Below are 57,671 nucleotides of genomic sequence, written 5' to 3'. Positions count from 1 at the left end.
CGCCAAACGTTAGAAAGAACCAATTGTCCTTGGCGGCTTTGCCGCCTAGGACAAGGCTCAGCTTTGAGATTTTCGGTGGTTTTCCGAAAAGCTCAAAGTGATGCCCACAGCGAGCTCACCCCGAATTTCGCAGCGCAAGCTGCGGCCACCATACTTTCACCCAGCAACCCAAACTAAAAAGCAGCCCACGTTTCTCCATCAAGAAGAAACGTGGGCTGTTTGGCGCGGTGACAGTTCTAGTCGTCGTATTCAGAAATTGAGTAGGGCAGTTCAGCGTCAGTCAGTTGATGCAAGCTGGGCGCCAAACCTAAGGTGGTAGTCAGCTCCCCACCAGCCATCAGTTGGTCATAATCAAGATAAGTGGCGGTGACCGCTTGACCATTCAGACTTCTCGCTTGGACGAATTGATTTTGTGCTTCGTTGTTCACTGTGCGCAGTACCAAAGTTTTGTCAGCCGGCAAGTGCAGGGTCACTTGGTCGAACAGTGGAATCCCAAAGACAAATTGCGTGGAGCCGGGAGTGACCGGATAAATGCCTAGCGCTGACAAGACGAACCAGCCAGCCATTGAACCATTGTCCTCGTCGCCAGGGAAGCCCTGATAGCCGCTGTTGAAGGCTTGGGTAAGCAATTGTTTGACCAGCAATTGGGTCATCTCGGGGTGATCAACATAGGTGAACAAATAAGGAATGTGGAAACTTGGCTGGTTGGACAAAGCCAATTGACCAAATTTCAGCGCGGCCAATTCGGTCATTTCATGGATCTCAAAACCATAGCTACCAGTTTCGAAGGTTGCTGGCGTATTGACCAGCTCAACGAGTTTCTCGTAAAAGGCTTGTTTGCCACCAAATTCGTTGACTAAACCGGCGATGTCCTGGTAAACCGCGAAGCCGTTTTGCCAAACACTGCCTTCAGTGAAACCGTGGCCCCATTGTAATGGACGGAAATCAGGCGTGAAATTACCTTGGTCGTCTTTAGGCCGGAGGAAGCCAGTGGCGGGATCGAACAGGTGGCGATAGTTGCGGGCCCGCTCCCGATATTGTTTCGCCAGCATTAAATGACCGGCTTTTTCGGCAACAACAGCAATGCAATAATCGCTATAAGCGTAGTCCAACGTGTGGTTGACGCTTTCGCCATGGGTACTAGGGACATAGCCGTACTTCAAGTAGTCCAGCGTGCCGCGGCGGCCATATTTGTCGTCAGCGCTTTGGACGGTGGCGGCGTGGACCATGGCCTTCAAGAAGTCTTCCAATTGGTCGGGGCTGAGTAGGTCCTTACTGGCCGCGTCGGCGATCACGGCGTCAATCAGCGTGCCTGGCATCATCCCCCGCTCATCAGGCGACAACCATTTCGGTAAAAAGCCGGTTTCATGGTAACTGGTCAAGAAACCAGCCAACATGTCAGCCAAAATTTCTGGCGCGATCAGGCTGTAGAAAGGATAAACCGTTTTGTAAGTGTCCCAGAAGCCGTTATTGGTGTAGAGAATTCCCGGTTTGACGGCGCGGGCCAAGGTGTCGTAATGATAAGGCCGCTCCTGTTCGTCTAGCTCATAGAATTTCTGTGGGAAAAGGAAGAGACGATATAGGGTGGTGTAGAAGGTTTTAACTTGAGCCGGATGGCGGTGGTCTTCAACGACAATCCGATCGAAGTAATCTTGCCAAGCTGCGGCGGCGGCAGCTGCTTGTTCGGCGAAAGTCGCGCTTTGTTGCCGGCGCAGATTTAGTTGCGCTTGGTCCAGGGACAAGAAGGAAGTAGCCAAAGCCAGTTCATTGTCGGTTTCATTCAAATAAAAAACGAGTTGCAGGTCCGTGCCAGCAAATTCGGTTTGCTCTGCAGCGGCGATCTGCTCTTGTTGGTCGGTGGCGGTGCGGTAGCGCAACGGTTCCGCCGCGAAGGAACCACTCAGTTGGATGCTGAAATACATCGTGAAGTCAGGATCTTCACAGTCAGAGAAATTAATCAGCTGCCCTTGAAGCCGACCCTGCTTCTGATCGATCCGCACTTGAGCGCGACCTGGTAAGGTCAGTTGGTAACCAGCCTGGCGATTTTTCGGAAAATGGCTTTTGATCGTGGCGCCGTATGTGTTGGGCACCAAAGTTGAATCAATGCTGTAGTGGAGGTCATGGAGCTGCAATTTAGCCGGCGAGAAGAGGGCGTCTTGGGGTTCGAAGGAGCCAGCGTAGTCGTCGATGTGATCCGGGCCAACAGGCTTGGTTAGCGGTAGTAACAGCAAGCGGGAGAAATCACTGACCCAGGGACTGGGCTGATGAGTCAGCCGGAAGCCTTCAAAGCGGTGGTCGCGCGGATTGAAGAACCAACTGCCGCGACTTTGATCATTTTGGACGGTGTAATAATTCATGGCAAAAGGTACCCCGGTCAATGGTAAAGTGTTGCCGTTGGAGAAACGATAAGTGTTATCGGTGCCTTGACGTGTGTCGATCGATGAAATCTGCATAATAAGCTCCTTTTTGGTCAGTTATTCTTAGTTGCTGTTTGTCTAAGCGTGGCTACTTTAGTTGCGGTTAAGTTTCTTGATGCTTTGCCGGGCAATCAGGTTGACAGGCACGGTCGCTTGTTTGATGGCCGGATCGAAGGGATTGGCGATCCGTTGCTGCAATAATTGCGCGGCTTGGCGGCCGATTGTTTGAAAGTCTTGGCGAATCGTACTTAACTGCGGTCGACTGGTGGCGGTGCGGGTAATGTTATCGAAGCCGATCACGGATAAATCGTCGGGGATTTTGAAACCTTGCGCCTGGAGAAAATCCAGAATATCCAAAGCCAAGAGATCATGTTCAGTGACAATGCCGGTGATTTGTTCATCGCGCAGAAAATCAGACAACGCCGCGAAATTATTTTCGGTTAAGCGCGTCGCTTGTTCCGGCGCGATCGCAAATGTTAAATCTTGCTCCATCAGGGCTTGCAAGTAACCAAAATAGCGTTGCGCCACCGATGAATTCAGGGAATGGGCAAAGTGCGCCGTCGCTAGGAAAATAATGCGCTCGTGACCATTCTCGATCAGGGTTTGGGTGGCCAGATAGCCGCCCTGGGTATTGTCCGCCACCACGGAAGGAATCGGCAGTCCCGCCGCGGTTTGATCAATCAGGACTAGTGGGATATGGGCCAACGCGAATTTCTGCAATTGGACCAACTCGGCGGCCAAATCTTGCGGGTAGTAAATGATGCCATCATATTTATCCGCGAAGGCCTGGGGATGATCGAAATCGAAACTTTGATTTTCGATCACCGTCAGCTCCTCCTGCTTAGGCGTTAAGACTTCTTTGATCCCAGTAATATAATCACCCAAGCCAGATTCTGGTGCGAAGGGAATCACCAGCAAGATCTGGCCAGTTTTTGCCCGCAAACGCAAACCGCGGCGGACGAACGTGCCACTGCCTTGGCGCCGTTGCACCAGACCAATGTCGGCCAACTCCTGGAGTGCCCGCTTCGATGTGATCCGGCTGACTTGGTATTGCTGGGCCAGTTCGTTTTCTGAGGGCAATTGTTGGTTGGCTGGATAGTATCCCGACCAAATCTTGGCCCGCAAGTCCGTGAAAATCGTCTGATATTTATTCTGATTAGTGGCCATAGATCCTCACCTCGACTATTTGTAGTTGTTATGAACAATCATATATCATTTCTCTGCAAAAATAAATCTTTTTTTCGGAATTTTTACTGTTTTTGTGGTCTATTCATGATATACTTGGCTTGCAAAATAATATATCAAGTGGTGATAAAATGACAAAATCTTATGTAACGCCAGCTGTTCGCGCTTTCGTGGCTCATGTTAACGAACTTTGCGGACCGAAACTTCAGAATCTAGCGCAGATTTTTGACATTACCTTTACGAATACCTTGGAAACGACTCTTGAAGCTGACGAACACGACAATATTTTCGTGTTGACGGGGGATATTCCCGCCATGTGGCAACGAGATTCCACTGCACAGTTGCGACCTTATCTGATCATGGCGCAGACGGATCCGGCGGTGGCTGACGTCATTTTGAAAGTGGTCAAGCGCCAATTCTTCAATATGGACTTGGATCCTTACGCCAACGCTTTCAACTTGACGGGCAATGGTCACGGTCATCAAAGCGACGCCACGGAAATGGGCCCGTGGATCTGGGAACGCAAATACGAACTGGACTCCCTGTGCTACCCAGTACAGCTGGCGTATCTTCTTTACAAGAATACCGGCTTGACCGATCAATTTGACAGCACCTTCGTTTCCGCCGTTAAAAAGCTTCTTCACGTCATCAAAGTGGAACAACATCATGACGAGCAGTCAACTTATCGATTTGAACGGACTGAAGATCGTCCTGAAGACACCTTGACTCGTGATGGATTAGGCGCACCCGTTGGTTACACGGGCATGAGCTGGTCCGGTTTTCGACCAAGCGATGACGCTTGCGTTTATGGCTACTTGGTTCCAGCCAACATGTTCGCTGTGGTGATTCTGAACTACTTGAAGGAAATCTTCACCGAAATCGTGATTGATCCGGAAATTGCTAGCCAAGCCAACCAGTTGGCGGTGGAGATCCAAGCTGGTATCGAGCGTTATGGTACGACCACCAATGCCGCTGGCGAAACCGTTTACGCCTATGAAGTCGATGGCTTGGGCAACGCGGTGATTATGGATGACGGCAATATTCCTAACTTAATGAGCGCGCCTTACTTGGGTTACTTGGCCGACGATGATCCAACTTACTTGGCCACCCGCAAAACACTGCTGAGCCCTGAGAATCCTTATTATTACGCCGGTAAATTTGGCGCTGGTTTGGGCAGTCCCCATACGCCACCGCATTATATTTGGCCGATTGCCTTGTCGATCCAAGGATTGACGCAATCAGATCACGCTGAAAAGTTGCGGCTCTTGCAATTGTTGGCGAGCACTACTGCGGGAACCAACATGATGCACGAAGGTTTCGATGTGGAAGATCCCCACAATTTCACTCGGGAGTGGTTCTCGTGGGCGAACATGATGTTCTGTGAATTGTTACTGGATTACCTGGGCCTGTCCGTGAAAAAATAACCAGGTCTATCCTTGAAGTTGCGCTTGATGGCAGAAGTGATGGGTGTTGCGCGTGAGCGCAACCGGCTGGGACTGCTGATGCGGACTGGAACGTGGTGGGCGCTGTTTTGAGCCAATCCGCAAAAATCGCGGCTTGTCTCAAAATCAGGCCTTGTCCTAAGCGGCAAAGCCGCCAAGGACAATTTCACCACTGAGCCGCGCAGTCCCAGCCGGTTGCTGAACAGAATTGAGCCTATCTGCAATCGAAGTGAAGGATTTGACGAAGAGGTTTTGCAAGTAAGAGGTCAAAACAGTCGTCCGCTTTTTAGGTGGTACGGCAATGCCAACGGATTTGATGAATAGGGTGGTATATCTTGGGTTGTGCCAACAACTTTGTTGCGCATACTTAATCAAGTTTTGATTTGGAACCGATCGATTCAGTTGATTCACTGAAAATTCGATTTGTTCATCAGGCAGACTGCGCTGGTGTCGCCAATTTAAAGCTTGTGACCACTAGACACGGTCGTCAATTGCGTGGATCCTCATCAATTGGCCATAGCCTGCCAATTGGCGTGAGTTCTCAAGCGACTGTTATAACGTTGAGCGGCTGGAGCGGAGAAATTCGGGGTGAGATCGCCGTGAAATTGTCCTTGGCGGCTCTGCCGCTTAGGACAAGGCCTGATTTTGAGACAAGCCGCGCACTTTGCGGATTGGCTCAAAACAGCGCCCACAGCGAGCTCACCCCGAATTTCGCAGCGCAAGCTGCGGCCAACCTACTTTTAATAGCATTCGAAGCATTCCCAACCAAAGCTGCCGCGCCGCAGCGTTGCTGCGGATAATTTCAACATAAAGAATAATTGAGGAGAGATACGCATGACAAAGAAGAAAGTTTTCGTAATTTCCCATAGTCATTGGGACCGCGAATGGTACATGCCTTTTGAAAAACACCATTTACGTTTGGTGAAATTGCTTGATGAAGTCCTTGACTTGATCGATCAAGACCCTAAATTCAATAGTTTCCAATTGGATGGTCAAGCCATTATTATTGATGATTACTTAGCAATCCGCCCGGAAAACGAAGGTCGGATCCGCCAAGCCATCGCCGCGGGCAAATTGCGCGTTGGGCCTTTCTATGTCCTCCAAGATGATTTCTTGATCAGCCCTGAGGCCCACGTTAAGGACTTCCAAATTGGCCGCGCCACTGCGGAAAAATATGGCCCAATGATGGGTATTGGCTATTTCCCTGATACTTTTGGTAATATGGGTCAGACCCCACAAATGTTGCGCTTGGCCGGGCTCGACGCGGTTGCCTTCGGGCGCGGCGTTAAGCCGACGGGGTTGAACAATCAAGTTTCGGAAGCGGCGTTTGAATCGTCATTTTCAGAGATGAAGTGGTCAGGGCCGGACCAAAGTGAGGTTCTAGGAATCTTGTTTGCCAACTGGTATAGCAACGGCAATGAAATTCCGACTGATCCCGCGGCCGCGAAGGTCTATTGGACGCAGAAATTGGCGGATGTGGAGAAATATGCTTCCACCGATAACCTGTTGATGATGAATGGGGTCGACCATCAGCCTGTTCAAAAAGATGTCACCAAGGCTTTGGCGGTGGCACAAGAACTGTTCCCGGACTATGAATTCATTCATTCCAACTTTGACGATTATCTGGCGGCGGTCAAGGCTGATTTGCCGGAAAACCTCAGTGAGGTCAAAGGTGAGTTGACGTCCCAAGAGACTGATGGCTGGTACACGTTGACCAATACGGCGTCATCGCGCATCTATTTGAAACAGAAGAACACGGAAGTTCAACACGAATTGATCACCGAAGCGACCCAGTTGGCGGCAGCCTTTTTGCCAGCGGCGCAATATCCTAAAGATCAATTGACCTATGCGTGGAAATTACTGTTACAAAATGATATTCACGATAGCATCACTGGCTGTTCCGTCGATGAAGTCCATCGCGAAATGATGACTCGCTTCGAGAAGGTTGAGGCCATCGCCCAATCGATTCGTGATGAGGCGCAAGCGGCGTTGACCGCGCAAATTGACACCAGTGTTTTCCCAGAAGGAACGCGCCCATTTGTGCTGATCAATCCTAGCGATATGCCGAAGACCGGCACGGTCAAAGTGGAAGTCGAGTTGGATCGGGCGCTCTTTGCGGACGGCAGACCAGACGCGCAATTTGCGAAAATGCAGCTGATCGAGCAACAGAAGCGCCATTATCAAATCATTGACGCCAATGGTCAACCACAAAGCGGGCGCATCACTGACTTCACCACGCGTTTTGGCGCTGATTTGCCGGAGGATCGTTTCCGCGTGCCGTACATGGCGGTTTATGCGGAAGTTGAGGTCCATGTGGATGAACTTCCTGCCTTCTCCTGGCAAACTTTAGCGCTCCAAGAAGTGAAAACGCCACGGTATTACGCGGATCGTGATCAAGGGCACATCATCACCAACAATCATATTTTGGAAAACAAATGGATAAAAGCAAAGGTTTCACCAGTTGATGGCAGTTTGATCATTGTGGATAAGCCCAATCAACGAACCTATACGCGCCAGGCGATTTTCGAGGATGTTGGCGATATGGGTAACGAATACATCTTCAAAGAAACCGCGGATCAACGACGAATCTACTCGACGGATCAAGCGCCGGTGCTCCACGTTTTGGAAAACAACAGCCAACGGGGCGTCCTGGAAATGACGACCACCATGGAAATCCCGGTGGGGGCCGACGCCCAGTTAGATTACGAACAGCGCGCGGTCATTGACATCACCCACCGGCAGGCGCGGCGGAGCCAAGCAACTTTGAAGCTAGTGCTGCGGACGGAAATTACGTTAGATCGCGATTCCCGGCAACTCAGCTTCAAAGTGAGCTACAATAATCAGGCGAAAAACCACCGGCTGCGCGTTTTGTTCCCAACTCAGATCAACAGTGGCGAGAATGAAGCGGAATCGATTTTCGAAGTGGTCAAACGGCCGAATGTGCCAAGTCGCGAGTGGGAAAACGAGACCAACCCGCAACGGCAACAAGCCTTCGTTAATGTCCATGATAATTTAGAAGGCGTGACCGTGGCCAACTATGGCTTGAATGAGTATGAAGTGCTGCCCGAAGACGGCACGATTGACTTGACCCTGTTGCGTTGTACCGGTGAATTGGGCGATTGGGGCTATTTCCTGACTCCCGAGGCCCAGTGCTTAGGCGCCCAAACCGCTGAGTTCGCCTTGCTTTTCCATGGCGAGACAGAAGCGGATAGAATGACCACTTACCGCTTGGCCCGGGCCAGTCAGATTCCAGTCTTGAGCCAATGGCTGGAACGTCATCCAGGCAGTCGCGGTACGACCGGCCAATGGTTGAGCCTACAAGCTGAGGACAATGCTTTTGCCATTACCGGAGTTGAACAAGATGCCCATGGTAAAATAATCGCCCGCGGGTATAATATGAGTCAGACCGACAAAAAGGTGACGCTCAAACACGGCACTGACACCGGCGAAGTGGTTGACTTCCTAGACCGCCCAATGCCCCTGACCGCCGACGCCAAACTACGCGGCGCCGAAATCCGCAGCTACAGATTTGATAAGTAGAGAGTGCGGAGCGACCTGGTCAGCTTCTGAGCATTAACCTAGCTAGGATTTTGGAGGCAGGTCTTTGCCTCCGGAAGCCTAGCGTAGTTAAGCGGAAGAAGCTAGGTCGCGCAGCACGTTTAAATAGAGTGCGGAGCGCAACGGGTTGACTTCGAGCATTAGCCTAGCTCTTGTTTTGGAAGCAGAACTTAGCTTCCGGAACAAGCGCGTAGCTAAGCACAGAAGTCAGTTGCGCGCAGCACGTTTAAGTAGAGAGTTCGGAGCGACCTGGTCAGCTTCTGAGCATTAACCTAGCTAGGATTTTGGAGACAGGTCTTGGCCTCCGAAAGCCTAGCGTAGTTAAGCGGAAGAAGCTGGGTCGCGCAGCACGTTTCCAATCAGCAAGTACGTTAAGTGAAAGAAGGATTACCATGACACAATTATTAGGCGGCATCGAGGCTGGCGGGACCAAGTTTGTTTGCGCGGTCGGCGATGAAACCGGCACGGTTATCGCCCGGGATAAGTTCCCCACGACTACACCTGAGGAAACACTTCAACAAGTTTATCGTTTTTTTGATCAGTATGACGTGGCCGCGATCGGCGTGGGTTCGTTTGGCCCGATCGACATTGATCCCCAATCAGCCACATATGGCCACATTACCGATACACCGAAATTAGCGTGGAAAAACTATGATTTCTTAGGCGCGTTGCAACAGCATTATCCTCAGGTAAAATTCGTTTGGACCACTGACGTGAACGTGGCGGCCTATGGCGAATACTTGAAGGGTGCTGGCGTCGGCAAACAAAACATTTGCTACATCACTGTCGGCACCGGCATTGGCGTGGGCTACATTTCTCACGGTCAGCTTTACGGTGGCCGCAGCCATCCCGAAGGCGGCCACATCATGATGCACCGCGCGGCTGGCGACGATTTCGCTGGCGTCTGTCCTTATCATGGTGACTGTTTAGAGGGGATCGCCGCAGGTCCGGCGATCGAACAACGCAATGGCAAAAAAGGTCATGAAATCGCGCCGGACGATCCTTTCTGGCAAATCGAGGCCTATTACCTGGCGCAAGCCTGCATGACCTACACCTTGACCTTCTCGCCGGACATTATCGTCTTCGGTGGCGGCGTCAGCAAACAAGCCCAGCTCTTCCCGATGATTCGCGCGGAATTTGCTAAGCTGATGAACAATTATGTACGCGTTCCCGATTTAGACCAGTATATCCAGCACGTGAAACTCGGCGATGACGCCGGGATCGTGGGCAGTTTGTTGGTCGCAGAAGACGCGATGAAGTAAAGATATTTTGAAGGTTAACGAATAGTGGCGTTGTGGAAGAAGATATCCTAAACTGGATGTCTTCTTTTTGTAGTGGGGTTAAGTGTATCTAAAATGCATAAAATCAGTCTGGTAGCTCCAGCCATTTCGGTAGTGAGTTAATATAAAAATCGTATTATTCTAATTGGACATTATATAATCACTAAGATTTGTTCAATGATGATACATTAGAAAATAACCGAGAAAATATTTAGGAAGATGCAAAATATCATGAGACAGTAACGAGCGCTTGATTACGGTTGCTGATTGAAATGGGACATACTGCCATTGTATTGCTAAATGTGCATAAAACAACTTGACATTTCTGTAAGTAACCAATAAAATTGTGGTTATTGACTGATTCCAGTATTTATATTTTTAGTATAAATAAGGTGTCTAGACGTTCTTACTTATTGGGTGGGATTTAATGGTCGAAACATATGGAAACAAGCTACGTTACGAAGTGGGGGAGCACAATGTGGCGGCGTTTTTTGCAGGATCTCAAGATAGAGGCTGATCATAACACTGAAAAGCAGCCTAAAATTCGGTTTATTTCGCAACGTTTTTTGACCAAACGACGCTTGGTTCTTTTTGCGTGCCCAATTATTTTCGCCGCTTTTTTTGGCGGTCAAACGAGTACGCAAGTGGCTGCGGTCCCTTTCCCCACGGATACGACCAATAATTATCTGCTCGGTGTGGGCTCATACTTTAGCGCGTTTGCCGCAGATAATTTGGTCATCAGTCCAAGTTCGATCACTCAATTTGAAGGGCGCTATGCCGGCAAAAATATTTCCGTGAGTAGTGATATTTATAATTGGGATGAGCAGTATCGCTGGTTTGAACTAAAGCGTTTCGCGCCGGCCTTGGTAACTAACAGTGTGAACGATAATTTGTTTCATTTACTAAATACGGAAAAGATCATTAAGCCGGGTTCTGATCCGCAGAGGCCAACCTATATTAAGGCGGTGATCAATAACTTAACGATTCCCACCGGTCAATTGGTTACCAATGATTCGTTGATTTGGAAGCGCCTGATCGAAGTGCCAACCAATCAGGAATCAACGGACATGAAAGATCGGACCTATCAAAAAGTTGGTCAGGTTGACTATTTTAAGGATAATGCTAATGCAATGGCGACGGCATATCAACAGCAGACGGGGGAAACGATTTCCTTGGATCCGACGGATGCCGACGCTAGTAATTACTTCACCGCGGCAGCTTCGCAAATCAATGAGATTTCCAAGTATTATCAATCGTTTACTGCCAACCAAGCAGTCGTCTCGAATTTTACGCCAGCTAAAACGGAGCAAGCAGTCGCGGATGCAACGACTCAAGAAGTTGGCGCAACCTTAAGTGGTGGTGATACCGCCGACCCGATCTTAACCATTAATTTGCCGGCTGACTATCAAACTTCCTATTCCAAGAAACCACCGTTGATTTTTGTTAATCTTTCTGGAAAGCCTAAGAATATAACCATCAACATGAATGGTTTGGCCACAGATATGAATCTGAATGCTGAAGAAGAAGGACAGGAACAAGCGATTTATCCTGCTTTCAAATATGCGCCCTATATCATCTTTAACTGGAATGGCATAACGGATACGATGTCATTTACTTGGGGTGATAAGTTTACCTTTAACGTCACTGATCAGAATGGCGCCATGGTCAAGGCTGATGAAGCTACCAAAGCAGCCTTGAACGAGGCAGGACTCTCGGAGACCCTGGCGACTGGTGTTACGAATAATCAGGTACTTTCTAGTCGAATTCTTCATAATTTCCCTACGGCGACTACTAGCGACGGTAACTTTTTGTTGATTCAGAACAGCGACGCTGACGGTAACTTCTCCGGTAGCGTTTTGGCACCGAACGCTAGTTTCAAAATTGGTAATGCGCAGACCTATTTCTATGGCAACGTCATTTCGGGTAAGAATGTGACGATTGAGAATAACATGAAGCCAGTACGTGTGATTTCAGGGAATTTCAACGTCAGTGAGCTGCCCACAGATACCGTGGAAGAGATTGACCCGAACTTACGCTTGACTAAGGTCACGGTATCACAGGGGGAGAAGAATATTTCATCGGTTAGTTTCGATGGTAAAAAGGCTGGAGCCGAATATAACGCAGATTACCTGACCGGCCCCTTGAACTTGAGCCTATCTTTGCACCCCAATCAGATCGATTATCAAATTTTTTATCGGTTTCTGGCGGGGTCAACGCCAGGATGGCATCGGCTGGAATTACCGAAGCACGATTATCAGGAAGAAATAAACGAGCTGACCGACTTCAAAGTGGCTGACTTAGCTGGTTATCAAGCAGGAATCCAGCCAACGACAACGACCAATGGTTTGTCAGCAAGGGAAGCAACCTCCTTTGACCCGCTAACGTTGAAAGATGGGAGCGGTCAGGTTCTGGAAACCAAAACACTGGGCGTGCAATTGGCTAGGAACAATCAGTTACAACTCGTCGTCGTACCCAAGCATGAGCTAAACGGTTCTAACGCAGAGATTACGGCGATCAACTTAGATGATTTCTTGCAGCGAACCGGTGAGAAGTACCCACCATTTCTTTTGACATTAAGTGAAGCGGGAAATTTGCAGGTGACGTTACCTAACTATTTCCCTTGGGTTCAAGAGACGACCGGCTCCTTGAGTGCTCAATTGCCAGTCACGATTCGCAATGATTGGAATTTACCCGTGACCCTTGACTTGGAACGTAATGAGGACGAAACATTACTCAATGCGCTAAAGTCAGATGAGTCAGGCCCTATTCGATTTTTGATCAGGACATTCAGGTGCAGTTGGGGTCTGATTCGAATCCGTTAACCAATCAGGCTTTCCCGGTTTTACCCACGACCCCACCACAACCCTTCTCAGGGAATGTTGCTGTCAACTTAACAATTCCGGCAACGATAGCGCAGAAGTTGATGCGACAAACATATCGAGTGCCACTACGTTGGACCTTGTCTTATGAAACACAGCAGAAAACAGCAGACTCTTCGTAATTCATTATTATTTTGGAACAAATCAAGTCATTAAATCAATCACTATTATTGGAGGAATTATCATGAAAAAAATGAATCAGACAAAATTGGTAGCACTAGCATTAGCCGTCTTATTGACTGGCAGCGGGGTCGCAATTGGCACAACAAGAGCGGCAGATGAAGGTACCACGAATGAAAGTACGCTAACCGGCAATTCTGTCGGTGAATTTGAGGTTACTGGTGGCGCGCTGAACTTGGCCAGTGTCCCTGACATGCGCTTCGCTTCGGTCACAGTCAGTGACTTACTCACTAATGAAACAACCACAGCAGCTTATCAAAATGCGGAAGTTACTAAGGATGGCGCTAAGAAATCGGATGCGCTAACTGTTGAAGACTATCGGGGGACAGGAGATTCAGATTGGAAAGTTACCGCAAAATTAGGAGCCTTCACTAACGCCGGCGCAGATTCAATTGAAGGTAGCATTAAATATCAAGGTAATAATGCTGCATCAGGTAGCAGTATCAGTGCCACAGAGACCGATGTTTGGTCAGGGGCGAACGCTACCACCAACGGGAGCGGTCACGTGACGGCTACCACGACTGCTGACGAGACTTCGTTAACGCTATCAAAATCAAAAGGCACGGTTCTGACCGGAAGTTATGATGCTGATATTACATGGACGCTTAGCAATACGGCGGCCACCTCAGCTGAATAATCAGATTGTTGAGCTTAACTTGTGAGAGAATAGGAATTTTATGGGGAAACTAAGGAAATATTTATTCGTCTGTTTAGCCATCTTGGCCATATGGTTGATGTATCCTGATCGACCAGTCTTGGCGGCTGATGGTGCAGGTTTTACGATGCAGGTTGTTGACCATCCCAAGCAGTATCGTCCAGATGTGACTTATTTTGACTTGTTGGTCAAGCCAAGCGAACGGGGACAGCTCTCTGTTCGCTTGCGGAACCAAACGGCAAAGCAGATCAAGGTAGAACTGGCTGTTCACAGTGGTTACACCAATGAAGCCGGTTATGAGATGTATGATCTGGCAAAGCTAGGAAAGCGTAGTACGGCTCCGTTCCAACTGAGTCAAATTTTCGGCGGGTCGCAAGTGGTTGAACTTGCTGGCAATGCTGATAAGGTAGTTTCTTTCGTCTATCAGATGCCAGACCAAGCCTTTACTGGGATTCTTGAGGGTGCGGTTTACGCCAAGAGCTTGGCTAAATCGGAGCGGCAAGAAACTAATCAGCGCGGTTTCTATCTCCATCAGAAATATGCTTTGGCGTTGGGGCTGGTGTTGCGTGAAGATGTTAAGACGAAAGTGCGTCCAGAGCTAAAAATGGGGAAAATCGGCACCGCGGTTGACAGCACGGCTAGTTTTAGCCCGGCGGTGACTGCTAATTTAGCCAATGTGCAGCCGCAAATCTTGACGGCGCTGACAATCAAGGGCCAAGTGCTTGATCAACAAGGTCAGAAACTTTATCAAACGAAGAAGACCGGTCTGGGCATGGCACCCTCATCGAATTTCAATTTTCATATCGCCACCGACAATCAACGTTTGCGAGCGGGAAAATATCGACTGCGAATCGTGGCGACCAGTCATGACCAGAAGTGGACCTTCGAGCAGCCGTTTACGATTACGCGAGCACAAGCGGCAAAAGGCAACGAATCCTTGGATGCAAATCGAAAGAGCAAATGGGGCCTGCGAATTGGGCTCAGCTTGCTGGTGCTACTCATCCTTTATCTGATTTACCGATGGGGTAGAAGACAAGGTAGAAAGCAGCAACAACGGACCACTAAGGATTAGTTAGCACCACTGCTGAAGTGTCTCAAACAGGTCTCACTTCAGTCAGCCGCTCTGATTAAGTCAATGATGGCAATCAAATAACGCCGTACCCCAGCTAGCTGAGCTAGTATTGGGTACGGCGTTATTCGTATACATAGCTATTAATCTGATAAGGTCTTAGCCGGCAATTGTTGAAAAGGTTGTTGGGACATTTTTTGATATTTATAGCGGCAGGTCCTGCGGAAACTTGTAAATGAATCGCAATTGATCAGCTTTAAAACATTCGCGTCGCTTTGACCGCGCGTTGCCAACCAGCGTAAAGGCGTTGCCGGTCCTGAGCTTTCATGACCGGTTCGAAGGTTTGCCCAATTTGGAAGATCTGTTGCAATTCGTCGGTGTCCCGCCAGAAACCGACGGCTAGTCCCGCGAGAAAAGCAGCGCCCATCGCGGTTGTTTCTAGGTTCTTGGCTCGTTCGATCGGGATGTTCAACAAATCCGCCTGGAATTGCATCAGATAGTTGTTGTTGGCGGCGCCGCCATCAACGCGCAAAGCGGGGATCGGCAGACCGGTATCGGCGTTCATCGTGTCAACCACATCCCGGGTTTGGTAGGCCAAGGATTGCAAAGTTGCTTTAATGAAGTCATTCCGGGTGGTACCGCGGGTCAGGCCGAAGACGGCGCCCCGCGCGTCGCTGTCCCAATAAGGAGCGCCTAAACCGGTGAAGGCAGGGACCACATAGACTTCATTTTGACTTTTTGAAGCGAAGGCGGCGGCTTCTGAGGCGGGGGCGGAGTCTAACAGCTGCATGCTGTCGCGCAACCACTGCAAGGCTGAGCCGGCTACGAAAACCGAGCCTTCCAAAGCATAATGAACTTGACCATTGATCGCATAACCGATGGTGGTCAATAAATTGTTTTGCGAAATGGTCGCTTGCGTGCCGGTATTCATCACAATGAAGGAGCCGGTGCCATAGGTGTTTTTGACCATGCCTTTTTCCAAGGCTAGTTGGCCGAAGAGAGCGGCTTGCTGATCGCCCGCGAGACCGGCGATTGGCACAGAACTGCCATAGAAATGCCGTGCTAGGGTTTGTCCATAAATCTGCGAATTAGGGACGACTTCCGGCAACATTTCTCGCGGAATTCGCAATAGATCTAGGATTTCTTGGTCCCAGTCCAAGGTGTGAATGTTGAAAAGCATGGTGCGACTAGCGTTGGTATAGTCGGTGACGTGGACTTTGCCGCCGGTCAACTTCCAAACGAGCCAGGAATCGATCGTCCCAAATAGCAAGTCCCCGCGCTCCGCTTTCTCTTGGGCGCCGGGAATCCGATCCAGCAGCCAACGAATCTTGGTTGCCGAGAAATAAGCGTCGATGATCAAGCCGGTACGCTGATGGATGAAGTCGTCCAAACCTTGCTTTTTCAATTCGGCCGCTAATTCGCTGGTCTGCCGTGACTGCCAAACGATCGCGTGATAAATTGGTTTGCCGGTATTTTTGTCCCAGATCACCGTGGTTTCCCGTTGGTTAGTGATCCCAATGCCCTTGATTTGTTGCGATTGGATCCCGGATTCGATAAAGGCCGTGGCAATCGTTGATAAGACTGCGTTCCAGATTTCGTTAGCATCGTGTTCGACCCAGCCAGGTTGGGGGAAGAATTGAGTGAATTCTTTCTGGGCGTCGGCGACTTTATTGCCCGCGTGGTCGAAGATGATCGCCCGGGTGCTGGTCGTTCCCTCATCAATGGCCATGATATATGATTGACTCATGATTGTTATTCTCCTAGGTTAAGCGCCGCGCAGGGTCACTTATGGATTTATTCCGAGGCGGTGATGTAATCGGTTGCACCACCCCGCTTTCTATTCTACCTTATTTTGCCTGATTCAAACACCAACGTTAAAAAATGTTATGCTAAAGCTAGTAAGTTGTAAGGAGAATAAAAATGACTGAGTTATATTTTGTCCGCCATGGGCAAACCGAAAACAATTTGAATAATCTCATGAACGGCGGCAGTGTTGACAGCCCTTTGACCGACAAAGGAATTCGCGGCGCTCAAGCTGTTGGTGCCTTTCTGGAAGCGACGACGTTTGACCACGTCTTTGTTTCCCCACAACGCCGGGCGCAAACCACGGCCAAATTGATCATGCGTGGCAATGATCATCCCGATGTGCCCACCACGATCCTCGAAGGGTTGCGCGAGTTTGACATGGGCGCTTGGGATGGACTCCCATTTACCGAACTCCCGCAAAATCAATTGTTTGATGATTACATGAACCATCCAGAACGCTATGATGCCAGTCAAACCGGTGGTGAAAGTTACCCGCAACTGATCATGCGCGGGCAACAAGCAATCAAGCAAGTCGTGAGCAGTGTTCCCCTGGGAAAAGTGCTGGTGGTCAGCCATGGCGTATTATTACGCACAACCTTGAACACACTTCGGGGCTATCCATTGGCGCAGGTCCGCACAGGGGAACCACTGGTGAATTGTAGTGTGACCAGGTTCTCGGCGCAACTTGATCAACTAGGTGAACCGGTTTATCAGTGTTTGAGTTGGAATCGGCATGATTTTCTGGACTGATTGGGGTAGGGATGATTTCTGTTCTTGAACTTGCGCTGATTGCAGGTGTAGTGGGTTTGGTGGGGACGCAACCGCCTCAGGACGTTTGTCGTGGCTGGAACGCGGTGGGCATCGTTTGAAGCCAATCCGCAAGCCCAGCGGCTTGTCTTCAAATCGAGCCTTATTCTAAGCGATAAATCGCTAAGAATAATCTCACCGCTGAGCCACACGTCCTGAGGCGGTTGCTAGGCAGCATTGAGCCTATCTGCAATCGAAGTTGGGTATCTGACGAAGTGATTTTGCGAGCTAGCGGTCAAAACAATCGCCCACTTTTGGGGTGGTACGGCAATATCAACGGATTCGGGCTAGAAGGTCGGGACACTTTGTGTAAACCGAATATCTTTACCCGTTTTCTTACCAATCCATGGGTAGAAACCAGCCGATTCAGTTGATTCACCGAAAACTAGGTCTGTTCATCAGATCAACTGCGCTGGCGTCACCAATTTAAAGCTTGTGACCACTAACCACGGCCGTCAATTGCGTGGTTCCTCATCAATTGACCATAGCTTGCCAGTCGGCGTGAGTGCTCAAGCGGCTGTTAAAACGTTGAGCGGCTGGAGCGGAGAAATTCGGGGTGAGATCGCCGTGAAATTGTCCTTGGCGGCTCTGCCGCTTAGGACAAGGCCTGATTTTGAGACAAGCCGCGCACTTTGCGGATTGGCTCAAAACAGCGCCCACAGCGAGCTCACCCCGAATTTCGCAGCGCAAGCCGCGGACAAACTACTTTCACTCCGCAAAAAAGGAGCAATCCCGCTCAAACCCGCGAGATCGTCCATTCTGCTCTTGCAATTATGTTAAAGTTCTGTCATATTTAAGCTTAGTAGGTCTATCTTAACTCATTCGACAAATAACGATGGATAGGACGTAAGCAATGGCTGATTTAGTTTATCGCCAGCTTTTGGGCAGTCTTAAAGATAAGATTCTGGCTGGTGAATTTCCCAATATGAAGTTACCTGATGAGCGCTCGCTGAGTGAACAGTATGAGGTGAGTCGCAGTACGGTCAAGCGGGCGTTAAGCATTTTGGCCGATCAGGGCGTGGTGTTTAAGAAACGTGGTTCGGGTACGTTTATCAATCCGCTATACTTGAAGAATGATTCGGTCTTCCATTATAACAATGGCTCTAACTTAGGAATTACCGACAGTTTCCAGATGAACGGGCGTAAACCTGGGATCAAGTTATTGAAATTCGAAGTGGTTCGACCAGATCCGGAATTGAAGCGGGATCTGTTCCTGAAGAATGATGACTTCGTTTATGAGATCAAGCGGTTGCGGTTGTTTGATGATGAGCCGTTCATGATTGAAACAGGTTACATTCCCATCAAGATCGTGCCGGAACTTTCGGAAAAAATCGTTTCCAGTTCGATTTTCAATTATTTGCAACGGGAACGCAATCAAGCGGTCACTAAGTCTTACTTAACGATCTCGGCGGAGCCTTCAACGGATGAGGATCAAACGCAATTAGGCTTGACCCCAACAGAACCAGTGGGAATCATGGCGGGGGTGTTCTTCCTCGATGATGGGACCCCGTTTGAGTATTCGCGGATGCGACTGCATTATCGCTATATGAAATACAATACTTTTGTCACGTTAGATGATTGATCATGAGGCAAGAAATTCGGTTTTTATTGACGAATTTCTTGCTTTTTTTGTGACTTTTCGCGAAGATGACAGTTTTTTGACGAGATAAATGCTAAGCTAAAGGCAAAGAAACCGCTTCCTTGAATTGGAACGTATCAATTTTCAAAATGGTTGACTTTTTGGCCAGATTTGTTATGATAGTGATGTTGAATGATGTTAAGTAAATTGTCATTAGGAGGCAAATTATGGATTCAGTTAAAAACAACGTTGATTATTCTTCAGCTGAATATCTGAATAAAGTTGATGAGTTTTGGCGGGCGGCTAACTATATCTCAGTTGGTCAATTGTACTTGAAAGACAATCCGTTATTGAAGCGGCCGATCGTCGCTTCTGACGTTAAGGTTCACCCAATTGGTCACTGGGGCACGATCGCCGGCCAGAACTTTATCTATGCCCATTTGAACCGGGCAATCAATAAGTATGGCTTGAACATGTTCTACATCGAAGGCCCAGGTCATGGTGGCCAGGTCATGGTTTCTAACTCTTATCTTGATGGGTCTTATTCTGAGATCTATCCAGAAATCAGTGAAGACGAACAAGGGATGGCGAAACTATTCAAGCAGTTCTCCTTCCCAGGTGGGGTGGCCTCTCATGCTGCTCCTGAAACACCAGGCTCGATCCATGAAGGTGGCGAGTTAGGCTACTCACTTTCGCACGGTGTTGGCGCGATTTTTGACAACCCTGAAGTGATCGCAGCAGTTGTTGTTGGTGATGGCGAGGCTGAAACTGGCCCATTAGCGACTTCATGGCAATCAACTAGCTTTATCAACCCAATCACTGATGGCGCGGTTCTGCCGATCTTAAACTTGAACGGTTTCAAGATCTCTAACCCAACGATCTTAGCGCGTAAAACTGACGAAGAACTGACCAAGTACTTCGAAGGTATGGGCTGGGAACCAATCTTTGTTGAAGGTGACGATCCTAAGAAGATGCACCCAGCAATGGCGCAAGCTGTTGACGCGGCTGTTGAGAAGATCGAAGCGATCCAACAACATGCACGGGAAAACAACGACCCAACACGTCCAGTTTGGCCAATGATCGTTTTACGGGCACCTAAGGGCTGGACTGGTCCAAAAGAATGGGATGGCAAGCCGATCGAAAACTCGTTCCGGGCTCACCAAATTCCAATTCCTGTCGACCAATTAGATATGGAACATGTTGATCATTTGGTTGCGTGGTTGAAGTCATACAAGCCAGAAGAACTCTTCGACGACAATGGTGTTTTGAAGCCTGAGATCAAGGCGATGGCACCTAAGGGGATTAGCCGGATGGCGGCTAACCCAATCACCAATGGTGGTTTAGCGCCACGGCCAATGAAATTGCCTAACTGGCGGGATTATGTTTTAGATAACTCCGAACGTGGCAAAACGATCGCTCAAGATATGACTGTCTTTGGCAAATGGGCGCGGGATGCGATCAAGTTGAACCCAGATAACTTCCGGATCTTTGGCCCTGATGAAACCATGTCCAACCGTTTGGCTCCGATTTTTGAAGCTAGCAGTCGTCAATGGGAAGAAAGCATCAAGGAACCTAATGATGAATTCTTAGCACCAGCAGGTCGGATCATTGATTCTCAATTATCAGAACACCAAGCTGAAGGCTGGCTGGAAGGCTATGTCTTAACTGGTCGTCACGGTTTCTTCTCAAGCTACGAGGCTTTCTTGCGGGTCGTTGATTCAATGTTGACGCAACACTTCAAGTGGTTACGTAAAGCTGACGAACAAGCTTGGCGCAAGAAGTACCCATCATTGAATATCGTTGATACCTCAACTTCTTTCCAACAAGATCACAACGGCTACACTCACCAAGATCCAGGTATCTTAGGCCATTTGGCAGACAAGAAGCCGAAGTTCATTCGCGAATACCTGCCAGCTGACGCTAACTCCTTATTAGCGGTTGCCAACAAGGCTTTTGCTAGCGAAGAGAAGATCAACGTGATCGTTGCTTCGAAGCACCCACGGCCACAATGGTATTCAGCTGATGAAGCCCAAGTCCTCGTTGAGAAAGGCTTGAAGATCATCGACTGGGCCAGCACTGACCATGACAGCGAACCAGATATTGTCTTCGCTGCTGCTGGGACAGAACCAAACTGGGAAAGCTTGGCTGCGATCTCAATCTTGCACAAACAATATCCTGAGATGAAGATCCGCTTCATCAACGTGGTCGACTTATTGAAGTTACAATCACCTAAGATCAACCCACGTGGTTTGACTGATGAAGAATTCGACACTTATTTCACGACTGATAAGCCAGTCATCTTCGCTTTCCACGGCTTTGAAGGCTTGATCCGTGACATCTTCTTCGATCGTCACAACCGTAATATCAACATCCACGGCTACCGGGAAAATGGCGATATCACCACACCATTCGACATGCGGGTCTTGAACGAATTAGATCGTTATCACCTTTCTAAGGACGCGGCGCTGGCTGTTTACGGCACTGCTGCTGCCCAATTCGCTCAAAAGATGGATGACAAAGTTTCTTACCACAACAGCTATATCCGCGAACATGGGACTGATATCCCTGAAGTTGAGGAATGGCAGTGGGAACCACTGGACTAAAATACCAGGTTTTAGTTTCAGGCGCACCACCAAAATAGTTTGATTGCTTTAAACCAACTAGATTCACTCACTGTTTTTGTTACTCCTAATGTGTAAATATCAAAGACGTCGCTTTCAGCCCACCACTGAAAACGACGTCTTTTCTTTGCGCTCAAAACGGCCAGGTCACGGGGCATCATTTGACTTACCTTTAAATTCGATCGCCCAAGTAATATAATTAGTAAATGTGAATATCTCATTAAGTTGGATCATGGGCTGATTTGTTGCGCTAGGGTTGCCCTAGCGGCAGGTCTGGATGATCGGCAGCAGATCAGCAGACCAGCAGCCTTCTTTCGCAGTGGATCGGGGCCGATCAGAACCACCTTGATGATTGTCTGACTCGGTACAAAAGAATGGAATTTTTAAGGAGGGTCGCAATGGTTGAAATGAGTAAAAAACGGAAAGTAGCCTACTTTCTAGCAATTTTACTGTCAATTCTTTATCTACTTTGGCGGGTCTTCTTCACGATTCCGTGGCACGCCAAGCCAGCGGTGTTGATTTTCGCCTTGTTATTGGTGATTTGTGAGATCATTTCAAATTCGACGGCGTATATCTTGATTTACTTTCGGTTGACGGAAAAGAAATTGCCCCCCGCGCCAGAGTCTTACTTACCGGCGGCGACATTGCCGGCGGTGGATCTGGTGATCGTGACCCACAACGAGGAACCTGAACTCTTACGCAAAACAATCAACGCGGCGACGTTTATTGAATACCCAGGACAATTGAATATTTTCGTGGCCGATGATGGCGATCGGCCAGCAGTAGCTGAATTGGCTGCGGCCTATCAGGTTGGTTACATTGGCATGCAGGACAATCATCAAGCCAAGTCGGGAAACATCAATCATGCTTTGCTGCAGCTCCACGCACCGCTCTTTGCGATCTTCGATGCGGATATGATTCCTTATTCGACATTTCTGCAGGCGACCGTGCCGCTTTTTCAACAGAATTTTCAAGATTTGGCCGCTGATCCTGATCATACGCTCCCCTTGGGTTTCGTCCAGACGGCGCAAAGTTTCTATAATGCGGACATTTTCCAATTCAACCTGTTCTCTGAGAAAATCGTGCCCAATGAGCAAGATTTCTTTTCCCGGGATGTCAACGTGCTGAACGGTTCGAATAATCATGCGCTCTTTACTGGGTCAAACACGGTTTTCCTGCGGCAGGCGATCGACGATGCTGGCGGGTTTCCCACGGATACGTTGACGGAGGACTTTGAGCTCGGCGCGAAGATCAATATTGCCGGTTATAGTAGTCGTTCGACGAATAAACCTCAGGCCAGTGGGACCACGCCGATCAATTTACGTGGGGTCATGAAGCAACGAACGCGCTGGGCTCGTGGGGTCGTGCATAGCTGCCGTAATTTGCATATTTTTCTCAATCCGAAGATTGGTTTTGAGATGCGGTTGATTTTGATGAACTGTTATTTCTATTGGTGGTCATTCTTTCGCCGGATGGTTTATTTGTTTGCGCCGTTGCTCTTCTCCTTGTTTGGGATCATGGTGGTCAAAGCGAATTTCTGGACCTTGATGTTGACGTGGATGCCTGGTTATTTCTTGTTGCATTATGTGCTTAGCGATACCTCGGATAAGATTCGCGATGAACGTTGGGGTGAGATCCAAGAAACGTTTTTTGCGCCCTATTTATTTATTCCAGTCATGCTGGAATCGCTGGGGTTTCATGAGCGTAAGTTCAAGGTCACGAAGAAGACCAGCCGAACTTCACGGCGGGATTATCTGTTTAGTTGGCCCTACTATTTGTTGTGGCTGGTCCACCTTTTCGCCATTATCAAGTTCAATTATGGCAAGTATGGCTCGGAAATCCTGGTCGGTAGTGTGATCACTTTCTGGTTGATCTCGAATTTCATCAATCTGAGCTTCTGCTTATTTATCTCGATGGGGCGGCAAGTCTATCGGAAAAGTGAACGCTTCAAGCGGCGGGCCTCGGGACAGTTACATCTAGGCCCGGCGTTGAAAGTGATATTGACCCACGATATTTCTGAAGGGGGTCTGTCTTTTGCGGCGGTCAGCGACGCGGATGAACCGCACTTGCACGCTGGCGATGCGGTGTGCTTGACCTTGTATCATGGTCGGACGCCGTTAGACCTTCGGGGAACGGTGACGCGGGTGCAACCAACCGATCAAGCGCCGATTTATAGTATCAAAACAGCGAAAATGGATCGAACGACCCAGAATCATTATTTACAGCTTGTCTATGATGGTGAGAATGAATTGCTGCCAGCCGAGCAGGACACCTGGATCACGGTTTTCGATGAACTTTATTTGAATGTGGTCATGCGGGGGCGCAAGTTGCAACAACGCTTGCGGCGACGGCCAAGTTCTAAACGGTCGCATTAGTCGCATTAGTCGCGCTGGCACGCTGGTCGCGCTGAGTCAACTGGGACCGCCGCGGGGCCTGTTCGCGTATCAGGCTGATCGTCTATGACGAAAGGGCAGCATTCATGGTTAGAAAAGGAAGAGGTGAGCGTTTTGCATTGGTTGGGACTAGTGGCGATCTTGTTGGCTTGGATCGGCTACCAATGGTTGTTACGGCTAATAGGTGTTGATTTCTATGCGTCTTGGATCGTCGCGTTATTGGCCCAGATCATGGTCCTTTATGTCTTCGCGATGATCGGGCAACTGCGGCTAGGGATTTACCTGGTTGTTGGTTTGGGTGTCTTGATTTCGTTGGTTTTGTTTCCACTGGCACTATTTCGCAAAATCGACCTACTTTCAGAAGATATTCATCTGTTTGATCTTTGGATGGTGGTTTTCGGCATTGCGCTTGCTGTGGCCTTGTTCTTGAGTCCCTTGATCCATTATGATAATTTCTCCCATTGGGCGCTGATCGTCAAATTCATGACTTATACGGGGCATCTGCCTAGAGCTGCCGATCAAATCATCAGCTTCACTTCCTACCCGCCGGCAACCGCACTGTGGTTAACCGAATGGGCAACGCTAGTCGGTTACCACGATGGCGTCTTACTGGTGGCCCAATTTGGGTTGATCTGGAGCGCGACTTACGCGCTTTTCGCGGTTTTACGTGATCGGACGCGGGCGTTGACGGCGATGGTGCTCTGCTTTGCGATTTCAATCGCTAACGTGTTCAATATTGCGATCCGGTTCAACAACTTGTTGGTCGATTATGTTTTGCCGATCGTTACCGCGGCGGGACTCGCCGTTTTATATGCTCATCGCGACCAGCCCCGCTACCAATGGCCCTTATTGGCGTTGTTCAGTGCGAGCTTGCTCTTGATCAAGAATTCTGGAACGTTCTTCGTTGTGGTCTTGGTCGGGTATGGTCTCTATCTTAATCTCAAACGCCTACGCCATCAGGGCTTTGGTCATCATTTACGTGGTTTATTAGGCTATCTCGTGACGGTGGTTCTCGGGGTGCTGCCGTTCCTGTGGTGGCAACAGCACGTGAAAATAACTTTCCCAAGTTCGTCTAAGCACCAAATTGACTTTCAAGCTTATTTGCGTCAGCTCAAGGGTGAAAGTGACGGCACCATGATGAAGATCACGACGAAATTCTTCCGCGCGCTTTTTGATCCGAGCACCTTGGCGCTTCAAGGGATGTTGCTAGTCAGCGCCGCCTTATTAGTCGCGTGGATCGTGATCCGCTGGGTCATCAAGCGTCGCAATCCGTTACTCAAACTGTTGATCGTGGTTGACTTAGGCTACTTGCTGTACGCCGTGAGTGTGCTGGCCATGTATCTTGTTTCCATGCCTTACGCTGAAGCCATCAAACTAGACGGCCTGGAGCGCTATCTCGCCAGTACGGTGATTCTGAGCCTGTTTGTGGCGGCGCTGGCCTTGGCGGTGGAATTCGATTACGCCTTGTATGAGCAGAATTTCGCCAAACGTGGGCTCCGTTCCTTCCGCTCGGTCAGCACCAAAACGATTTATCAAACGGTTAGCTTCGGCTTGCTGACGTTCTCAGTGATCATGATGGTTTCCGAGATCAATGGGATCGATCACATCAATGCCGTCAATCAGCGAACGCTGCCGGTCCAGCTAACGAAAATCTCGCAACCCCGCACCAAAGTCACCGATCAGAAGTTCCTGTTGGTTTATCCAGAGCCGGAAGACGTTGACAATTATTACGCGGGTCAAGTCGGCAGGTATTATTATTTCACGGATAAATTGGTCGGCCAAGAAGCGTTTCAGATGACGCCGGCCGCCTTCAAAACCATGATCCAACAGTATGATTACGTCGCCATCCCGGAACATCATTTGACCTTCAGCAAACTACTACGCAAGACATATGGCCAAACCGTGCGCACCGGCTTGTTTCGGGTAACGCCAACGGGTCTTCAGCGGATCGATCCGCAGGCCCGGCACTATTGAGGCCAACTGGCTAAAAAAACGCTAATGATGATCAGCCACGATTGCTTGATGTGCTGGGGTCGTTAGCGATTTTTTGGCGTGAAAAGAATTCTGTTGCGGGAATACCAGCGGATTTTGCGTATTTTAGATTAAGGACGATTTGAAGCTGTTTGGGGAGTAAGCGTTCTATGCTATACTTAACGTGGTATCAAGCTGTCCGGAAAGGTGGCAACGAAGATGAATGCAGCAACACTGAAGGCCTATTTTGAAGAATCTGGTCTGACCGTCGCGTTTATGCAGGAAAAAACGCATCAGAATTTTCCTGATTTTTTGTCTGGCGCAAAAACGCCAACCTTTAACCAGCTGATTAAAATTGCGCAGGTGCTGAAAATCCCAGTGGGATTATTGCTCCTAAATCAACCGCTTGAATCAAGGACGGAGCAAATCAATTTTCGTACGGTCAACTCGGAACATGTGGACCAACCTAGTAAAGAATTGTTGGATACAATTGCTGAGATGCGCACGAAACAAGACTTCCTACGAGGGGAGATCGACACCGAATTACCTTATATTGGACGGTTTACAAGCCACGATAACGAATTAGAAGTGGCTCGTTTCATTCGTCAGACTTTGATGATCAGTCAAGATTACTATCGGTATACAGATAAGACACATATTATTCAATACTTACGTGAGCGAATCAATCGGAGTGGTGTCTTCGTTTTCTTTAATGGCAAATATAAGGACAACACTCATCGCGTTTTAGATCCACATGAGTTTCGCGGATTCGTCTTGGTTGACACGAAAGCGCCGCTGATTTTCATTAATCAAAAGGATAGTAGCAATGGCCAATTATTCACGCTTGTTCACGAATTGGTTCATCTCTTTATTGCCGACGAGGAGATTCTTGGGCATCAAAGCCTGAAGCATGATTTTGATCCGACAGAGGTATTTGTCAATAAAGTGACGGCAGAGATATTGGTTCCCCAAGCAAGTTTCCTGAAGCAGTATCGTCAAACGCCGGAAATGGCCGCATTAGCGTCTTATTTTAAGGTCAGTGAATTTGTGATCGCCCGGCGCTTGTTGGATAATCGTCAAATCAAACAGGCCGACTACGATCAACTGATCGATGAATTAACTAACCATTACGAAGCTTTTCAGCTGACGCGAACGACCGAAAAAACCGGTGGTAATTTCAAAAATAATATTCGTTTTAGAATCGATCGCCAATTCTTTAACTATGTTCAAAATGCCATCAACAACCAACAACTATCATACACAGAGGCTTTCAATATTATTGGCGTCGGCTACAAGGGTTATCATATCTTGAAGGAGCGTAGATAGATGACGTATTTATTGGACACAAATATTTATATCTCTTTCTATGATCGCTATTATCCTAAAGAGAATTTCCCTTCTTTCTGGCGCGAATTTACAACTATTCTTAATGCGGATATCGTTATCCCCAAGGTGGTCGCCAACGAAAATATTCAAAGTGAATGGTTTGTCAACGAGTATTTGAAGAACCATTACCAACATAAATTGCTTGATCAACGGCTGTATGTTACCGAGTGGCAGCAGGTGCTGGAACATATTCAAGCCAGCGCTAATTATCACGATGAGGCTTTGAACAGTGATCGTGGTTGGGCGAATTTAAAGATTGCTGATGGCTGGTTGATTGCGATCGCTAAAAAGACCGGCTATACGATCGTGACGGATGAAGTCAAGAATATCAATCTCAACCAACAACATCCGGCCAAAAATTGTAAGATTCCTGATATTGCTCAGGATTTAAACGTTCCCTGTATCTCGATGCTTGAGTTTTTTAAAGAAATCGACCTGCGGGTTTAGCGAGGAATTTCTGTTTCGCCAGGCTTTTTTGCTTTTAAGCACGCTTCAGATCAGTACCGTAAAGGATTGAAAGAGAGTTACCTTTCAATCCTTTTTTATATATAAAAAATGTATCTTGTTTTTAGCGCAATGATAAATATATTTGAGAAACATTGCTGTAACAGCATATTGCGATGAAAGTCGAAAATAAATATATAAAAATTGTATATTTATCTTGCCTTGACAAGTGAAAGGGGTTACAATAATAAGCATGATTGTGAAGTAGTATACGGAGGGAAAGCAATGGTTGATTTAACAGCGGCGCAGTTGATGCTGCATCAAATGGTTCAGGAATTCAGCGCGAATGAGGTCCGACCCCATGACATGACGATTGATCGGGAACGGTCGTTTGGCCCTGATCTTTATCAGAAGTTGATCGATACGGGCTTTTTGGGCCTGATGTTGCCGGAGGAATATGGGGGCGCCGGGTTCGACGCGGTGGCGACGGCGCAGACGATTTATGATCTGGCCGTGGGCAACGCCAGCGTGGCGGTTACGCTGGAAGGTCACTACAAGACGTTGGATCAGCTGTTGAAATACGGACAACCATCTTTGCTGGAACGCTATTTGCCTAGCGCGACCCAGCGGATTTTCGCTTTCTCGATGACCGAACCCAGTGGCGGCTCGGATCACAGTACCTTGGGTTCGACGGCGGTCCTTCAGGGTGATAACTGGGTGCTCAATGGCAACAAGATCATGATCACCAATGGCGGACTGGCCGAAGTCTACTGTGTGCTGGTCAAAACCGCGCCCACCGAATTCTCGGTTTTCTTAGTTGATCAAGACATGCCCGGTTTTAAATTCGGCAAGCAGGAAAACTTCCTCGGCCTGACGGGAACGCCGATCGGCGAGATTTTCATGGAGAATGTCGTGGTGCCGGCGGACCACTTGCTGGGCAAAGTGGGCCAGGGTCATGAGATCGGCGATAACGCCCATGCGGACGCTCGAGTCTTAATGGGCGCCGTGGCGGCGGGGATCATTGAACATGAGCTGGAATTGGCAGTGGACTACGCGCATCAGCGGAAATCCGGCAGTCAACGCTTGACCGACTTGCAGGCGATCCAACGCAAAATCGCGGACATCGCGCTGGCCAAAGAAACCACCACGTTACTTTATCAGGAAGCCGCCCAGCGCAAAGCTAAGGGGCAGCCGTATGCCGAATTGGCGGCGATGGCCAAGACTCACGGCAGTCGCCAAGCGGTCCGCGCCGGCGATGATACGCTACAAATCTTTGCGGGCTATGGTTATAGCCTGGATTATCCGGTGGAACATTTGATTCGCGATGCCCGCGCCTTGGAAATAGCGGAAGGAACCGTGGAGAAGATGCGCGGCGAAATCACTCAGTTAGAAGTGGCGCAGCGTCTTTAAGCGCCGGTAATCGCAAGCGCCTCTAGAACCAATCGTGGGGCAGTAGCGTTGGTCGGCCAGTTAAAGGGCGACCAAGGTAGCTAGTATGTCGAATCGTGACCAGCAGAACCAGCAAGACCAGCAGGAATGGCGCCGATTAGGACGCCTTGAGAAGGAGCTTTTGGTATGAAAATCGTTGTATGTTTGAAACAGGTGCCTGAAACCAATCGGGTCAAACTTGATCCGGTCACCCACAATTTGATCCGGCAAGGTCTCGCTGGGAAAATCAACCCCTTTGACCGTAATGCGGTGCAGGCGGCGCTGGACCTGAAAGCCCAAACTGGCGCCGAGGTGATTTTAGTATCAATGGGACCTCAAGATAATGAATATTGTTTGCGCGAAGGTTTGGCAATGGGCGCGGATCGAGCAATCTTACTGAGCTCCCGAGCCTTCGCTGGGTCGGATACACTGGCCACTGGCTATGTCTTAAGCCAAGCGATCCGCCAAATCGGCGCAGTGGACCTGGCCTTCTTCGGACGCCAAGCAGTTGACGCTGATACGGGACAAGTCGGACCGATCGTGGCGGAATTCCTGAACTGGCCCCAATTGACGTTGGCCAGCCAACTGACTTTAACGGGCGACAGACTGGTGGGCACACGGCGGCTCGGCGACTTGGCTCAAACCGTGGCGTTAACGCTACCGGCGGTGATCACGGCCAGTCAAGAATTGAACGCGCCGGGTTATTTGCAACCGCGGCAGATCAAGGCTAGTTTTCAACAAGAGATCACGGTTTGGCAAGAAACGGATCTGGACGCGGATCTGACGTGGCTCGGAGTGTCCGGATCGCCAACTGTGGTGCGGCAAGTCATGGCGCCGCAAGTTGAGGCGAAGCAGACAACCATGTTACCGCCAGATCCAGAGCAGGCAGTCAGTACCTTGTTGACCGCCCTGCAAGCTAAAAATTTAATTCAGGAGATGACCCGCTGATGACCACAGACACGACAAAAACACCGGAAGTTTGGATTTTTGCGGAACAGCACGGCAACAAGGTGGCGCCGACTGTTTGCCAACTGATCACCAAAGCGCGGTCGATCGCGCCGAATTTCCAGGTCGTTGTGATCTTATTGGAAACGCCCGACCAACATTTGGAGACAGAACTGGCTGCTTATGGGCCGGACCGCGTGGTGATCGTCGCGGATCCGCGGATCCAGCAAGCGGCCGACGCGGAATTGGCCAGTATTTTGGCCACTTTGGCGCTACGGTATCAGCCGAATAGTTTCTTGTTCGGAGCGACGGCGTTGGGTCGGTCCTTGGCGCCTCGCGTTCAGGCCAAGTTGCAAACCGGCTTGACCGCGGACTGTTTGGACTTCCGTTTTGAAGGAGAGTTGTTGATTCAGACCAAGCCGTCATATGGCGACAATATTATGTGCGAGATCGTTTGCCCCAAGCGCCGGCCGCAAATGGCGACGGCGCGGCCCAACACGTTTGCCGCGGCAAAAGTTGCGCCGGAACAGATCTGTCAGGATTTCCAACGAATCACCGAGCTCTCGTGGCCAGTGGTACCGCATTTCGAAATTCTCAAGGAGCAACTGCTGCCGCAAGATCAGGCGGGCTTGGCTAAGGCGAAGCGGATCGTGGCCATTGGTCGTGGCGCGGCGGACGCTGCCAGCATTGCGGCAGCGCGGGACTTGGCTGATAATTTGAACGGGCAACTGGGTGTGACCCGACCGTTGACTGATGATGCCCAATTTACGGTGGCAGATCAAATTGGCCAAAGTGGGGCCACCGTGGCGCCAGAATTACTGTTTTGTTGCGGGATCTCTGGCGCGGTTCAGTTTCTTAGTGGCATCACCAACGCTAAGACCGTGGTAGCCGTCAATTCGGATGCCCACGCCGCGATTTTTTCAGCGGCGGATTTCGCCTACGTAGGCGACGCTCAACCGTTTTTGACCGCGCTTAATCGGCGCCTGCAAAACTAAAGGCGCCAAAAAACGTCCAGCATGCAATTGCGAAATGCGATTGCGCTGGACGTTTTTTGTTGCCTGATTGACTTGTTTGAGGGCGCAAGCTCAATCCTGGTTGGGTAAAGTTCGCTTCAGCAAGTCGGCGTAAGCTTGATATTCTGCTTTAAAGAAACTGTTCTTCGGAAACACCAAGTTAAGTGGATGGCTGATCTGGAAGCCAGGGAGCGCCAATGGCCACAAGGTATGGCGCGCCAGATCAGCGGCGACTAGCTCGCGGTAGAGAAAACTGAAACCAACACCGGTTCGCAAAACTTGGATGATCGTCTCCGGATCAGGCAGTTCGATCTGCTTCGTGAACTGATTGAGATGTTGATTCTGCGTGGCCAGAAAGCTGGTCAGAATTTCGCGGCTACCAGAGCCAGCTTCGCGAACCAATAATGTTTCCTGATGCAAACGCGACCAACTGAATTGCGCTGGCGAACTAAGCCGCTGTTCGCCGGTCACGGCGATGAAAGGACTATTGCGCAGGAAGAAGGCATCAAATTCAGTGGCGTCGAAATTACCTTCGATCAAACTCAGGTCAATCGTGCCGCTGCGCAACCCGGCTAAATTCTCCGCGGTGTTGGCCAGTTTGACCGTGAGATGATCGTATTTCTGGCTGAGGACTTGTAGCAGTGGTGGCAAGAGTGTGTGACTGAGGGAACGCGTGCAGCCTAAGGTCAGCGCGGTTGGCCGCCCAGATTTCTGTAAGGCCGCGAGAAAATGTTGATTCTCCGTCATGATCAATTGGACATAACGTTGTAAGGCTTGACCTTCAGCGGTTAGTTGGATTCGACCATGTTGGCGCTGCACCAATTGCAAGCGCAACTCGCCTTCAAGCGATTTGATTTGTTGCGACACCGCGGGCTGAGTGATGAACAGTTCCGCCGCCGTTGCGGTAAAGGAGAGATTTCGACTCAAATGATAAAAGGTCAGGTAGCGTTTATCCAGCATTAGGGCCTCCGTGATTAGTTAATCTTATACCTACCTAATAAATACTAATTTTTACTTATCTAGTGCCTATGATACCATGAAAAAGCGATCAAAAAAAGAGAGTGCGGAGCGCAACGGGTTGACTTCGAGCATTAGCCTAGCAAGGCTTTTGGAAGCAGGTTTGGCTTCCAGAAGCCAGGTGTAGTTAAGCGGAAAAGTCAGTTGCGTGCAGCACGTTTCCAAAAAACAGAGTGAGAGCCAGCCCGGGTAGCGCTTGAGCATTAGCCTAGCCACTGTTTTGGGAGCTGGTCTTAGCTCCCGGAATAGTGACGTAGCTAAGCGGAAAGCGCTGGGGTGGCGAACACGTTTCCAAAGGAGGAGTTCGATGAGTTTTAAAACAATACGAACGAAAAGTTTTGCCTGGGCTTTTCTGATTACGTTAAGTTGTTCGTTATTAGGCAGTTTTCTAGGCAGTTTACCTTATTTATCAGTGATCGGCGCCTTGGTGCTGGCCTTGATCCTCGGCATGCTCTTTCAAGTGTGGCCGGCCGCCGTTCAGGCCAGCCGTGCGGGTAACGGGGTGATTTCCAATAAATTCCTCCGCTTGGGGATTATTTTGTTAGGGTTTAAATTGAACCTGATCGAGCTGGCCCACGCCGGGATCAAAACAATTGTCGTGGCGCTGGTGATCGTGACTGGGACGATCAGTCTAACTTATTGGCTCGCCCGGAAATTTGGCGTCTCGCGTCAATTAGCGATCCTAGCGGCCTCGGGAACGGGCATTTGTGGCGCGGCGGCGGTCATGGGAATCTCGCCGCAGATTCCCGCCGCTGACGGCGATGAAGCGCAAAAGCATGATGATGAAGTGTTGGCAGTGGCGATCGTGGCGATTCTCGGCACGGTCTTCACCTTGATCGAGCTGGGATTACGCCCCCTGTTGCACATGACGCCCACCCAATTCGGCGTCATGGCCGGCGGGTCGCTCCACGAAATCGCGCACGCCGTCGCCACCGGAGGCGCGAACGGCCCGGTCTCGCTGAATACCGCGATCATCATGAAACTGTCGCGGGTCTTGTTACTGGCGCCAGCGGCCTTGATCATCGGCATCTGGTATCAACGCCAAACTAGCGGGACCACGGCCACACCGCGGAAATTACCGATTCCTTGGTTCATGCTGGGCTTTATTCTCGCGTCCGTTGCCGGGACTTTTTTGCCGCTATCCAGCGCGGTTTTGGCCGGTTTAGTGAAGTTGGCTTACTTGGTTCTCGGCATGGCCATGGCCGCCTTGGGCATCAGCGTTAATTTCAAAGTCTTCTGGCGCAGCGGGCGCAAAGCCGTGCTGGCCTGCCTCACCGGGTCGGTTTGCTTGCTCGCCTTCACGATCCTCGTTAGTAAACTCTTCTTCTAACCAAGTCAGCGCCCATTCTTTTTTCAAAAAGCGCTTGCAATTAGCCGGTACCTTGGCATAAGCTGGTGATAGTGCGCAACTATCTTTACTTGGGAGGAATCATTATGCCGATTGTTTCACCTTCACTACTTGCCGCCGACCTATTCAAGCTTGGCGACCAGATCAAGATCATCGAACAAACTGATGCCAGTTACTTACACGTGGACATTATGGATGGCCATTACGTTCCGAATATCAATTTCGGCGATAAAATCGTCGGCGAATTGAAGCAACACACCGCGCTGACCTTAGATTGTCATATCATGGTTGACCAGCCAGAACAGGTCATCATGGACGTGGCGGCTGCTGGCGCGGATATTCTCACGTTTCATCCGGAAACCTCTGCCCATCCTTACCGCCTGATCCAAGAAATCCACCGCCTGGGCAAAAAAGCGGGGATCGCCTTTGACCCGGGAATTGCCCTGAGCACCTATGCCGATTTGTTGCCATTGGTGGATCAAGTGTTGGTAATGACCGTCAGCCCAGGATTTGGTGGCCAGAGCTTCCTGCCAGCGATGGTGGAAAAGGTCGCCGTCGCGAAACAGATCCGCGAGCACAACGACTACCATTACGACATCGAAGTTGACGGCGGCGTCAACGCCAGCACCGGTCAACAATGTGTCACGGCCGGCGCCAACGTATTAGTGGCCGGTTCCTACGTGTTTAAGGGTGACATTGCCGCACAGATCAAATCGTTGTCGAGTTTGTAAAATGATTGATCGGTTAATCAGATAGTAAATATCAGCGAAACGTGGTCGATTGAGACCGCGTTTTTGCGCGTCATTACGAAATAGCTAAGCAAGCAGAATGAGAAAATCACTGCTAAAGTGAGGATGGAAAATCGTGAATCGAGTAACAGTAGTCGGCAGTATCAACGTTGATCGGATCTTGCATATCGCGCAGCTGCCGCAGCCAGGGGAAACGATCAAGATGACCCAGTTGGATTTGGCCGCTGGTGGTAAAGGGGCCAATCAGGCGGTGGCGGCGGCGCGGTCGGGCGCGGCGACGACCTTTATTGGTGCCGTGGGGACTGACGCTGAGGGGCGGATGATGCATGAGCAGCTTGTTGCCAATGGGATCAATGTTGATCACGTGGCTCAAGTGGCGGATGTGGTGACTGGGCAGGCTTATATTCTGTTGCAGGCCGGTGGTCAGAACTCGATCATTATCAACGCTGGGGCCAATGCGCTGGTTTCACCGGCGTTGGTGGCGCAGAGTGAGGCGGTTTTTGAACAGGCGGATTTCGTGATCACGCAGTTTGAAACGCCAGTCGCGGCGGCGCTGGCGGCGTTCGCCAGTGCGCGGGAACATGGGGTGACCACGATCTTGAACCCGGCGCCGGCCAGTGACCAGCCGCAAGACGACTTGTTGCGCTTGACCGATGTGATCGCGCCAAATGAAACAGAAAGTGCGCGCTTGACGGGCATCAAAATCACCGATGCCGCGTCGTTGACGGCCAGTGCGGCTTATTTCCATCAGCGCGGCGTCAAAGCGGTGATCATTACGCTAGGCGAGCAAGGCTCCTTCCTGTCTTACGCCGGTCAAGAGCAGCGGGTGCCAGCGTTTAGAGTCAAAGCGGTGGATACCACCGCGGCTGGGGATACGTTTATTGGCGCGATGGTGTCGCAATTGCGGCCAGACCTAAGCAATTTGGTGGCGGCGATGACCTATGCCAGCAAAGCGTCGGCGTTGACCGTGCAGACACTGGGCGCATTCCCATCAATCCCTACTGCGACGGCGATCCAAGCGTTTGGTCAATAGGCGCAACGTTATTAGGCGTTCCAAGCTGGTCCGATTTTGCGGCCTGATTACTTCCGAACCAAGCCCTAACGAGACCTAAGCCGAATCCAAGCGCCCCAAGCAAAAAAATCTTCCGTTCCGCTCAGCTCGATGCCATTGGTGGCCGAGTCAGCGGAGGGAAGATTTTTTATTTTGGAATTGAAGCGGTTGAAATGATTGAAATGGTAAAACTGTAAAATGATTGAAACAGTAAAGCGGTAAAACTGTAAAACGATTGATCAGGAACTGGCCGTCAAAGGCTTACTTGCCGTTGGGAGCAGCGGCCAAGGTCCAAGTGATGGCCGCGCTGTATGCGCCGGCGGTAGCGTTGGCTGGTAATTCTAATGTGGCGCCGTCGCCCGCATAGTTGGCGTTGAAGGTTCCGATTGCCTTATCGTCAGTGGCGTAGAAAATATTAGCCGCGGAATCATTCAATTCAAAGCTCGCAGGCGCGCTGACCGTGCTATTGGCAGCCAAGGCGTCTTCGCTGCTTTCACCATGAAGCTTCGGTGTGCCCAAGCCCAATTGCGCGCCGGCCAAGACTTTCTCGCCGTCCTTGAATTCACTTCGCGCGGCGGAAACAGACCAACCTTCTGGTAGCACGACCCCAGCGTTGACAACTTGAAGCGTGGGCGTAACTTTGGTTGAATTAACGGTTTGTTTCTTGCCAGTGATCTCGGTCTCGTCGAAGAAAATATCCGGCGCTTGGGTCAATTGCAGCCCAGCGGCGTTTTCCTTCAAGTTGATGCTGGCAGTGGTTTCGGATTTTTGCGGCTCAACTTCGGCGTGGGCAGTCGCCACACTCGTTGTGAAAATACCTAAAGTCAAAGCGGCTAATAATGTGATTGTTTTCGTAGCTTTCATGTTTTCCTCCTCAGGAATCTTAAAAAAAGTGATGTTTGGTCGCGGTCGGTCCAGCCGCCTCGTCAACCGACATTGGCCGCTAGCCAGTGTCGTTCATCGGGGGCTTGGGCTGTGCCGACCGGCGATAATAAGAAGTTGCTCGGTGGATCTTCGTTGCCGGTGTCGACGTTAAGAATCTTGGCTGGGGTCATCTTGTAAGGTCCAGATAATCTTGCCGGAATAGTTGCCAGCGATCGCGTTGGCCCGTAATTTCAAGAGAATGCCTTCGTTGTCTTGCCAACGATCGGTGACCACATTGGTGGCTTCCCGGAGGTCGGTGATGTTCTTCTGGGCAACGATCAAGGGGGCGTCCAGACTTTGTTGGTCTAGTCCCTCCACGTAAACCATTTCCCCCGCCAAAACCCGACCATCCGCCTGTTTCAAAGGTGTTGCTTGCGCCAGCAATTGCCACGCAGTCACCCGGTCGCCTTGTTGCCGATCGTCGAAAACTTCGATTTCCCAATCTGGTCGCCGTGCAATCAACTGCTTGCTCCCGGTGACTTGGGCGTCTGCGAAGGCGACATTTTCCGCGATCGTGCCGAACCGCAATTGCCCTGACATCAGAATGATCTTGATTGTTTTGACATTGCTGTGGTTGGCGAACTTATCCACCAAACAATAAGTGAACTCATTGACCCCGGGGTGTAGCTGACTGGTGTTCAGCGCTTCGTTGGCCAATTGGAACCGGCCGTTTTGTTGGGACAGGGTACTGACAGGCTCGTAGGAAAGAAGTTGGCCATTCAAGGTTCGCTTGATCGCAAAATCGCTGTTTTCGATGGCTAGCGGTTCCTTGGGCGTGAGCGCGGTCGTATAACTGAACTCGCCGTGGATCTTTGGCAGGGGGTCATTCTGGGAAACGTAGTACTCCAGCGCGGCATCATCGGTCGTCGTGATCAAACGTTTGGGATCAAGTTCATAACGCGGGGTAGCGGTGTTCAGCCGTAAATGGGGGGTGTTGAAAGCCGCCAACGCCGGCGCGACCGAGAAACCACTGCGATACTGGTCGGCTTGCAGTTTGACCTTGATCTCCACTTGATAATTATCGGGGGTCAAAGGTTCAATCAAGTGGAACGCCAACCATTGTTCGCCGGTTTTAGGTTCCTTTTGGAGCCATTGTGCATTGAGCGGGCGGGTCTTGCCATTGGCGTGCTTGATCTCGCCCCCCGCCATGAAATGAGTTTGCTTCGGTAGATCGATGTTGATGTCGATTTGTTCCCAGGGCAACAAACTCGGCAGGTAATCCAAACGATAGGTTGCCGTCAGTAAATCGCCGGTATGCACGGACGCGTTGTTGCGGACTTGTTCCTGGCGTGTCTCGTTGAACAACTCGCTGCGGACGAACCCGCGCACGCCACCAGGGACGCGATCGAGGATCAATTCGGTTCGTTCGTAATTACTGGACGAGGTGGTCGCGGTAAAGCCCCAACGCACCCGACCATTGCCACTGGCGAACACCGACTGATCTAGGGGCACGGCCTGGCTTTTGAAGGATGGCTTCAGCGCCCCGGTTTGCGGATCGCGGTCATCCCAAGAAAAGGTCATCATCTGCGTTTCCGGATCCCAGATCAGACTCACATGTTGCCAATCGGGACTGGTCAAGTTCGGCTTCTCCACCAAGAGATCACCATGGTTCATCGTGTAATAATACTGATTGGCCGAGAACCACGGGCGATGGATCCGCTGCAGATAAGTCTCCTGACGGCTGGGATAATTGGCGGCAATGTGATGCGACCGGCTACTACCCGCGGTACCTAAGTCGAACGAATTCCCTTTACCGGGAGCGCCTGACCCATTGGCCAGATTACCATGACTATCGAATTCTAAGGCCCAACTCCGCTGGATCGCCGATAAGGCCAGCAATTGCGGCTCCGTCTGGTTACTCGCTAGATCGGCGGCCCACACGCCCAGGCTCTCACCGCCAAGTACCGGCTTGTTCATGAAACTGGTGATGGCCTGACTGCCGCGCGTATCGTTCTGAAGCACAAAAGCGAAACCCTCGCCGGGATAATTGGAGTAATTCGTGTTCCGCATCCAAAAGCCTAAATGCGTTTCCCGGTTAAGATCGAAGTAGGCGCCATCAGCGGCCCACACCGCCCCAGTTTGTTGCGTGACACTGGTCAGGGTGATCAGACTCGTATTATCAGGTCGGGCCGTGACCCGGGCGCTGTTGTTGCTGAAAGTTCGCGCGCTATCACTGATCAAGATCCGACTGAGATCGGTCCCGGTTGGCATCGTTGGCGTAATCGCTTTTTCAGCGCCGAGAACCACCCGCTCAGGTCGCGACCTTAAGAGCAAGAGTCCCCAAAGTACCAGGATCAAGATGAAGCCCAGCAGCCAAGAACGGCGTTGGTTATTTTTGAACATGACCGACATCTCCTTTCAATCTATCATCGTCATCAGCGCGGCTACTATTTCAGCAGCAATTGAAATTATACATAATCGGACTAGGCCTGTAAATAATTTTGCAGGAAATATTTTTTCTGCTTGATGAGTTATAGTTATCTAAAAAGCGTCTATATCAAGCTATTCGGGCGGACACCATTAGCAATCAGCTTAGAGAACGGCAATTTGCTAATGAAAAATTAAGCTAATAATTATCCAAATAATATGCAAATACTGAGACTGGTTTGTCCCGCAGATCAGCCAAAAGGGAAGATGACTTTGTGTGATTGTGTTAGGCGGCGATTGCGCGCCGAATTTAGAAACCGGCAGGCTGGAAAACCGGACACCAAAAAAGCAGCGCTCATCCGAACGCTGCTTTAATATGGGTTATGCTATTTTAATGACGATTCGTGCTTGTCTAAGTTATGGGAGTAACAAAACGCAGCCGAGAACCGCCAGTTAAAAACAAATTAGGTTGCTTATGCGCCGGGTTATTCAACGAGTGTTTGAGTCGGGTTGGACTCTTCTTCGACGCCATTCTCATCGCCAGCAGGTGCTGTCTCTGGCTCTGATCCATCAGGAGCGTTACTCAAGCTCCAGTTCATCGTCGCACTGTAATTGCCAGGTGTTGCGGTTGAAGGAATGGCCAGCGTAATCACTTTTTCGTTGTTGTAGGTCGCCGTATAGGTTCCGATACCTGATCCAGCGATAGCTGTGAAAATTGGTGCCAGATCGCCGGTGAAGGTAAATGAATCTGGTGCGGTGACGCCAGCGTTGGCGTCTGCCGATTCCTCAGCGTTGGCGATGGCTGGCTTCCCAAATGTAAGCAGCGCGCCCTTCAATTCCTTGGCTGTTTCGCCCTCCGCTGGAGTGGTCGTAAATGGTGTGATTGAAGTGAAAACCGTCCAACCATCAGCTAAACCCGGGTTTACCACAGTGATTGGATCCGCTGTGTTTGCTGGAAGGTCCAGCGCCTTACCAGTCAGAGGCCATGTACCGAAATCCAAACTTGGCGCTGTTGTTAACTGAACGCCACCACCAACTATGAGTTCAACTCCCGCTGTAGTCGTGTTTTTCTCATCAGTAAGATCGTCTGCTTTGACGACACCAACGGAAACAGTACCTAATGCTAATACGGTTAAAAGAGCTATTGCTTTATTGAATTTCATTTTTGAATCCCCCTATTTTCTTGTCCTATACCTTACGAATAAAAAAATTTAGTTGTCGGTCCGAACGCTCACGATTTGATTTCCCCGATGATCTCATGGTGTGAAAATGATCGAAACCAACTAACTTTCCAAAAACGATGATTGCTGTTTCTTAACTATCTATACCATATCATATAACTTTAGAAAATGAACGTAAAAAAGTCATAATTAGTTCACTTTTTGCAAAAAATTTTTATTCAAAACTGATGCCCGGGTAATTGTGTCCTAAATACGAATTAAGTGTGAACTATATATGATTAGTGCTGATACTATGGTCAATGAATCGATTTCTTCGTAACAAAATCGTATACATAAATTAAGACATTTACGTATATTTTTTTATCTCAGTATTCATTGATCGATTTCGACTTCGACAAGGGGCTATTTCGTGAACGGACACTCAGACTGCCAACCAATTTCACAGATGATCAGTTGCGCGCTCACGGTAAGCCGACCCATTTGGACGCAGAGTAGGAGCCACTCACTTTTTCAAATTTAAAAAACCAGCACAGAGGATGGCTTCTCTGTGCTGGTACGAAGTGCTGTGAGTCAGACTCAGAATGGGTCTGGCAATAGGTTGTGATTGCATTGCGAGATCGTACGTTGTGGTTGCAAGTTGTCATCGAAGTTGGACTTGAAAGCCATGGTTGAGGTCCGTGCGCACAAGTTCTGCTAGCAACCTCAACTTCGGTAGCAATTAACTCGGCCCATCTGTAAGCGTCCAAGTGATCACACTCTGATAGCTGCCACCGACAGCGCTGGAGCTGATTCGTGCTTTGATCCCAGTGGCTTCAGTCCAAGCATCGGTAATGTTGGTCGTTTCTTCTTTGACCAAATTGGTCGATGCTTTTTTCGCGGCGATCGGCATGGGCTGATTGGGATCAGTTGGTAATAGTTCCTCGGAGGTGCCATCACGGCTGAAAACCAAACTGCCAGCAGTCGTATTCACTGTTTTACTGACTGGGGTGAGCGGTGACGCGGCGGCGCTTAGTTGCCAGCCGGAGCCTGTGCCACGGGTGTCGTGAACTGTGACGCCCCAATCGTCATTCCGACCGATCAGCATGGTCGCTCCGGTCAACTGCGATTGGGTAAAGGAACTGTTCTTCTCGACGAGCAGCTCGAGGATGCCAGTAACTTGCACCAGGATATCTTCGGACATGGCGGTATGACCAGTTTTATCGGTGACTTTGACCTTCAGGGTATAATTCCCCGTATTATCAGAGAATTTGTCTGGGAAGGCTAGGGTGAATAGCCCATCCTGAGCGGCGCTTCCATTGGTCCAAGTCGACGTTAGTTGCTGCGTGTCACTGGCGTTATTGTTATTGGTCAAGGTTGCGGTCACGGTGAAGTTACTATTGGTAGCCACCATCGGTTTACCGGCAGCGTCATTGTAGTGGGTCACAAACTTCGGGACCGGGGTTGCAGCGCCTTGCTTGATCGCAATCGGGTCATTCTGATTTGTGACTTCTTGACGAGTGACCACCAAAGGCTTGTTGTCCAAAATCGTGAATTGCGGCGAAGTGGCATTGGTCACCAAGTAGGAACCGGCAAATTGGCTTGTTTGGCTAGCGACCGTGATTGCTTTGGTGGTCGCGTTGATCGCCGGACCGGCCAAAACGATCTTAGCCCAAGGATTGTCAGCGGTCAGTGGGTGATCCAGCTCAATTTTGTAAAGATCATCGACGGTCTCAACCTCCTTGAGCACTTGATCGGGAAGATTGGGATCCGCGTAAACAATTTTACCAGCGTCAGCAATCAGATCAACGATTTCGTCATCAGGTAATTTCAGCGAGCCAATAATATCTGCCCAATCCTGGTTGCCGCCGGTGCGATTTAGGGTAAACGTATATTCCAACCGGTCGCCAGGCGTGACTCTGGAGCCAGTAATTACCGCGCTTTGTTGCGTTAGGTTTCTGATGGTCACGGCAGCATTACCTTCGACCAAGTTTGGAATTGATTCGAAGATCACCATGCTGTTTTGAAAGTTATTGGGACCCGTGGAGCCGGTGAAACCCCAAGTGACTGCCCTAATGTCCTTGCCGAACACTTCATCGAGTGGAAATTCAGTAGTCGTAGCCTTTTCACCTGTTCTAGGGCTTCCGTCGGTGGGGTTTTTATCATTGAAAGTATATGTCATCTTCTTTGTACTGGCATTCCAATCCAAGGTGAGATGATACCAGTTTCCGGATGAGAACATAGTAGAGGTGATGTTATTAAGAACACTAAAATGAGTCTGGGTCATGATGTCAATGGAACTCGACCCTGGCCAGATCGTCGTGTAAGTGAGGGTCTCAGGAGTATGGGACGAAGGTCCTTGCGCTGGCCAGTTATAGGCAATATGAGGAGTCTTTATATTTGGTTTACTGATTCCGTCCTTGTAGTAATCAAAGGATGAACCTTTATCAAATTTGAGGCCAACAAGTGAGTAAACTGGATTATTCGCATTATTCACATAACTATCAAATTCCAAAGCCCAACTATGCTGAATGGCGGAATCTTTCGTAGTTTTTTGACTGCCATCATTCTTATCTTCACCATAGACACCAAGCGATTGTCCCTGATTACTACTGCTGATGGCGCCAGTACCCCTGGCATCGTTTTGGAGTACCAAGGCCATTCCGTCTGCCGGGGCTGCTTGCGTGCCGAAGTTTAACCACATGGTGGCGGTTTGATCTTTGGTGAGGTCAAACTTATTTATTGCGGTTGACCAGACCGCACCTTTTTGTTTTTTGGCATCTGTGATTTGAACCACGTCGGTGTTGGGTACGGTGGTTTTGCCACTTAATATTTTGGCACTGTTTTCGGAGAAGGTTCCGGGAACAAATAAGTTATCGAGTTTGATGCCTTGTGGTGCCGTAGTAAATGCGTCCGCCTGCACGATCCGCCCGGTTGCCCCCCATGGCAAGGCGCCAGCGAGGAGCGCGGCGCTGGTGATCAGTGTGAGTAGGCGGTGGGTTAGTTTGTTGTGAAGTCGTTTCAAGCTGATCCCCCCTCATCGGCTATTTCGGCTCTGTCTTGTTTGTTGGTTCTTCGTCGTCTTTCTTCTTGCGCCGGAGCAGCAGGATGATCAAGAAGACGAGCAGTAGGATAATGACCACGCCGATCAGGATCAGCCAGATGGTGTAATTTGGCTTGGCTGGTTCATCGACGGATTCCTTGTTGAGTTTATTCGCTTCGCTATCAGTGACCACGAAGTCTTTCTTGAAGTTCCATTTGTACTTCTTGTTGTCGGCGGTTGCCTTCAAATATAAGGTGTATTTGCCAGGTTCTAGGCGGTAGCTTTCGTTGCCGATCGGTAAGGTGAAGTTACTGTTAGGTGCCATCGCCATGCCGTCTTTCTTCATGGTGACGTATTTCTTCTTTTGACCGCGCTTGGTGATGTAGGTGTCGACCGCGAAATCCCTCATGATCGTGGCGCGGTTATTTTGCAAGGTGGCGGTGATGTAATTGCGATAGTTGAATTGTTTCGGACTGACTTTCAATAGGTGTAGATCTGGTTTGACTGCCGTTTGGTCGCTATGCAATTGCAGACCGATCACGTAAGCGAATTGGTTGGTAATGGTCACGCCTTTCTTGCTTTCGCTTTGTTCAGCGGTTTTCTGGGCGATGCGGATGCCACCAAGGATCACGCCGGAGAAAGTTTCCGCCGGGCTTTTCAACTTGATTGCAACGGTGGCCGAAGATTTGGCCGGGACCGTGACATTTTGCTTCGCCGAGACCAGATCCTCAATATTGTGTTTCAAGGATTTATCCGGCTTGGCGCCGTGGTTGCTATAGTCGATCACGCCATTGCGGTTGGTGCCGGCGCGGTTGGTTTCCACGGTGTAGTCGTGGGCCTGGCTATCCTGATTGTTGATCCGCACTTGCAACGTTTGCTCCGTGTCTGGCTTGACCAGCAAATCGAAATAAGTGACCTTGCTGTTGGGCATTTGGTTGTTCGGCAAGATCGCGCCCACGTTGTACTTCAAGCTCTCCGCCCGCGCCGTTGATGGGTGCTGCCCCGCGATTCCCATCATTGCTGCCAAGGCCAGACCTAGGCCGAGCCAAAATTTGTTCAACTTCTTCATTGCAATTCCTCACATTCCCCGAGTGATTGATGTTCAACCTTTAATTTACCATAAAAAACGCAAAGTACCAGTGACGGCCACTTTGCGCTAGCAGATCAATTTGGCGCGTCTAATAACGACCAGTTCAAAGTGCCCACGTAATGATCGCTGGCGACTTTTGCTGGTAGCGCCAAGGTTAATTTCGCCGGTGTCGTGGCGTCATTCCCTAAGCCTAGAACCCAAATACCTCGTCCCTGTTGCGAGCTGGCTCGCACTAAGTTGACATAGTCACCAAGATAGATCTGGTCCGTGACTAACTGAGGCGCCGGACTAACATTATCGCTGGTGGTTTTCAACGTCGTTAGACCTTTGAAGTCCAATAATCCACTTTGCAAGATTGCGCCGGTTTGTTGACCGACGAGAAATTCTGGCTTCAGTTGCAGCACCCAGCCAGTTCCGCTGCCGCGTTGATCGGTGACCTGCACCATGGCCTTGGCATTCAAGAGCTGAGCGCTGACCTTGTTCGCGGCGGTTTGTTTGGCGAAATGTAAATTACTGGCATAATCCAGCGACAAAACTTCCGTGGAACCCGTGCCCTGATTAGCGGGATCTAGCTCATCGCCAGGGTAGGGCAGATCAGGATCTTGCGGATCGCGGGGCGCGACCGGATCGGTCGTGGCCTCGCTGATCAACGGAATCTTGGCCTCGCCGGTCAAGGTATCACCTTGGACCGGGCGCTCATTAATCAGGAGAGCTGCCAACAAACCCAGTAAGATCAAGCTTCTCCAACGTTTGCGCATCGGCCACGCCCCCTTTCAAGCTTGCTTGGAACACTAGCGATGGGTTGATTATGGTTGTGGTAGCGGATTTGGAACATCGGTCAAGGTCCAAGTTAGCTCTGCTTTATACTCACCTGCGACGTTGTTCGCGGGAATCTCTAATTTAGCGGTGATTTCATCCGTATTGATCCCGATTCCGGCACCAGCTGGCGCGTAGAAAACAGATTTTGCGGCATCGTTGATCACGCCAGTTGCGGCTACCGCAGTATTCGCGCCGCCGCCACTATTATCAGCTGGTGTAGCCGCGGTAAAGGTTAGCACAGGACCGACTAATTTAGTCGTCGGTGTCGTCACGTCAGCGAATTCGCTGATCGCGACGGTGACCCCCCAACCAGCGGCGCCGCCACGGTTGGTGACTTGTAATAATGGGTCGCCAACAATATCAGCGACAGTGATTGGTTTACCGGTGATCATTTGTGTCCCAAAATCGAAATATGGGACCGTGTCCAGCGTGATCTGGCTATCGCCTCCAGTATCATCGAACGTCAATGTAGTATTCGCCGTTGATGTTTTTGGCGATGTGTCTTCAGCGCTTACCAATGTGCTGGCACTAAACGACAAAGCAAGCATAAGCGTGCTGAGTGTCGTCAATGTTTTATTAAATTTCATGATGCTTCCCTCCATAATTCGTGCGTCCAGTCGTCATCAGCCGCGACACTCCCCTAAGCGTCGTGACCGGCTGAATCATAAAAAAATGGTCTGATGTTGCCTTAATTCGGTGAACTTTCTAAAGTCCACGTGAGTTCCGCGGTATAATCACCTGCTAGATTTCCTGGTGGAATGGTCAGTTGCACCTGTTCCAGTGGATGATCCAATTGGAAAACGCCAATACCAGAATTGACCTCCGCGCTCAAAATCACGGAATCCGCCTGGTTAACGGTGACCGCTTGACTAGTTGGATTGCGAGTAATGTCGTTGTTTGGTGTGACCGTACCCGCGCCTAAAGCTAATGACGCGCCTTTCAAAGTTTGCGGCGTTGGCGCCGCTGTTTGGAAATCACTGGCGCGGACTTTTACTTGCCAGCCCACTGGAACCCCTGGGTTTTCCACGATCAAGGCACCCTTGACCTCGTGGGCTTGGTAGGTGGCGCCCAGGGAGCTGAGTTTCTGTGCTTCGAAATCATAATCGGGCACTTGGCGCAAAATAATTGTGGCATTGGGATCCAAGTAGAGACCGATCGTCGCCGTTGAGATACCCGATTGGCCGTCCGGAGCCACTTCTGCTAGAACACTGGCGCTGCTTTGGAGACCGAGCCCTAACAAGAGCGCGCCAGTCCAAACAATTAGTTTATTTGCATGCATGTCGATCCCCCCTGTTCATCGTTCGGGGTGGCGACGTTGACGAAGTTCGCGGCCAATGATAATCAGCAACAAAACAATCAAAATCATTCCCCAAAACAAAACTGCTCGTTGGCGTTGCTCACTGGTCTGCGGCAAAATAATGTCGATCCAATCATTCTGACCACTGGTATCGTCCTGATCGTTGGCGCCAGGCTGACTAGGGTCGGCTGGGTCGCTGGGATCAGACGGATCAGATGGGTCGGCTGGATCAGACGGGTCAGATGGATCGGATGGATCACCGGGATCGGACGGATCTGTTGGATCAGTCGGATCAGTCGGGCCCCCGCCACCTAGATCATCCTTCGCCGTGATTGAAATATCATATTGACTGCTGGTCACGTCAGCTTGGCTAACCTGTCCAGCGCTCGTGAAAATCCCCCAACAAAGAAACAAAAATAAAAGCACAAAATTTCTTTTTCGCACACGACCCCCTCCTACAATGTGCTGAATCCTATTCTATAAATTTACCATATCATAAATTCTCAAAAAATACACGTAAAATTCACTTTTAGTGACTATTCGTAAATTGATTTCGAAAATCGAATTCATGCGGTCATTCCTTGTCCAGTGGTGAATTATTTGTGATGAAAAAGCGCTTTATTGTTTTGCTGAAAGATATTGGTCTGCTTTAATCGATTTTATGCAGTTACCTCGGTGACACCTAATGGATCATAGTAATCGCCCAAACAAAAAACCGGCCACTCCGTGATTCGGAGTGGCCGGTTGCTTGAGTGGACTTTATGCGTGAGTTTTCGTGATCGTTTGTTCAGCGTGAACTAGCGCGCAAGATCAGTTTGGTGCCCACGTTCAAATTGATCGGGGTTTCGCGGTCGGTTTCCAGACGGTCCAGTAACAGTTCGACACTTTTTTGGCCCATTAGTTTCGTGTCAACTTGGACGGAACTGACTTGGGGACTGAAATAGCGGGCGATGGTGGTGTCGTTGAAACCGATGATGCTCACGCGTTCAGGCACGCTGATCTGGGCTTCTTGGAGCGCATGAAGGGCGCCGATCGCCAGGGCGTCATTGGCCGCGAAGAAGGCGTGGGGGAGTTGCGGCCCCAGTTCGGTGATCGCCTTTTGCATCAACTTGTGTCCAGATTCAACGCTAAAAGGCCCCGTCAACACGAAATCGGGGCGCAGTAGCTTGTGGTCGCGCATGATATTGCGGAAAGTGTTCAAGCGTTGATCGGTCAGCTTCAATTGATGATCACTGGTCAATTCTTCACCGGCGATCATCCCAATATCCTTAATGTCCAGCGCCAGAAAATGTTCGATGATTTTCTTGACGGGGTAATGGAGGTTGGGGGTGACGCTGTCGAAACCGAAATTCAAGGTGTTGAAGTCCACGAAGATCGTGGTGAGACCAGTCGCTTGAATCGCCGTGATCTGTTTGGGGCTGAACTTCCCGATGGCGATCATGCCAGCGAAATCTTTGGCATTGGGCAAACTCTGCTCCCGGGTGAATTGTTGCACCGCATAGCCAGCCGCCTGGATCTTCTCCTCGGCGCCCAAGCGGATCGACAAATAATAGATATCATTCAGTTCCTCTTGCTCGTTGTACCAGGTCAACAAAGCGATTTTAGGTGGTGCTTTCTCGACGCGCCGTTTCTTCTTGGCATAGTTGAGTGCCTCAGCCGCGGCGAAAACCCGCTTCTTCGTTTCGTCAGTAACGGCCAGATCTTGGTCATAATTCAAGACCCGCGAAACGGTGGCTGGGGAAACATGTGCCCGAACGGCAATATCTTTGATCGTTGCCATATTGTTACCTCTTCAAACTAAATATTCAACTTAATTATATGATTATTTACTAAATTTTTCAAATACTACTTACACCAGGCGGTTGCCAACCCGCCTTTTATTTACTAAATCTTGCGTTGGCGCGGCTCGATGACTGGCCATGTCTCCCGCAAAAAAATTCCGGATCGCTTACTGAGAAAGCTTGCGCAGAATTGTGGCGAACCAGCACGACGATCACTGGCGCGAAGTCAACGGGTGGTTGCGTTGGGACTTGCTTGGCTGTCAGGCGAAGGACCTGGTGAAAAGGCGGGATTTTGATTGACAGCGAAGGGTGAGAATGGTATAACAAGAGTAAGGATATTTACTAAAAGTATTTTGTTTTACTAAAAAACATGAGGTGATTGATAATGGCAATTATGGTAACTGGTGGAGCTGGCTATATCGGTTCACACACAACGGATCGCTTGATCGAACAGGGACAAGATGTGGTAGTGGTTGACAACCTATTGACCGGACATCGGGCCGCGGTCAATGCGAAGTCTCGCTTCTATGAAGGTGATTTGCGTGATCGGGCTTTCTTGAACCGGGTCTTTGACCAAGAAGAAATCACTGGCGTGGTCCATTTCGCCGCCAATTCATTAGTCGCCGAATCAATGGCACAACCATTGAAATATTTCGACAACAATGATTACGGCTTTATTGTTTTATTGGAAACGATGATCGCTCATGATGTGAAACAACTGGTCTTCTCGTCGACCGCTGCAACGTTCGGTGAAGCGAAGGAAATGCCGATCACCGAAGAAACACCTCAGATCCCCACGAATCCATACGGTGAAAGTAAGCTGGTCATGGAGAAATTCGCCCACTGGGCAGATGTGGCCAACGGGTTGCGCTGGGTGGCCTTGCGCTACTTTAATGTGGCTGGGGCCAAAGCAGATGGCTCGATCGGTGAAGATCACCATCCGGAAACGCACTTGATCCCCATTGTGTTGCAAGTGGCCAGTGGCAAACGGGCTAAGTTACAAATCTTCGGCGGCGACTATCCCACACCAGATGGCACCAACGTTCGTGACTATGTTCATGTCATGGATTTGGCGGACGCTCATATTTTGGCTCTGGATTATTTGCAGGCAGGGCATGAATCCAATGCCTTCAACTTAGGCTCGGCGACCGGGTTCTCCAACTTGGAGATCGTGAAGGCGGCGCGGGCTGTAACCGGCGCACCCATTCCTTACGAAATCGCGGCGCGTCGTCCTGGGGACCCAAGCACCTTGATCGCATCATCAGAGAAAGCGCGGAAAGTGTTGCACTGGGCGCCGAAATACGATGACATTGAGAAAATCATTGCGACGGCCTGGACTTGGACGCAAAGTCATCCAGAAGGCTACGCCGATAAATAGTGGGGTTCTATCCACTCGAGGAGAATAAGAATGAAATTATCAGAGATCAATCAAGATTTTACCCGTGTTTTCAGCACGGAGGCTGCGGCCAATTACTTCGCGCCCGGCCGCATCAATTTGATCGGCGAGCATACTGACTATAATGGCGGTCATGTATTCCCGGCGGCGATCAGCTTAGGCACCTACGCGGCAGTGGCACCCCGGACTGATCGGACCTTGCACCTTTACTCCGCGAATTTCAAACAAGAGGCCGTTCGGGTCATTGATTTGGGCAACTTGGCTTTTGCGAAGGCTGATGGTTGGACCAACTTTGTTAAAGGTGAATTTGCCCTGTTAACACAGGCAGGACACACGTTTGCGCATGGCTTGGATATTTACTTCTATGGTAATTTGCCCGCGGCTTCTGGTTTGTCATCTTCCAGCTCGATCGAGTTATTGACCGGCGCGATCATTAATGATGTTTATCAATTGGGTATTTCCCAACTGGATCTGATCAAGTTAGGTCAACAAGTTGAAAATCAATATATCGGGGTCAATTCCGGCATTATGGATCAATTTGCCATTGGCATGGGCCGGAAAGATCAGGCGATTTTCCTGGACACCAACAGTTTGGCGTACGACTATTACCCCCTGGACTTGCCAGAACAGCGGATCGTCATTATGAATACCAACAAGCCGCGGACGTTGAGCGATAGTAAATACAACCAGCGGCGGGCAGAATGTGAAGCGGCCTTGGCGCAACTGCAACAGGTGGTGGCGATCGACTCGTTAGGCGATTTGGATACGGCCAAGTTCGATGAATATTGTTACGCAATCGACGACGAAGTGCTGTTGAAGCGGGCGCGCCACGCCGTTTGGGAAAACCAGCGGACAGTTCGCGCGGCGCAAGCCTTGAGTCATCATGATTTAGCGGAATTTGGTCGGTTATTGAACGCGTCCCACGTTTCACTGGAATATGATTATGAAGTGACGGGCACTGAATTGGATACTTTGGTCCACACTGCTTGGCAACAACCAGGTGTTTTGGGCGCACGGATGACCGGCGCGGGCTTTGGCGGCTGCGCGATCGCGTTGGTTCAACGTGATCAAATCCCAGCGTTCATTGAGAAGGTCGGGGCCGTTTACGCCGAAACGATCGGTTATGCTGCTAGTTTCTACGTTGCCCAGATCGCCGATGGTCCGCACAAAATCGCACAGGCTGAATTAGTGATCGAATAAAGTGGCCCAGGGTCGGGGGCGAACCCCGATCAGTGTTGAGAATGACTTTGATGGAATGGGAGTTTTGACAGTTATGGCAGAAACAAATTTGATCCCCGCTTTTCTAAACTGGGTCCTCAAATATAATTCACAGTACCAAGACCTAGATCGGGTTTATTTGCAGAACCATATTTTGACCTTGGTTGGTGGCACTGATCCGCAACAGGTCGTGGGCGACGCGGCCGATGAACCGATTGCGTTGGCCAACGGTTTGGTTGATTTCGCGATCAAACGCGGCGCGATCGGGACGACTTTGCCCGAACGGGATATTCTGGTCGCGCAACTGATGGATTTCCTGACGCCACTGCCTAGCGCGGTCAATCAGCGCTTCTGGCAGCTGCACGAACAACAGTCAGCGACGGCGGCGACGCAGTATTTCTATCAACTGTCGACCATCAACGACTATGTCAAAACCGCGCAGATCGCTAAGAACATCAAGTATACCGTCGCGACCGAGTATGGCGATCTGGAGATCACGATCAACTTGTCGAAGCCGGAGAAAGATCCCAAGGCCATCGCCGCCGCTGCCAAAATGGCGCCGGCAACCTATCCCGCCTGTCAATTATGTTTGGAAAACGAGGGTTATCTGGGGCGGTTAGATTACCCAGCGCGCAGCAATCATCGGGTCATTCGCTTCGATATGGCGGGCAAAACCTGGGGCTTCCAGTATTCGCCTTACGCCTATTTCAATGAACATTGCATTTTCTTGGATGGGAAACACGAGCCGATGCATATTTCTCGGCAAACCTTCGCTAACTTGTTCTCGATCATTTCGTTATTCCCCCATTATTTCGCAGGGAGTAATGCGGATCTACCGATCGTCGGTGGGTCGATGTTGAGCCACGAACATTATCAAGGCGGGCGCCACAGTTTCGCCATGGCGCAGGCGCCGGTGGAGCGCTCATTTATTTGGCCGGAGTTTCCCGATGTTGATTTCGGTGTGGTCAAGTGGCCGATGTCGGTCTTGCGTCTTTCAGGAAAGAATCAGGCCAGTCTGATCAACGCTGCCAGCGCGATTTTGGCGGCTTGGCGGCAGTATTCTGATCCGAGCCAGGAAATCAAGGCGCATGACGCGGATGGCACGCAGCACCACACCATCACCCCAATCGCCCGGCAAACCAAGGATGGCGCTTACCAACTGGATCTGGTGTTGCGGGACAATCAAACTTCCGCGCAATATCCCGATGGTATTTTCCATCCCCATCAAGATGTGCAACACATCAAACGGGAAAATATCGGCTTGATCGAAGTGATGGGACTGGCAATCCTGCCGGCGCGCTTATTAACAGAATTGCAAGAAGTGCAGCGTTATCTGCTGGGACAGACCAACGAAATCGCCGCTTACCACCAGGCTTGGGCGGATGAGCTCCAAGCCAAATATGGTGATGATCTGACTGCCGACAACGTGGAACAAATCGTGCGCACAGAAGTTGGCCGCGTGTTCGCGCGCGTGCTGGCCGATGCCGGGGTCTTCAAGCGCACCACCAGTGGCCAAGCCGCTTTCGACCAGTTTATCCAGAGCGTGATCAGTCAATAGATTAGAGAAAATGCAAGAACTCAATAAGTGTACACAAAAACCCACAACGCGTGGAAATCTGCGTTGTGGGTTTTGTCTACTTGGATCAGTCTCAATTGCAACTAACTCAGGTAGTTGTTGCGGATTAACTAATTAACAGGTTGGGTGACTGGCGACTATTTGGCGCCCACCGCTTCGGCGGCCTTGGCAACTGCGGCGCCAGCTAAGGCATTGACGTAGTTGACAGGTTGGTCGAAGTTAGGTTGGAAGAACATATCGACCATGGAGAGCGTGTCGATCGTCATCTTGGTTTGGATTGCCAGCGAGAGAACGTTGGCAGATTGCGCACAGTCATAAGAGCTGAAGAAAGCCCCACCCTTAACGACACGAGTTTCAGGATCCCAAGTCAGTTCCATCAAAATTGGCGTGGTCGTCAGCATGAATTCGGGCCGATAGTTTTGTTCCAAAACAACGTGGTCAACAACCACGCCGCGAGCCTTAGCCCCATCGACGGTCAAGCCGGAAGAAGCAATCGTCTTACCGTATAATTCAACCGCGGATGACGCTTGTGTGCCTAAATATTTCTCGGTTGGCGCGGCAATGTTCTTCCCAACTAAGATCCCTTGACGAACCGCATTGGTTGCCAATGGAATATAGTCGTCCTTGCCAGTTGGGTTGTAGTGAACAACGGAGGAGTCACCCGCCGCGTAAATATCAGGATCGCTAGATTGCATATATTCGTTGGTAACGATCGCGCCATTGCCGATCATCTCAACTTTGCCTTTCATCAGTTCGGTGTTAGGCCGGAAACCAGCTGCCATGATCGCAATATCAGCGGTATAGCTGCCGTGATCAGTCGTGACCGTGATTTCATCGGTGCCACTGAATTTAACAACTTTCTCGCCCATCGCCAAATGAACACCATGGTCGCGATAATCTTGTTCAACGCGTTCGGTGATCGCCGCGTCGAAATTCTTAGCGAGCACACGCGGTAAAGCGTCGATCAAAGTCACTTTCTTGCCCAACAGAGAAAGTTGTTCAGCCAGTTCAGCGCCAATATAGCCAGCGCCGATCACGATCGCTGAATCGATCTTCTCGGACTCTGCTTTGATTTGGGTCGCATGCGTCCAGTTCTTGCAAAGTTGGACTTTAGCGTTGTCGATGCCTTCAATTGGTGGGATCACTGGCGCTGAGCCAGTTGTAACTACTAATTTGTCGTAAGTGTCAGTTGATTCTTCCCCAGTTTTCAAATCTTTGACGCGAACGGTTTTAGCAGCAGTGTCAACGTTGAGAACATCATATTGCATCTTCATCGTTGCGCCTAAGCCAGCTAATGCCTCAGGACTTGAATAAAACATCTTCTTCGGATCGGAAACGTGACCGCCGACCCAAAGCGCGATCCCACATGATAAGAATGAGAGATTATCATTGCGTTCGTAAACGGTAACTTGCCAATCAGGATGCTCAGTCAAAATTTGTTGTGTCGCAAAAGTGCCGGCATGTGTGCAGCCAATAACAATAACTTTCATAAGGACTTCCTCCGTTTATTTGGTTTTCCAATAATTTTGATACAGACTACATTTTCATTGTAGCGGATTCGCCAATAATGTCAACGCTTTCAACTTGTTTTTAGTGGCGCACAAACGCGATGCGAATGGGGATAAGTGGTTTCGTGAAGATTGTGAATGAAATCGGCTTCTACTATAAATGTCGAACTGGGGTGGGGTGGGCAACTGTTTTGAAATTGATTTAGGCGGTTGGTTGCTATTCTGGAACCTGCGCTTGATTGCAGGGGTGAGTGGGTGTTGCGCGTGAGCGCAACCGGGTCGGGCCATTTGTGCGGCTGGAACGCAGTGGGCGTCGTTTTGAGCCAATCCGCAAAGTGCGCGGCTTGTCTCAAAATCGAGCCTTATTCTAAGCGGCAAAGCCGCAAAGAATAATTTCACTGCTGAGCCGCATGGCCCGACCCGGTTGCTAGGCGGAATCGAGCTTATCTGCAATCGAAGTGAAGGATTTGACGAAGTGGTTTGGCGAGCTAGAGGTCAAAACAATTGCCCTTTTTGGGGTGGTACGGCAATGTCAACGGATTGGGATTAGTAGGTTGGAACAGTTTGCATTGGTTGAACATCTTTACTTGTTCCCTAAACAATCCTTAGGTGGAAACCGATTGATTCGGCTGATTCACTGAGAACTAGGTTTGTTCATCAGACAGACTGCACTGGTGTCACCAATTTAAAGTTGATGATCACTGGACATGGTTGTCAATGACGTGGCTCCCTACCAATTGACCATAGCTTGTCAGTTGGCGTGAGTGCTCAAAAGACTGTGGTAACGTTGAGCGGCTGGAGCGGAGCGTGGTGTTGAAACGTGTTCGCCGACCTAGCATTTTCCCTTCCGCTTAGCTACGCAACTATTCTGGAGCCCCACTACACTTGCCTCCTAGATAATCCTCGGTGAAACCGACCGATTCAACTGACTGATCAAGAACTTGCCTTAGTTCATCAGACAGATTGTACTGGTGTCACCAATTTAAAGCTTGTGACCACTAACCACGGCCGTAAATTGCGTGGATCCTCATCAATTGACCACAGCTTGCCAGTCGGTGTGAGTGCTCAAACGGCTGTTAAAACGTTTAGCGGCTGGAGCGGAGAAATTCGGGGTGAGATCGCCGTGAAATTGTCCTTGGCGGCTTTGCCGCTTAGGACAAGGCCTGATTTTGAGACAAGCCGCGTACTTTGCGGATTGGCTCAAAACAGTGCCCACAGCGAGCTCACCCCGAATTTCGCAGCGCAAGCTGCGGCCAACCTACTTTTATCAAAACAGCCAGGCCATCTCACCCAGCGTCAGCAATTTTCGTCCAAAGTGGTCAGACGCGAAAACACCCAGCTGCCCGGAACATGGTATGATATAAGGTGTAAGAAAGCATTTTTGGGGGCATGATTTTGAAATTATCAGTGACAACGGTAGAGATTCTCATTCGGCTTTTGGCAGCCGTGGTGATCTCGGGCTTGATCGGCTACGACCGGGAGCAAAAGAACCATCCCGCCGGCATCCGCACACACATCCTCGTTTGCGTCGGCGCCTGCGTGATCGCGATGATCCAGCAAGAAATCGGCTTTGAGGCGTTGGCGTTCGCCAAGGCGCAACCCCAATTCGCAGGCGTGATTCGCGCCGATGAAGCGCGGCTGATTGCGCAGGTTGTCAGTGGCATCGGCTTTCTGGGCGCAGGGACAATCGTGGTCACGCATCGCGCCGTGACTGGATTGACCACCGCGGCTTCATTGTGGGCGACGGCTGGTTTGGGCTTGGCCGTGGGGATGGGGTATTACCGCATCGCCGGGATCAGCGCGCTGGTTGTTTTGGCCGTCCTGGCGCTTTTGAAAAAAGTGATTGTGGTGCATCCAGCCTTCAAGCGGGTCGAGATTCAGTACACGGAAAAAACCGCGACCAGAGAGCAGTTGCAGGCCTACTTTGCGGACAAAAAAATTAAGATCGAACGGGTCAGCTTCAAAGTAAGTCGGCTGGACAGTGGCGTGGTTTATACCAATGTTTACGCCATCGATTTGCCGCATGAAATGAGTTATGTGCAGTTGGTTGATGACTTATCCGCCTTTGATCATATGCAACAAGTGCTGCTGGTCAACGTTTAAGGAGGTCGCCATGTCAGCGGGTGTTGAGGAGTATCAACGTTTATTTGGCCAGGAAACTCACGATGAAGCGACGCTGTTTGAGCTGTTGGTCGTCGCGGTTTTTCAAGCGGGCTTGAGTTGGCAGGCGGCGGCCAGTAAGTTGCCGGCGTTTCGGCGAGCTTTCGCCGATTTCGATCCGCAGATCGTTGCTGGGTTTGATGAACCGGAGCTGGAACGCTTCTTGCGTGATCCGGAATTGATTCGCAATCCGCGCAAGTTACGCGCGGTGATCGCGAACGCGCGGGCGATTATGCTGTTACGGCCAGAGTTCGCGGACTTTGGTGCCTATCTTTGGCATTTCACCGACCACCAGCAGTGGGTCATGGTAATCGCGCCGGGAACGCCGTTAAATCAACAGTCAAGCCTGGGAACACAGGTAGCTCGTGATATGAAGCGCCGGGGCTTTAAGTTTGTTGGCCCCACCACCGTGCAATTATTTTTGTTGGCAGCCGGGGTGATCCAGCAACGTGAGCAGGCTTGATCAGCGCGCGGTAATACACCCTGTGATCAGTGGGGGCCCCTTGTAACCTGTCGTAACCGAAATTGCCGCAAATAAAATCGCGGGACGCGCCGCAACCAACCTGTTCAAAGGCAGCTCGTTTCCCACCGCAACTTGTCAGTATTGCGCCAGTGCATGGCAACCTATCAAAAAACGTTTGAGGTATTGATGATGAAAACTTTGATTTTAGTGGCCCATCCTGAAGTGGCCAATTCGCCGACACAGCAGTTTCTCAAGGCTAGTTTACCACCGACCGGGGCGATTCAATGGCATGATATAACGGCCGTCGCAGGCGTGAATGGTCATTTTCAGGCCAGCGCCGAGTTGGACTTGGTCAAACAGGCCCAGCGGATTGTGTTCCAGTTTCCCTTTTACTGGTATAGCGCGCCGTTTATTTTGAAGCAGTGGCAAGATGAGGTTTTCACTGGCGAGGTGGCGCAATACGGGAACTTGGCTGGCAAAGAGCTGTCCGTGGTGGTGTCCTTGGGCCAATCACTGGCGACTTACCAGGCGGGCGCGCAGGAACATTTCGCTATCAGTGAGCTTTTGCGCCCGTACCAGGCCTTTGCGGAGAAATTGAATTGGCGCTATTTGCCACCGTTAGTCATCACGCAATTTGCCTATCAAACGCCGGCGGAGCGGCAACAACTTTTGGTGACTTATCAACAGCGGCTGACTTTGGCCCAGCCGGCAAGTTTCGCGCAGCGCGGGCAGTGGTTGTTGGCGCAATTGGCGCAGTTACAGCCGGCCACAACAGCGCAGCGGCAACAATTGACGCTGATCCGTGAACAGTTGGAGGCTGGCGTGGCTGAATACCAAACGTTGCAAGAACAATTGCGAGAGATTCGTAGTGGGGAGCAAGCATGATGGATGAACAATGGCTACAACAAACCTTAGCAGACTTGAGCCAGCAACTGCCGCAGTATCAGGATCGCGCCTTGCTAGCGGTGACCCAAACCTATGTGGCGGACTTGGCGCAACGATTGGTCAATGGGCAAGGGGAGCTGGACGGTCGCATTTGGAATCACGAGCAATGGTAGCCAGGTCTGTCCTGCTACCTTTTTTGCATTCTGAGAAATTTCGCTTGACCTTGACGTTACGTCAGCCCTTATGCTGTGGTTATCAGGAGGTGGTCAGATGCGCTATCAAACCAATGAACTGGCTAAATTAGCCGGAGTCAGCCAGCGGACGATCCGGTTTTATGAAAACGAGGGGCTGCTAGTGGCTCAACGTGATCCGGAAAATAATTATCGGTCGTTCGCCAGTGATCAGGTCGATCGCTTGCAACAAATTTTGTTTTATCGCGAACTTGGCTTGCCTTTGGCGCAGATCAAGCAAATTTTACTGGCTCCTGATTTCAACATTCTTCAAGCGTTGCAAGAACAAGAACAGGCATTACTGGCTCAGCAAACGCGGATCGCGGGGCTCTTGGCCTTGGTGCAGCGGACGCTTGACTATCAGAAAGGGGCGCTCATCATGAGTGATCAAGAGAAATTTGCCGCCTTTAAAGCGGCGCAAGTGACGAACAACGAACAAGCATATGGCCCAGAAATTCGGCAAAAATATGGCGACGCGCAAGTTGAGCGGGCCAATCAGCAGTGGTTGGCGCGTTCGGCGGCGGCGGTCCAACA

At 50.1% G+C, this 57,671-nt stretch carries 48 protein-coding genes (1 of these 48 only partly in view); 31 read left to right on the top strand and 17 right to left on the bottom strand.

Going from position 1 to position 57,671, the window contains the following annotated elements:
* Positions 1-236 precede the first annotated feature (236 nt).
* Both ACYVSB_RS09595 and ACYVSB_RS09590 read right to left on the bottom strand, forming a co-directional pair.
* Complete coding sequence (locus ACYVSB_RS09595) at positions 237-2,453, bottom strand: GH92 family glycosyl hydrolase (RefSeq protein ID WP_461219233.1); 2,217 nt, start codon at positions 2,451-2,453, stop codon at positions 237-239.
* Positions 2,454-2,510: 57 nt separating this feature from the next.
* The gene (locus tag ACYVSB_RS09590; protein WP_461219232.1) at positions 2,511-3,584 is read right to left on the bottom strand and encodes a GntR family transcriptional regulator; all 1,074 of its coding nucleotides are present in this window, start codon (positions 3,582-3,584) and stop codon (positions 2,511-2,513) included.
* 149 nt (positions 3,585-3,733) lie between these two features.
* Between ACYVSB_RS09590 and ACYVSB_RS09585 the strand changes: the two genes are divergently transcribed.
* A complete protein-coding gene (locus tag ACYVSB_RS09585; protein ID WP_461219231.1) occupies positions 3,734-5,026 on the top strand; it encodes a glycoside hydrolase family 125 protein in 1,293 nt (430 codons plus the stop codon).
* Here the strand turns inward: ACYVSB_RS09585 and ACYVSB_RS09580 are convergent.
* Positions 4,999-5,268 (bottom strand): hypothetical protein, encoded by a 270-nt coding sequence (locus ACYVSB_RS09580; RefSeq protein ID WP_461219230.1) that lies wholly within the window; start codon positions 5,266-5,268, stop codon positions 4,999-5,001. The two genes, ACYVSB_RS09585 and ACYVSB_RS09580, sit on opposite strands and share 28 nt — an antisense overlap.
* A 159-nt stretch (positions 5,269-5,427) precedes the next feature.
* On the opposite strand from ACYVSB_RS09580, the gene ACYVSB_RS09575 reads away from it, so the two are divergent.
* The 6 genes from ACYVSB_RS09575 to ACYVSB_RS09550 all read left to right on the top strand — a co-directional run bounded on the left by ACYVSB_RS09575 (position 5,428) and on the right by ACYVSB_RS09550 (position 14,668).
* Positions 5,428-5,844, top strand: coding sequence for a hypothetical protein (locus ACYVSB_RS09575; RefSeq protein WP_461219229.1), 417 nt, complete (start codon positions 5,428-5,430; stop codon positions 5,842-5,844).
* Positions 5,845-5,878: 34 nt separating this feature from the next.
* Complete coding sequence (locus ACYVSB_RS09570) at positions 5,879-8,584, top strand: alpha-mannosidase (protein ID WP_461219228.1); 2,706 nt, start codon at positions 5,879-5,881, stop codon at positions 8,582-8,584.
* Positions 8,585-8,994: 410 nt separating this feature from the next.
* Positions 8,995-9,864: an ROK family protein gene (locus ACYVSB_RS09565; protein ID WP_461219227.1), complete on the top strand. Its 870-nt coding sequence runs from the start codon at positions 8,995-8,997 to the stop codon at positions 9,862-9,864.
* A gap of 494 nt (positions 9,865-10,358) precedes the next feature.
* Positions 10,359-12,704 (top strand): hypothetical protein, encoded by a 2,346-nt coding sequence (locus tag ACYVSB_RS09560; protein WP_461219226.1) that lies wholly within the window; start codon positions 10,359-10,361, stop codon positions 12,702-12,704.
* 241 nt (positions 12,705-12,945) lie between these two features.
* Positions 12,946-13,578, top strand: a complete 633-nt coding sequence (locus tag ACYVSB_RS09555; RefSeq protein WP_461219225.1) for a WxL domain-containing protein — start codon at positions 12,946-12,948, stop codon at positions 13,576-13,578.
* A gap of 40 nt (positions 13,579-13,618) precedes the next feature.
* The gene (locus tag ACYVSB_RS09550; protein WP_461219224.1) at positions 13,619-14,668 is read left to right on the top strand and encodes a DUF916 and DUF3324 domain-containing protein; all 1,050 of its coding nucleotides are present in this window, start codon (positions 13,619-13,621) and stop codon (positions 14,666-14,668) included.
* Between the two features lie 253 nt (positions 14,669-14,921).
* Here the strand turns inward: ACYVSB_RS09550 and glpK are convergent, their stop codons facing one another.
* Positions 14,922-16,412, bottom strand: coding sequence for a glycerol kinase GlpK (glpK, locus tag ACYVSB_RS09545; RefSeq protein ID WP_461219223.1), 1,491 nt, complete (start codon positions 16,410-16,412; stop codon positions 14,922-14,924).
* A gap of 173 nt (positions 16,413-16,585) precedes the next feature.
* Between glpK and ACYVSB_RS09540 the strand changes: the two genes are divergently transcribed.
* From ACYVSB_RS09540 to ACYVSB_RS09485, 12 genes are all read left to right on the top strand, one after another.
* On the top strand, positions 16,586-17,221 hold the full coding sequence (locus tag ACYVSB_RS09540; protein WP_461219222.1) for a histidine phosphatase family protein: 636 nt from the start codon (positions 16,586-16,588) through the stop codon (positions 17,219-17,221).
* Between the two features lie 90 nt (positions 17,222-17,311).
* On the top strand, positions 17,312-17,437 hold the full coding sequence (locus ACYVSB_RS09535) for a hypothetical protein (RefSeq protein ID WP_263853211.1): 126 nt from the start codon (positions 17,312-17,314) through the stop codon (positions 17,435-17,437).
* Between the two features lie 276 nt (positions 17,438-17,713).
* Positions 17,714-18,058 carry a hypothetical protein gene (locus ACYVSB_RS09530; protein ID WP_461219221.1) on the top strand — a complete coding sequence of 115 codons (345 nt, stop codon included), beginning with the start codon at positions 17,714-17,716 and terminating at the stop codon, positions 18,056-18,058.
* A 73-nt stretch (positions 18,059-18,131) separates the two neighbouring features.
* Complete coding sequence (locus ACYVSB_RS09525) at positions 18,132-18,860, top strand: GntR family transcriptional regulator (protein WP_461219220.1); 729 nt, start codon at positions 18,132-18,134, stop codon at positions 18,858-18,860.
* A 224-nt stretch (positions 18,861-19,084) separates the two neighbouring features.
* Positions 19,085-21,460 (top strand): phosphoketolase family protein, encoded by a 2,376-nt coding sequence (locus ACYVSB_RS09520; protein WP_461219219.1) that lies wholly within the window; start codon positions 19,085-19,087, stop codon positions 21,458-21,460.
* Positions 21,461-21,876: 416 nt separating this feature from the next.
* A complete protein-coding gene (locus ACYVSB_RS09515; RefSeq protein ID WP_461219218.1) occupies positions 21,877-23,853 on the top strand; it encodes a glycosyltransferase family 2 protein in 1,977 nt (658 codons plus the stop codon).
* 84 nt (positions 23,854-23,937) lie between these two features.
* Positions 23,938-25,845, top strand: coding sequence for an ABC transporter permease (locus ACYVSB_RS09510; RefSeq protein WP_461219217.1), 1,908 nt, complete (start codon positions 23,938-23,940; stop codon positions 25,843-25,845).
* Positions 25,846-26,061: 216 nt separating this feature from the next.
* Entirely contained in the window at positions 26,062-27,168 is a 1,107-nt protein-coding gene (locus ACYVSB_RS09505; protein ID WP_225422153.1) for an ImmA/IrrE family metallo-endopeptidase, read from the top strand.
* On the top strand, positions 27,169-27,675 hold the full coding sequence (locus ACYVSB_RS09500) for a DUF4411 family protein (RefSeq protein WP_125597754.1): 507 nt from the start codon (positions 27,169-27,171) through the stop codon (positions 27,673-27,675).
* Between the two features lie 282 nt (positions 27,676-27,957).
* A complete protein-coding gene (locus tag ACYVSB_RS09495; RefSeq protein ID WP_461219216.1) occupies positions 27,958-29,082 on the top strand; it encodes an acyl-CoA dehydrogenase family protein in 1,125 nt (374 codons plus the stop codon).
* 165 nt (positions 29,083-29,247) lie between these two features.
* Entirely contained in the window at positions 29,248-30,048 is an 801-nt protein-coding gene (locus ACYVSB_RS09490) for an electron transfer flavoprotein subunit beta/FixA family protein (protein WP_461219215.1), read from the top strand.
* Positions 30,048-31,040 (top strand): electron transfer flavoprotein subunit alpha/FixB family protein, encoded by a 993-nt coding sequence (locus ACYVSB_RS09485; RefSeq protein ID WP_461219214.1) that lies wholly within the window; start codon positions 30,048-30,050, stop codon positions 31,038-31,040. Before ACYVSB_RS09490 ends, ACYVSB_RS09485 begins: the two co-directional genes overlap by 1 nt.
* 90 nt (positions 31,041-31,130) lie before the next feature.
* Here the strand turns inward: ACYVSB_RS09485 and ACYVSB_RS09480 are convergent, their stop codons facing one another.
* Positions 31,131-32,018: a LysR family transcriptional regulator gene (locus tag ACYVSB_RS09480; protein WP_461219213.1), complete on the bottom strand. Its 888-nt coding sequence runs from the start codon at positions 32,016-32,018 to the stop codon at positions 31,131-31,133.
* A gap of 364 nt (positions 32,019-32,382) precedes the next feature.
* Between ACYVSB_RS09480 and ACYVSB_RS09475 the strand changes: the two genes are divergently transcribed.
* From ACYVSB_RS09475 to rbsK, 3 genes are all read left to right on the top strand, one after another.
* A complete protein-coding gene (locus tag ACYVSB_RS09475) occupies positions 32,383-33,405 on the top strand; it encodes a YeiH family protein (RefSeq protein WP_461219212.1) in 1,023 nt (340 codons plus the stop codon).
* Positions 33,406-33,509: 104 nt separating this feature from the next.
* A complete protein-coding gene (gene rpe, locus ACYVSB_RS09470) occupies positions 33,510-34,154 on the top strand; it encodes a ribulose-phosphate 3-epimerase (RefSeq protein ID WP_461219211.1) in 645 nt (214 codons plus the stop codon).
* Positions 34,155-34,284: 130 nt separating this feature from the next.
* Positions 34,285-35,205 (top strand): ribokinase, encoded by a 921-nt coding sequence (gene rbsK / locus ACYVSB_RS09465; protein WP_461219235.1) that lies wholly within the window; start codon positions 34,285-34,287, stop codon positions 35,203-35,205.
* Positions 35,206-35,484: 279 nt separating this feature from the next.
* Here the strand turns inward: rbsK and ACYVSB_RS09460 are convergent, their stop codons facing one another.
* The 10 genes from ACYVSB_RS09460 to ACYVSB_RS09415 form a co-directional block, all read right to left on the bottom strand.
* Positions 35,485-36,087: a WxL domain-containing protein gene (locus ACYVSB_RS09460; protein WP_461219210.1), complete on the bottom strand. Its 603-nt coding sequence runs from the start codon at positions 36,085-36,087 to the stop codon at positions 35,485-35,487.
* Between the two features lie 168 nt (positions 36,088-36,255).
* The gene (locus ACYVSB_RS09455) at positions 36,256-38,490 is read right to left on the bottom strand and encodes an L-type lectin family protein (RefSeq protein ID WP_461219209.1); all 2,235 of its coding nucleotides are present in this window, start codon (positions 38,488-38,490) and stop codon (positions 36,256-36,258) included.
* A 509-nt stretch (positions 38,491-38,999) separates the two neighbouring features.
* Positions 39,000-39,677: a WxL domain-containing protein gene (locus ACYVSB_RS09450; RefSeq protein WP_125597805.1), complete on the bottom strand. Its 678-nt coding sequence runs from the start codon at positions 39,675-39,677 to the stop codon at positions 39,000-39,002.
* Positions 39,678-40,413: 736 nt separating this feature from the next.
* Positions 40,414-42,696, bottom strand: coding sequence for a WxL domain-containing protein (locus ACYVSB_RS09445; RefSeq protein ID WP_461219208.1), 2,283 nt, complete (start codon positions 42,694-42,696; stop codon positions 40,414-40,416).
* Between the two features lie 19 nt (positions 42,697-42,715).
* Positions 42,716-43,783 carry a DUF916 and DUF3324 domain-containing protein gene (locus tag ACYVSB_RS09440; protein ID WP_461219207.1) on the bottom strand — a complete coding sequence of 356 codons (1,068 nt, stop codon included), beginning with the start codon at positions 43,781-43,783 and terminating at the stop codon, positions 42,716-42,718.
* A 95-nt stretch (positions 43,784-43,878) separates the two neighbouring features.
* Positions 43,879-44,562, bottom strand: coding sequence for a WxL domain-containing protein (locus tag ACYVSB_RS09435; RefSeq protein WP_461219206.1), 684 nt, complete (start codon positions 44,560-44,562; stop codon positions 43,879-43,881).
* Between the two features lie 48 nt (positions 44,563-44,610).
* Positions 44,611-45,210, bottom strand: a complete 600-nt coding sequence (locus tag ACYVSB_RS09430; protein ID WP_164511094.1) for a WxL domain-containing protein — start codon at positions 45,208-45,210, stop codon at positions 44,611-44,613.
* A 101-nt stretch (positions 45,211-45,311) separates the two neighbouring features.
* Positions 45,312-45,902 carry a WxL domain-containing protein gene (locus ACYVSB_RS09425; protein ID WP_125597823.1) on the bottom strand — a complete coding sequence of 197 codons (591 nt, stop codon included), beginning with the start codon at positions 45,900-45,902 and terminating at the stop codon, positions 45,312-45,314.
* Positions 45,903-45,917: 15 nt separating this feature from the next.
* On the bottom strand, positions 45,918-46,364 hold the full coding sequence (locus tag ACYVSB_RS09420) for a hypothetical protein (RefSeq protein ID WP_461219205.1): 447 nt from the start codon (positions 46,362-46,364) through the stop codon (positions 45,918-45,920).
* 343 nt (positions 46,365-46,707) lie between these two features.
* Entirely contained in the window at positions 46,708-47,700 is a 993-nt protein-coding gene (locus ACYVSB_RS09415; RefSeq protein ID WP_125597829.1) for a LacI family DNA-binding transcriptional regulator, read from the bottom strand.
* Between the two features lie 386 nt (positions 47,701-48,086).
* Here ACYVSB_RS09415 and galE point away from each other — a divergent pair, with 386 nt between their 5' ends.
* The 3 genes from galE to galT all read left to right on the top strand — a co-directional run bounded on the left by galE (position 48,087) and on the right by galT (position 51,873).
* On the top strand, positions 48,087-49,079 hold the full coding sequence (gene galE / locus ACYVSB_RS09410; RefSeq protein ID WP_125597832.1) for a UDP-glucose 4-epimerase GalE: 993 nt from the start codon (positions 48,087-48,089) through the stop codon (positions 49,077-49,079).
* Between the two features lie 30 nt (positions 49,080-49,109).
* Positions 49,110-50,297: a galactokinase gene (locus ACYVSB_RS09405; RefSeq protein ID WP_125597835.1), complete on the top strand. Its 1,188-nt coding sequence runs from the start codon at positions 49,110-49,112 to the stop codon at positions 50,295-50,297.
* Positions 50,298-50,370: 73 nt separating this feature from the next.
* Positions 50,371-51,873 (top strand): UDP-glucose--hexose-1-phosphate uridylyltransferase, encoded by a 1,503-nt coding sequence (gene galT, locus ACYVSB_RS09400; protein ID WP_125597838.1) that lies wholly within the window; start codon positions 50,371-50,373, stop codon positions 51,871-51,873.
* A 155-nt stretch (positions 51,874-52,028) separates the two neighbouring features.
* Here galT and ACYVSB_RS09395 read toward each other — a convergent pair whose 3' ends face one another.
* A complete protein-coding gene (locus tag ACYVSB_RS09395) occupies positions 52,029-53,381 on the bottom strand; it encodes an FAD-dependent oxidoreductase (protein ID WP_125600695.1) in 1,353 nt (450 codons plus the stop codon).
* 54 nt (positions 53,382-53,435) lie between these two features.
* Positions 53,436-53,798: a hypothetical protein gene (locus ACYVSB_RS09390; protein ID WP_125600692.1), complete on the bottom strand. Its 363-nt coding sequence runs from the start codon at positions 53,796-53,798 to the stop codon at positions 53,436-53,438.
* Positions 53,799-54,390: 592 nt separating this feature from the next.
* Here ACYVSB_RS09390 and ACYVSB_RS09385 point away from each other — a divergent pair.
* From ACYVSB_RS09385 to ACYVSB_RS09360, 6 genes are all read left to right on the top strand, one after another.
* Positions 54,391-54,792: a hypothetical protein gene (locus ACYVSB_RS09385; RefSeq protein ID WP_125600690.1), complete on the top strand. Its 402-nt coding sequence runs from the start codon at positions 54,391-54,393 to the stop codon at positions 54,790-54,792.
* Entirely contained in the window at positions 54,789-55,502 is a 714-nt protein-coding gene (locus ACYVSB_RS09380; RefSeq protein ID WP_461219204.1) for an MgtC/SapB family protein, read from the top strand. Before ACYVSB_RS09385 ends, ACYVSB_RS09380 begins: the two co-directional genes overlap by 4 nt.
* 10 nt (positions 55,503-55,512) lie before the next feature.
* The gene (locus ACYVSB_RS09375; protein WP_125600684.1) at positions 55,513-56,022 is read left to right on the top strand and encodes a DNA-3-methyladenine glycosylase I; all 510 of its coding nucleotides are present in this window, start codon (positions 55,513-55,515) and stop codon (positions 56,020-56,022) included.
* 189 nt (positions 56,023-56,211) lie between these two features.
* On the top strand, positions 56,212-56,907 hold the full coding sequence (locus ACYVSB_RS09370) for an NAD(P)H-dependent oxidoreductase (RefSeq protein WP_164511175.1): 696 nt from the start codon (positions 56,212-56,214) through the stop codon (positions 56,905-56,907).
* Entirely contained in the window at positions 56,907-57,080 is a 174-nt protein-coding gene (locus ACYVSB_RS09365) for a hypothetical protein (protein WP_164511174.1), read from the top strand. The genes ACYVSB_RS09370 and ACYVSB_RS09365 overlap by 1 nt, the downstream gene beginning before the upstream one ends.
* Before the next feature lie 97 nt (positions 57,081-57,177).
* Positions 57,178-57,671, top strand: the 5' portion of a protein-coding gene (locus tag ACYVSB_RS09360; RefSeq protein WP_164511173.1) for a MerR family transcriptional regulator. It continues 280 nt past the right edge of the window; the window shows 494 of its 774 coding nt (coding positions 1-494); its start codon is at positions 57,178-57,180; its stop codon lies beyond the right edge, outside the window.

Source organism: Lapidilactobacillus salsurivasis (genome assembly GCF_054785215.1).
Note: the sequence above shows the minus strand (reverse complement) of the source record. Positions and strands in the feature narration are given on the sequence as shown.

Coding starts and splice junctions, on each gene's coding strand:
- ACYVSB_RS09595 (WP_461219233.1), bottom strand. CDS start 2,453: ATGCAGATTTCATCGATCGACACACGTCAAGGCACCGATAACACTTAT.
- ACYVSB_RS09590 (WP_461219232.1), bottom strand. CDS start 3,584: ATGGCCACTAATCAGAATAAATATCAGACGATTTTCACGGACTTGCGG.
- ACYVSB_RS09585 (WP_461219231.1), top strand. CDS start 3,734: ATGACAAAATCTTATGTAACGCCAGCTGTTCGCGCTTTCGTGGCTCAT.
- ACYVSB_RS09570 (WP_461219228.1), top strand. CDS start 5,879: ATGACAAAGAAGAAAGTTTTCGTAATTTCCCATAGTCATTGGGACCGC.
- ACYVSB_RS09565 (WP_461219227.1), top strand. CDS start 8,995: ATGACACAATTATTAGGCGGCATCGAGGCTGGCGGGACCAAGTTTGTT.
- ACYVSB_RS09560 (WP_461219226.1), top strand. CDS start 10,359: ATGTGGCGGCGTTTTTTGCAGGATCTCAAGATAGAGGCTGATCATAAC.
- ACYVSB_RS09555 (WP_461219225.1), top strand. CDS start 12,946: ATGAAAAAAATGAATCAGACAAAATTGGTAGCACTAGCATTAGCCGTC.
- ACYVSB_RS09550 (WP_461219224.1), top strand. CDS start 13,619: ATGGGGAAACTAAGGAAATATTTATTCGTCTGTTTAGCCATCTTGGCC.
- glpK (WP_461219223.1), bottom strand. CDS start 16,412: ATGAGTCAATCATATATCATGGCCATTGATGAGGGAACGACCAGCACC.
- ACYVSB_RS09540 (WP_461219222.1), top strand. CDS start 16,586: ATGACTGAGTTATATTTTGTCCGCCATGGGCAAACCGAAAACAATTTG.
- ACYVSB_RS09525 (WP_461219220.1), top strand. CDS start 18,132: ATGGCTGATTTAGTTTATCGCCAGCTTTTGGGCAGTCTTAAAGATAAG.
- ACYVSB_RS09520 (WP_461219219.1), top strand. CDS start 19,085: ATGGATTCAGTTAAAAACAACGTTGATTATTCTTCAGCTGAATATCTG.
- ACYVSB_RS09515 (WP_461219218.1), top strand. CDS start 21,877: ATGGTTGAAATGAGTAAAAAACGGAAAGTAGCCTACTTTCTAGCAATT.
- ACYVSB_RS09510 (WP_461219217.1), top strand. CDS start 23,938: ATGACGAAAGGGCAGCATTCATGGTTAGAAAAGGAAGAGGTGAGCGTT.
- ACYVSB_RS09505 (WP_225422153.1), top strand. CDS start 26,062: ATGAATGCAGCAACACTGAAGGCCTATTTTGAAGAATCTGGTCTGACC.
- ACYVSB_RS09500 (WP_125597754.1), top strand. CDS start 27,169: ATGACGTATTTATTGGACACAAATATTTATATCTCTTTCTATGATCGC.
- ACYVSB_RS09495 (WP_461219216.1), top strand. CDS start 27,958: ATGGTTGATTTAACAGCGGCGCAGTTGATGCTGCATCAAATGGTTCAG.
- ACYVSB_RS09490 (WP_461219215.1), top strand. CDS start 29,248: ATGAAAATCGTTGTATGTTTGAAACAGGTGCCTGAAACCAATCGGGTC.
- ACYVSB_RS09485 (WP_461219214.1), top strand. CDS start 30,048: ATGACCACAGACACGACAAAAACACCGGAAGTTTGGATTTTTGCGGAA.
- ACYVSB_RS09480 (WP_461219213.1), bottom strand. CDS start 32,018: ATGCTGGATAAACGCTACCTGACCTTTTATCATTTGAGTCGAAATCTC.
- ACYVSB_RS09475 (WP_461219212.1), top strand. CDS start 32,383: ATGAGTTTTAAAACAATACGAACGAAAAGTTTTGCCTGGGCTTTTCTG.
- rpe (WP_461219211.1), top strand. CDS start 33,510: ATGCCGATTGTTTCACCTTCACTACTTGCCGCCGACCTATTCAAGCTT.
- ACYVSB_RS09460 (WP_461219210.1), bottom strand. CDS start 36,087: ATGAAAGCTACGAAAACAATCACATTATTAGCCGCTTTGACTTTAGGT.
- ACYVSB_RS09455 (WP_461219209.1), bottom strand. CDS start 38,490: ATGTTCAAAAATAACCAACGCCGTTCTTGGCTGCTGGGCTTCATCTTG.
- ACYVSB_RS09450 (WP_125597805.1), bottom strand. CDS start 39,677: ATGAAATTCAATAAAGCAATAGCTCTTTTAACCGTATTAGCATTAGGT.
- ACYVSB_RS09440 (WP_461219207.1), bottom strand. CDS start 43,783: ATGAAGAAGTTGAACAAATTTTGGCTCGGCCTAGGTCTGGCCTTGGCA.
- ACYVSB_RS09435 (WP_461219206.1), bottom strand. CDS start 44,562: ATGCGCAAACGTTGGAGAAGCTTGATCTTACTGGGTTTGTTGGCAGCT.
- ACYVSB_RS09430 (WP_164511094.1), bottom strand. CDS start 45,210: ATGAAATTTAATAAAACATTGACGACACTCAGCACGCTTATGCTTGCT.
- ACYVSB_RS09425 (WP_125597823.1), bottom strand. CDS start 45,902: ATGCATGCAAATAAACTAATTGTTTGGACTGGCGCGCTCTTGTTAGGG.
- ACYVSB_RS09415 (WP_125597829.1), bottom strand. CDS start 47,700: ATGGCAACGATCAAAGATATTGCCGTTCGGGCACATGTTTCCCCAGCC.
- galE (WP_125597832.1), top strand. CDS start 48,087: ATGGCAATTATGGTAACTGGTGGAGCTGGCTATATCGGTTCACACACA.
- ACYVSB_RS09405 (WP_125597835.1), top strand. CDS start 49,110: ATGAAATTATCAGAGATCAATCAAGATTTTACCCGTGTTTTCAGCACG.
- galT (WP_125597838.1), top strand. CDS start 50,371: ATGGCAGAAACAAATTTGATCCCCGCTTTTCTAAACTGGGTCCTCAAA.
- ACYVSB_RS09395 (WP_125600695.1), bottom strand. CDS start 53,381: ATGAAAGTTATTGTTATTGGCTGCACACATGCCGGCACTTTTGCGACA.
- ACYVSB_RS09380 (WP_461219204.1), top strand. CDS start 54,789: ATGATTTTGAAATTATCAGTGACAACGGTAGAGATTCTCATTCGGCTT.
- ACYVSB_RS09375 (WP_125600684.1), top strand. CDS start 55,513: ATGTCAGCGGGTGTTGAGGAGTATCAACGTTTATTTGGCCAGGAAACT.
- ACYVSB_RS09370 (WP_164511175.1), top strand. CDS start 56,212: ATGAAAACTTTGATTTTAGTGGCCCATCCTGAAGTGGCCAATTCGCCG.
- ACYVSB_RS09365 (WP_164511174.1), top strand. CDS start 56,907: ATGGATGAACAATGGCTACAACAAACCTTAGCAGACTTGAGCCAGCAA.